This window comes from Mesorhizobium sp. CA6, assembly GCF_020165035.1.
Taxonomy (GTDB): Bacteria; Pseudomonadota; Alphaproteobacteria; order Rhizobiales; family Rhizobiaceae; genus Mesorhizobium.
Genome location: NZ_JAIUHI010000025.1, coordinates 1 through 54246 on the forward strand (window position 1 = coordinate 1; position 54246 = coordinate 54246).

Here is a 54246-nt window from a genome sequence, read left to right on the forward strand (position 1 = left end):
TCCTCGCCGATGGTCTTGTTGGAATCTTCCAACGCAGCCAGCGCCGAACCCTTGACGATCGGAATGTCGTCGCCGGGAAATTCGTTCTTCGACAGAAGCTCGCGAACCTCGAGCTCGACCAGCTCCAGCAGCTCGGCGTCGTCGACCTGGTCGACCTTGTTCAGGAACACCACGATCGAGGGCACGCCGACCTGGCGGGCAAGCAGGATGTGCTCGCGAGTCTGCGGCATCGGGCCGTCGGCGGCCGAAACCACCAGGATCGCGCCGTCCATCTGCGCCGCACCCGTGATCATGTTCTTCACATAGTCGGCGTGGCCGGGGCAGTCGACATGGGCATAGTGACGGTTGGCCGTCTCATACTCGACATGCGCCGTCGAGATCGTGATGCCGCGCGCCTTCTCTTCAGGTGCTGCGTCAATCTGGTCATAGCGCTTGTATTCGCCAAAATACTTCGTGATCGCCGCCGTCAGCGACGTCTTGCCATGATCGACGTGACCGATCGTGCCAATGTTCACATGCGGCTTGGTGCGCTCGAATTTACCTTTTGCCATAGTCTCTTTCCTTGGACGGCCTTGACCTTCAGTTCAGTCGAATGCGGGGCGATTAGCGAGAACGGCTGAAAAACACAAGTACCTTGTGGCTGAGCGGATTCTTGCTCGACCCGAACCAATGGTCGATTTCGGTGGGATATGGCGCGGATATAGGGCTGCCGCGTGTAAAATCAAAGCTCCGTGCTGGCCCATTGCCGCCACGACGCCGCTCTGATCTTGTTCGCCGGATGCAGTTCATTCCATCCAATATCCGCGGCCCGCTGTTCATGATCGTCTCGACGGGGTCCTACCTCGTCAACGACACGATGATGAAGCTCGCCACCGTCGGATTGCCGCCCTATGAAGTTCTCCTGCTGCGGGGTGCTGCCGCCACGCTGTGGGGCGTGCCGCTGCTTCTGATGCTGGGCTATGCCAGGCAGATCCCGCTGCTCTTCGAGCGCAAGGTGCTGCGCCGCAACCTGTTCGAGCTGCTGGCGATCCTGTGTTACGTCGTCGCTTTAGCCAACATGCAGATCGCGGATTCCACCGCGCTCGGGCAAGTCACGCCGCTCATCGTGCTGGTCGGCTCCTCGATGCTGTTCGGCGAAAAGATCGGCGCCACGCGCATGGCGCTGATCGGCCTTGGCTTTGTCGGGGCGCTCATGGTGGCGCAGCCGACCATGCAGGGCATTTCGGTTTATGCGCTGCTGGCGCTCGGCAACGCCGCCTTCGCGGCGGTGCGCGACCTTGCCGGGCGCAAGGTGGGCGCCGAGGTACCGGGCATGATCGTCGCCATCTCCGCGGTCGTCGTGGTGCTGGCCGGCTCAGGCGCGGCGCATCTCGTCTCCGAGCAATGGGTAATGCCCGAAGGACATCATCTGCTCCTGATCGCCGGCGCCGGCCTGTTCCTGATCTTCGGCCATTTCTTCATCTTCATGGCCTACCGGGTCGGGCCGACAAGCGCGGTCGCGCCTTTTTATTACTGCTTCACCGTCTGGGCGGTGATCTCGGGCCTGCTGGTGTTCGGGCAATTCCCCAACGCGCTCGCCGTCTGCGGCATCCTGCTGGTGATAGCCAGCGGTCTCGCCATCGTCTCGCTCGACGAAAGAAAACGGCGGCTGGCCATGGTCGCCTGACGGCGCGCCTCCAGCCTGGGTCGACCCGGTCGGGTCGACCTTCAACAGCCTACTGGCTGTTCCCTGGCCTTCTACAGCGTGCGCTTGCCCGAAAACTGGTGATAGGCCCAAAGCACGACGATCGAGCCGATCACGGCCACGATCAGGCTCCAGATGTTGAGACCGGTGACACCCGACGAGCCGAAGGCGCTGAAGATCAACCCGCCAACGATGGCGCCGACAATGCCGAGCACGATATCCATGATCATGCCCTGGCCTGTCTTGTTGACGATCTTGCTGCCGATGAACCCGGCGATAAGGCCGAGAATGATCCAGCTGATAATGCCCATAATTCCCTCCAAAATTCCCCCGCCGCGCCATCATGGTCACATGATTGTCAAAAGCTCAAGTCAGCTTGAAATTCCGCCTGTTTGCGCCATTCTGGGGCCGGGTGGACTTGGCTGGACAAGGAGATCCATTATGGGCCTTTTCGACAATGCCGTTCCGGGCGGCAACATCACCAAACCCCTGATGATCGCGCTCGGCGCGCTTCTGGTCGGCAAGATGCTGAGCGGCAGAAGCGAAGAGGCGGCCGCGCCGCAAGCGCCGGCGCCGACGCCTGCGGGAACCGACGTGTCCGCCGATGGCGGCCTGCTCGGCGGTCTCGGCGGCCTGCTCGACAAGCTCAAGAACGCTGGCCACGGCAATGTCGCCGACTCCTGGGTCGGTACCGGCCAGAACCAACCGATCAACCCGGGTGATCTCGGCTCGGCGCTCGGGCCCTCGGTGATCCGCGAGATCGCGCAGCGCACCGGGATGAGCGAGCAGGAATTGCTGCAGCAGCTCTCCACGGCGCTGCCCGGCATCGTCGACAAGCTGACGCCGAACGGCCAAATCCCGCAGCACCATCAGGTCGTTTCAGCCTTCAACAGCTAGGGAAATGGCCTGCTAGCGCGCCGCGTGCCACGGCGCGCGGCGTTTCATTTGAGGATTCTCGGGAAGAAATCTGGAGCGGGTAGCGGGAATCGAACCCGCATATTCAGCTTGGAAGGCTGCTGCTCTACCACTGAGCTATACCCGCGCCTTGCACTGAGGTACCGGATTCATCCGAAAAGCGCCACGCATTTTCGGTCCGAGACTTTTCGTTTCAGGGCTTCCGGGCCGGCAGTGGTGGAGAGGGTTGGATTCGAACCAACGTAGGCTAAGCCAACGGATTTACAGTCCGTCCCCTTTAACCACTCGGGCACCTCTCCAGTCTGCCGCCGGAGCCATGCAACGAGGCATTTCCGCCGATCCGGAGCCCGAGTAAGATCTTCTCCGAAATCAGCGAAGCGCCTTATGGCGGCAAGGCCGGTGGGTGTCAACCGGCGCGGCCAGGGTTTTTCGAGGATGTTCGGCATTCATTTGGCCAGCCCATATCCTTAGCCGGACGGGACGGCTATAGAGGCCGCCATGAGCGACGATAAAAGCAACAAGTCCGGCACGCGCAAGGACACCCACTACGCCAAGCTGAGGCGCGCACATCGCGACCAGAAGGCGGGCGGGCCGCCGGCATTCCGGCCGCGCCAGCCGGTGCCGCCGGGCGAGGCTGCCGCCGACGGGCTGGTGCGGCTTTACGGCCTGCATACCGTGCGGGCTGCGCTCGACAATCCGCGGCGCAAGATCAGGACGATGCTGGTGACGCGCAACGCCGCCGAACGGCTGGCGATCGGCGACCTTGCCGCCCTGCCCTTCAAGGCCGAGCTTGTCGAACCGAAGGACATCGACAGGATCACCGGATCGGACGCCGTGCATCAGGGCGTGCTGATCGAGGCCGAGCCGCTCAAGCCGAAGCGTCTCGACGCGCTTGGCGACACCAGGCTGGTGCTGGTGCTCGACCAGGTGACGGACCCGCACAATGTCGGCGCCATTCTGCGCTCCGCGGTTGCGTTCGGCGCCGGCGCGCTGATCACGACTGCCCGTCACAGCCCGCAGGAATCGGGCGTGCTGGCGAAATCCGCTTCCGGCGCGCTCGAGCATATCGACCAGATCGAGGTGAAGAACCTCGCCGACGCGCTGGGACAGCTGCACGAGGCCGGCTTCCAGACCATCGGGCTCGATTCGGAAGGACCGGCCGAGCTCGAAAAGACCTTCGCCGGCGAGAGGATCGCGCTGGTGCTGGGCGCGGAAGGCAAGGGCCTGCGCCAGAAAACGCGCGAGACGGTGACGACGCTCGCCCGCCTCGACATGCCCGGCGCCATCCACTCGCTCAACGTATCGAACGCGGCGGCGGTGAGCCTTTATGCGGCGAGGAAGTTCTTGGTGAGTGAGTAGTGAGTAGTGAGTAGTGAGTAGTGAGTAGCTACGTCACGAAATCCTTGCTAACTACTGACTACTGACTACTCACTAATCACTATTCCTACTCACTCCTATCCCACTTCATGCCCCGCCATCCGCTCCAGCGTCCTGACCAGCGCGGAGTGATCCTCCTTGGCGCCGCCATTGGCGGCGCAGGAATTGAAGAGCTGCTGCGTGGTCGAGGTGTTGGGCAGCGACACACCGAGCGCCTTGGCGCCTTCCAGCGCCAGGTTGAGGTCCTTCTGGTGCAGCTCGATGCGGAAGCCGGGCGCGAAGGTGCGCTTGATCATGCGCTCGCCATGCACTTCGAGGATGCGCGAGGCGGCGAGCCCGCCCATCAGCGCCTGCCTCACCTTGGCCGGATCGGCGCCCGCCTTCGAGGCGAAGACCAGCGCTTCGCCGACCGCTTCGATGGTCAGCGCGACGACAATCTGGTTGGCGACCTTGGTGGTCTGGCCGACCCCGTTCGGACCGACCAGCGTGATGTTCTTGCCCATTTTCTCAAACACTGGCCTGGCGCGCTCGAAGGCCTTCTCCTCGCCGCCGACCATGATGGTGAGCGAGGCCGCCTTGGCGCCGACCTCGCCGCCCGACACCGGCGCGTCGAGATAGTCGCAGCCGAGATCGTTGATCTTCTTGGCGAATTCCTTGGTGGCGATCGGCGAGATCGAGCTCATATCGATGACGAGCTTGCCCTTGGTGAGACCGGAAGCGACGCCGTTCTCGCCGAAGAGAACGTCGGCGACCTGGGGCGTGTCGGGCACCATGGTGACGATGATGTCGGCAGCCCCGGCAACAGCGTCGTGGCCGGAAAAAGTCTTCAGGCCCTTGGCGAGGAGGTCGGCGGGCGGCTTGGAGCGATGGTCGCTGGCGACGACCGTGTAGCCGGCAGCGAGAAGATGGCCCGCCATCGGCGCGCCCATGATGCCGAGGCCGATGAAGCCGATGGTGTCCATTGGTGTTGCTCCTGGAAGCTTGTTCTAACTCATCGAAGGCCGGCGCTGCCCCTCATCCGCCTGCCGGCCCTTCTCCCCGTATAGAGACGGGGAGAAGGACGCTCTTAAGCCGCCGCGCTGCCCTGCCCGGCGAATTCCTTGAACCAGCCGAGCCCGGCCTCGGTGCCTGCCTTCGGCTTGTATTCGGCACCGATCCAGCCGGAATAGCCGAGGCGGTCGATGTGGTCGTAGAGGAAGGGATAATTGATCTCGCCCGTCCCCGGCTCATGACGGCCGGGATTGTCCGCAAGCTGGATATGCGCGATGCGGCCGAGGTTGGCCTCGATTGTACGGGCGAGATCCCCCTCCATGATCTGCATGTGGTAGATGTCGTATTGCAGGAAGATATTCTTCGAGCCGACGCGGTCGATCAGCGCCAGCGCCTGGTTGGAATAGTTCAGGAAGAAGCCGGGGATATCACGGGTGTTGATCGGCTCGATCAAGAGCCTGATGCCGGCCTGCTCCAGCTTCTCGGCCGCGAAGGCGAGGTTTTCGGCAAAGACGTTCGCCAGCACCGTACGGTCGGCGCCCTGCGGCGCGATGCCGGCAAGACAGTTGATCTGCTCGCAGCCCAGCGCATGGGCGTAGGTGATCGCCTTGGCGACGCCCTGGCGGAATTCCGGCACGCGGTCCGGCAGCACGGCAATCCCGCGTTCACCCTTCGCCCAGTCGCCGGCCGGCAGATTGAACAGAACCTGTGTCAGGCCGTTCTTCTTCAGCCGCGCCGCCACGACATCCGGGGCATGCTCATACGGGCCGATATATTCGACGCCCTTGAAGCCCGCGCGGGCAGCGGCATCGAAACGGTCAAGGAACTCGTGCTCGCCGAAGAGCATCGAAAGATTGGCTGAAAAACGCGGCATTCCTTTTTCTCCTTCTCTCCGCCAAGCCTCAATCGAGCATCATGATGGCCGTCGGCGCATCCTCGTTGCGTTCGGCAAGGTCCTCGAATTCGGTGATCTTGTCGATTTCCGTGCCCATTGAAATGTTGGTGACGCGCTCGAGGATGAATTCCAGCACCACAGGCACCTGATGCTCCTTCATCAGCCGCTGCGCCTCCTTGAAGGCACCGGCGAATTCCTCGGGCTTCTTCACACGGACCGCCTTGCAGCCCATCGCCTCGGCCACCGCGACATGATCGACGCCGTAGCCGGCCTCCGGATCGCCTGCACGGTTGACGTTCTCGAAGGCGAGGCTCACCTCGTAATCCATGGAGAAACCGCGCTGCGCCTGGCGTATCAGGCCGAGATAGGCGTTGTTCACGACGACGTGGATGTAAGGCAGCTTGTGCTGGGCGCCGACGGCCAGCTCCTCGATCATGAACTGGAAATCATAGTCGCCGGAAAGCGCCACGATGTCGCGGTCCGGATCGGCGGCGCGCACGCCGAGTGCCGCCGGCAGCGTCCAGCCGAGCGGGCCGGCCTGGCCGCAGTTGATCCAGTTGCGCGGCCTATAGACATGCAGGAACTGCGCGCCGGCGATCTGCGACAGGCCGATCGTGGTGACATAGGTGGTGTCGCGGGCAAACGCCTTGTTCATCTCCTCATAGACGCGCTGCGGCTTCAGCGGCACCTGCTCGAAATGCGTCTTGCGCTTCATGGTCTTCTTGCGCTGCTGGCACTCCTTCGCCCAGCCCGACCAGTCGCGCAACTTGCCGGCCGTGCGCCATTCGGTGGCGACGTCGAGCAGGATCTTCAGCGCGGCGCCCGCGTCCGAGACGAGGCCTAGATCCGGCGCGAAGACACGGCCGATCTGCGTCGGCTCGATGTCGACGTGGATGAATTTTTTCCCCTTGGTGTAGACGTCGACCGAGCCGGTGTGGCGGTTGGCCCAGCGGTTGCCGATGCCGAAGACGAAGTCCGCCTCAAGCATCGTCGCATTGCCGTAGCGGTGCGAGGTCTGCAGGCCGCACATGCCGGCCATCAGCCGGTGGTCGTCGGGGATCGCGCCCCAGCCCATCAGCGTCGGGATGACCGGCACGCCGGTGACTTCCGCGAACTCGATCAAAAGATCGGAAGCGTCGGCGTTGATGATGCCGCCGCCAGCGACGATCAGCGGCTTTTCAGCCTCGTTGAGCATCGCCAGGGCCTTCTCGGCCTGGGCACGCGTTATCGCCGGCTTGAACGCAGCGAGCGGCTCATAGGCGTCGATGTCGAATTCGATCTCGGCAAGCTGCACGTCGACCGGCAGGTCGACCAGAACCGGCCCGGGCCGCGAGGAGCGCATCAGATGGAAGGCCTTCTGCAGCGTCATCGGCACCAGATAGGGCTCCATGACGGTGACGGCCCATTTGGCGACTGGTGCTGCGATCGAGGCGATGTCGACGGCCTGGAAATCCTCCTTGTTGAGGCGCGCGCGGGGAGCTTGACCAGTTATGCATAAGATCGGAATCGAATCCGCCGAGGCCGAATAGAGGCCGGTGATCATGTCGGTGCCGGCCGGACCGGAGGTGCCGATGCAGAGCCCGATGTTGCCGGCCTTGGCCCGCGTATAACCTTCGGCCATGTGCGAGGCGCCTTCGACATGGCGCGCCAGCACATGGCGGATGGTGCCGCGCGCCTTCAGCGCCGAATAGAGCGGGTTGATCGCCGCGCCCGGCACGCCGAAGGCATTGGTGATGCCTTCCTTTTCGAGAACGAGAACCGCAGCGTCGACAGCGCGCATCCTGGCCATGGCAAGCCTCCATTCGTTGGTTGGCTTGACAATGACAGCGTGCGTTCGATTTTTCAATTTTTTCAGAATATTTTTTCATTTCTAGAAAACCACCGTTATCAGCTGATTTCGCTTCACTTTTCCTTTTCCAAAAATCGCTCATGGCCACTACTGAAAAACTTTTTCATTGCATCCGATGTCAAATCGGCGAGAATGGCCGGTATGGAAACGACGGAAAAACGCCAGCGCGGCCGGCCGCGCGCCTTCAACGGCCCGTCCGAAGCGGCCTCGGTCCAGTCGCTCGACCGGGCGCTGCGGATCCTGGCCATCGTCGCCGAGGCCAGCGGCTTGTCGCTGAGCGAGATCGCGGCGCAAAGCGGCATTGCCGCCTCGACAGCCTATCGCATGCTGACGACGCTGGAGAACCATGGCATGGTCGAGTTCGATACGACCGACCAGCTCTGGTCCGTCGGCGTCGAGACCTACCGCATGGGCGCTGCCTTCCTGCGCCGGCGCAAGCTGGTCGACCGCGCGCGCATCGTGATGCAGGAATTGATGGAGAAGACCGGCGAGACCGCCAATCTCGGCGTCGCCGAGGACGATTGCGTCGTCTTCGTCAGCCAGGTCGAGACGCACCAGGCGATCCGCGCCTTCTTCCGGCCGGGCACGCGCAGCCCCTTTCATGCTTCCGGCATCGGCAAGGCGGTGCTGGCGCATCTCGAGCCGGAACGGGTCGCCGCCATCCTGCGCAAGGCGGGCCTGCAGCGCTACACCGACAAGACGCTTTCCGACATTTCGGCGCTGGCCCATGATCTGGCCGTCATCAAGCATCGCGGCTGGTCGGTCGACGACGAGGAGCGCCACCCCGGCATGCGCTGCGTGGCCGCCGCCATCTTCAACGAGTTCGGCGAGCCACTCGGGGGCGTTTCTGTGTCCGGACCGACGGTGCGGGTCACGCCCGAGCGGCTGGCCGAGATCGGTCCGCTGGTCCGCGAGGCCGCGGTCGAGGTGACGAAGATGATCGGCGGCGTGAAAGCCTACTAGAGCGTTTCACCGTTTCATGGAAACGGCGAACCGCTCAAGCTCTTGTTTTTACGCAATTCCGAATGGAAAACCGCACACACTTTTCCTGGAATTGCTCTAATTAAGACGCGCCTGGCAATGCGCTCTTTGCCGATATGTCGAAGAAATCGAGCAGGATCGCCAGCGCGACGCCACAGGCCGCGAAAATGAGGCCGGCGAGGAATATCCGACTGGCGCGGTCATGAATGCTTCGCTGCAAGGATTTGATGTCGAGCAGAATGGCCAACGCCCGGATCTGCAGCGCAATGCCGACCAGGATCGGCAGGACGGCAGTCAGATGGTAGGTCTGCCATGGGATGGGGTTGGCCGCCCAATGGGTGATGAAGCCTAGCGAGAACGCCAGCAGGATGCCGACGATTGTGATGGTGCCGTTGCGGAAAACCGGTTCGACCCGTTCTTCCCTGGGATCCTGATTGTCCAAGCGACCCTCCCCTCGATTGCCGTCAAGGCCAGACTAAACGCTTGCAAAATTGCTGTACATCATTGGTTGCTCAGCAAGGCAGGCCGGCCATACCAGGACGGACGCCGGACTTGACCGGTCTTGCCGTGCCGTCGGAATGCATGCCAAAGGGCACAGATGCGGAAAACCCTTTACCTCCTATCCGCCGCTTCCCTTTGCGGATGCGTGGCGGCGACAGCGCCGCCGCCCTCGCCCAGCGGCAATCAACGCGTCGATCCTATTCCGATTTCGCTGGCCCTGGAGGAGATCATCACTGCCGGCGTCCGCCAGCATTTGAAGAACCCCATCGCTGCCAGGTTCGGAACCATGCTCGCCGGAGAACGCAGTTTGAACGGCCGCCACGAAGTGGTGGCGTGCGGCTATGTCGACGACAAGGGCTCTCCCGGCGGCAGCGAGCCATTCATCGGCAAGATCTATCCCGATGCCGGAAACGGCTTTGAACTCGTTGCGATAAATGACGTTTCAGTCATCGGCGCCTGCAAGGCGGCGGGATTGGCAATGCCGGAGCTGAAGCCCAATTCCTGAATTGCTGGGGCGGAACGTCGTTCGCTTCACATCAAGCCAATCAGGCGGATGCTCAACGCAAGAAAAGGGGCTGCGGGCAGCCCCTCTTTCCAGCCGTTTGTTCAGCTGCCTCCTAGAGCCTGCAATAACGCGGGCCGTCGTAGCTCATATAGGTGTCGGTGCGCTCGTCGTAGCTGGCGTAGCGGGCGTAGCAGCGGCGGACGTGGACCGAGTCGTAGCCGTCGTCCTCGACATAGACGCTGCGGGGCTGCTGCTGGGCAAGCAGGCTGCCGAGAACGAAACCGCCGACGCCGGCGGCGATGCCGATGCCGAGCTCGCGGCGGTGATGATGGTCGTGGGCGGCCGAAGGCTGGACGGTGCCGACGAGCGAGCCGGCGGCGACGGTGGCGGCGATGAGGCCAGAAACGATGGTGCGCTTGAACATGACGATCTCCTGTTTCGTTGGAGAGGCGAACCATCCGCCTCTTGATCGTCTGTCGCTGCGGCCGGGAAAAAGGTTCGAAGTATTTTTACGATTTTTTTCGCCGGGACTGAGCGAACAGGGAGTAGCGAATAGCGAGTAGGGAAAGCGGGGATATGCTGAATGCAAATCCCTATTCGCTATTCACTATTCGCTACTCGCTCTCTTTCACCCCATCCCCGTGACATACCTCAGCCAGAAGGCCAGCACGATGAAGCCGATGAATGTGGCGACGCCGGTCCAGTCGATGTTGGCCTTCTTCAGATCGCTGATGACCTTCACCAGCAGAAGCCAGGTCACGACGATGAGCGGCAGGATGATGACGAATCTGATCATGCGGCACCCGTTCGATGCGATTGCACCCGACAAAGATGTAGGAAGCGGCGCAGCGCTTTTCAGCATGCCGACCAAGCCACGCGGTCCATTGGGAACCCGAAACGGAGTTTTGTCTTTACTGGCGCACGAAATGTGCTACCGGAGCGCCGTGCCCTTGTAGCTCAGCTGGTAGAGCAGCGGTTTTGTAAACCGAAGGTCGCGGGTTCGATCCCTGCCGGGGGCACCATCCTGTAGCGGAGACGCCCGCAATGCCCTTCGAACAAACGCTGTTCGCGAGCGCACGCGGCTGAGCACGCCGGTTATGATCGCTAGTGGCGTGACGCAGACGCGGGGAAGCATGTCGCGAACCCTGATCATCGTTGGTCTCTGTTTGGTTGCCGTAGGTCTGCTATGGCCCTGGGTGGGCCGGATCGGCCTTGGCCGGCTACCAGGCGATATCGTGATCGAGCGCGAGCATTTCAGGCTCTACGTTCCCATCACCACGGGAATACTGATCAGCGTCGTGGTCTCGGCGATCCTGTGGCTGATCAACCGTTAGGGGCGCTTCGGCGGCAGCGATTTCGCTTCACGCCCCAATCGCCGCCACCACTATCCTATTCTGCCGTTGTATCGCAGCGCGCAGCTCCGGTATCTTCGCCTCGTCGCGTTTGACGAACTCGATGAACATCATGTTCATGTTGTTGAAGATCAGCTCGCCCACCGCCGGCCCGTCTATGTCCGAGCGCACAAGCCCGATCTCCTGCAGGCGGACTATCAGCGCGCTGATCTGCCTGGTCAGCTCGCGGTCAAGGGCGGTGTAGGCCTGGCCGAAGGGGCTGTCAGGCAGTTGCGTCGAGATCGCCATCGCCTGGCGCCACATCTCTTTGCTCAGATAATTCAGCGAGTGCTCGATATAGATGCCGATCAGCGTGTCGAGCGCGTCGCCGACATTGGCGGGCGGGCTGGCGACAACCCCTCGCCCGGCATTCAGCACCTCGTTGACCTCCATGGAAACGATGGCGCCGAGGATGTCGCCCTTGTTCTGGTAGTAATTGTAGATCGTGCCGATCGAGACCTCGGCCTGCGCTGCGATCGCCTCGATCTTGGCGCCTTCATAGCCGGCCTCGCGGAACAGCTCCGTCGCCGCATCGATAATGCGCCTGTGCCGGTCCGCCTTCTGCCGTTCGCGCAATCCGCTCATATCGGCCTCTCTGCCACAAAATCATAATTGACTCAATTTTAGAATTGGTTCAACTTTTCTTCCAACAAGCCAACAAGCCAGCAAGGCAGGGAGAACACTCGATGACCGTTAATGCCCGGACTCCGCATTTCACCCTGAAGTCTTATCTCGTAGCCGCCAGCGCGACAGCCGCGTTGTTGCTCGCAGCCAGTGCCGCCCAGGCCGCCGATCTCAACGCGCTGATCTGGTGCGATCATTCCGATCCGGCGCTGCTGCAGCCCTTCGAGGAAGCCAACCACGTCAAGGTCAACGTCAAGGAATTCGAAGGCACCGGCGCGGGGCTCGCCATCGTCGACCAGTCGCAACCCGGCGACTGGGACGTGATGGTGATCGATTCCATCGACGTGCCCCGCGGCGTCGAGAAAGGTTTGTTCGAGCCGCTGCCCGAAGACAAGCTGCCTTTCGCCGACCTCTTCCCCGAAGTGAAGATGGACAAGTCCACCATTGTCGACGGCAAGCGCTACGGCGTGACCGAAAAGTTCGGCTACAACACGATCGGCTTCAACAAGACCAAGGTCGACCCGGCCGACATGCAGTCGCTGGCCTCGCTCACCAGCGACAAATACAAGGGCAAGATCGCGATCTACGACTATTATCTGCCGGTGATCGGCATGGCCGCTCTGGCCATCGGCAAGAAGACGGCCGACCTCACCGAGGCCGATCTGCCTGCCCTCAAGGCCGAACTGCTCAAGATGAAGGCCAATGCCAAGCTGGTCGGCGAGGTCACGGCCAGCCAGACCGCTCTCGCCACCGGCGAGGTCGACATATTGGTCGGCGGCGGCGAATGGGTGACGGCCGGCCTTGCCAAGGAAAACCCGGCGCTCGATTTCTCGATCCCGAAGGAAGGTGCTGTGCTCTGGTCGCAGTCGCTCGCCATGTTCAAGGATTCCAAGAACAAGGACATGGCGCTGAAATTCATCCAATATATCCTGAGCCCTGAAGGCCAGGCGCGGCTTGCAACCTCTTCCTGCTACTGGGGCATGCCTTCGAACAAGAAGGCGGCGCTGACCGAAGAACAGAAGAAGATCCTGCGCTTCGACGAGCAGCCCGGCTTCCTTGCCCGCGCCCAGGCCTATCCGGCGCCGAACGCCGATCTCGACAAGAAGATGCAGGATATGTGGACCGAGATGCTGCAGGCGCAGTAAATCGGCCGATGACATCGGCGGGAAGCAATTCACGTGCCCTGCCCTGGGCGCTGGTCACGCCGGCGCTGGCGTGGACATGTGCGTTCTTCGTGCTGCCCTTCATCGCCATGGGGTTTTCCAGCCTCACGGCGCATGAAGGCGGCGGCTTCACTCTGGCCAATTACAGCCAGTTCTTCACCGATCCGTCCTACTGGCGGGCGATGGTGAACTCGCTGGAGGTGACGGCGATCGTCACCGTCATCTCGATCCTGCTTGCCTATCCCTTTGCCTGGATCCTCGCGGAACAAGTGCCGGAACGCTGGCAGCGGCTGGCGCTGATGCTGGCCGTGCTGCCGTTCTGGACCTCCTATGTCGTGCGCTCCTATTCCTGGCTGCTGGTTTTGGCGCAGAACGGCGTCATCAACCGGGCGCTGACCGGCATCGGCCTGATCGGCGAGCCGCTGCAGCTTGCCAATACGCGTTTCGCGACCGTCACCGGCTTTGTGCATTTCTTTGTCATGCTTTTGACGCTGACGATCTTCGCCAATCTGAAGCAGCTTAGCCCGAGCTACCGCAAGGCTGCCGCCGATCTCGGCGCAGGGCCGGTGCGCACCTTCCTGCATGTCGTGCTGCCACTCACCTTGCCCGGCATCATGGTCGGCGCCTTCCTCACCTTCGTGCTTTGCATCGGCGACTACATCACGCCGCAGATCCTCGGCGGCAACAACGAGCTGGTCATGCCGCAGCTCGTCATGATGCAGATCGGCCGCCGCGGTGATTTTCCACTGGCTTCGGCGCTGTCGATCATCCTGATGGCTGTGGTGACCATCGCCTATCTCGCCTGCGCCCGCTGGCTGAAGATCGAGCGGGCCTGACCATGCGCGCCGCCGTTCGCCTCGCCGCCTGGGCCTACGCCATCGCCGTCTACGGCTTCATCTTCCTGCCGGTGGTCGTGCTGGTGCTGTTCTCGCTGCAGGCGACCTCCTTCCCGATCCCCCCCTTCACCGGCCCGTCGCTGCGCTGGTATCAGGCGGTGCTGTCGGATGCGCGGCTTACCTCGGCGCTCCTCAATTCGCTGCTGGTGGCGGTGCTCTCCTCGCTCGCTTCGGTCACGCTCGGCTTCCTGTCCGCCTGGGGGTTCGCGCGCTTCGTGCTGCCGGGTTCGGCCATCCTGCGCGGCCTGATCACACTGCCGCTGACCGTGAGCTATCTCATCATCGGCATGGGCCTTCTGGTGCTGTTCAACTGGGCCGGCGTGCCGAAGTCGCTCTTGGCCGCCGGCATCGGCCATGTGGTGATCAATCTGCCGCTCTGCTTCGCCATCATCTACAGCCAGATGGGCGATCACCAGATCAACATCGAGCGCGCCGCTCGCGACCTCGGCGCCGCCGAGTGGAAAGTGCTGCTCATGATCACCGTGCCGGTCATGGCACCGGCGATCTTCGCCGGCTTCTTCCTATCGATGACGTTTTCCTGGGACGAGTTCGTCATCTCCTTCCTGCTCACCCGCTTCGAGACGACGCTGCCGGTGGAGATCTGGAACCTGCTGCGTTCCGGCCTCAACCCCAAGACCAATGCCGTCGGCTCGCTGGTCTTTGCCGTCTCCATCGTCCTGGTGGTGTTTTTCGAATTGACGCTGTTGCGGAGAAAGCCGGCATGAGCGCGCCTTTGGTCGACATCCGCAATGTCTCGCACCGCTTCGGCCAGCTAGCGGTGCTGAAGAACGTCTTGCTCGCCATCGAGCCCGGCAGCTACACGATCCTGCTCGGACCGTCCGGTTCCGGCAAGACGACGCTGCTTTCGATCCTTGGCGGCTTCGTCACGCCCAGCGAGGGCAAGGTGTTCATCCGTGGTGTGGATTGCACCGCGGTGCCGCCGGCCAAACGCCCAACAACAACGGTGTTCCAGGACTACGCGCTGTTTCCGCATATGAGCGTCGGCGGCAATGTCGGCTTCGGGCTGCGCATGCAGGGCGTCGACGGCGCGACCCGGGCGGCGAAGGCGCGCGAGGCGCTGGCTCTCGTGGGGTTGGCGGCCGCCTTCGACAAGAAGCCGCATCAGCTCTCCGGCGGCCAGCGCCAGCGCGTGGCACTCGCCCGCGCGCTGGTCATCGAGCCGGCGGTGCTTCTGCTCGACGAACCGCTCGGCGCGCTGGACCTGAAACTGCGCCGGCAGATGCAGGACGAGTTGAAGGCGATCCAGAAGCGCGTCGGCACCGCCTTCATCCATGTCACGCACGATCAGGAGGAAGCGATGGCGCTGGCCGACCATTGCGTGGTGATGAATGACGGCCGTATCGAGGACGAAGGCCCGCCCGAGCGGGTCTATGCGCGGCCGGCGACGCGCTTTTCCGCCACCTTCATGGGCGAGAGCACGATCCTTGCCGGCACCGTCACTGAAGCGAAGAACGGGATCGTCACGGCCATGACGGCGGTCGGGCCGATTTCAATGCCCGGTGCATCGCCTGCCGGCGCCACGGTCGCGCTCGCCATCCGACCCGAGCACCTGGTTCTCGACGAAGCGAAGAGCGACGTCACGCTGGGGAGGGCCAAGGTCGGCGATGTCGTCTTCCAGGGCAGTTTCAAGCGCGTGCTGGCCGCCTCGGAGCTGGATCCTGCGCTGCAATTTATCGCGAAGGCGCCCGCTTCCGCTGCCATTCAGGCAGGCGACACGATCCCGGTTTCATGCCAGGCTCAAGACATCATCTTATTGGCGGACTGATCCATGGGCATGCTTCCGGTCATCGAGGCTCCGGACTGGTACGAAACCATCCGCATGGGCAACGATATCACGCTCATCCATGAGCCGTGGATAAAACCGTTCTTCCGCTGCAACATCTGGCATGTGCGCGGGCGCGACCGCGACCTGTTGTTCGACACCGGCCTTGGCCATTTCAGCCTGAAACGCCATGTGCCGCTGGTGAGCGAGCACAAGCTTACCTGCGTCGCCAGCCACACGCATTTCGACCATATCGGCTGCCATCACGAATTCCCGGACCGCTGCGTGCACTCCGCCGAAGCGGCAATCCTTGCCGATCCGCGCAATGAATGGACGGTGGCGGACCGCTACGCCAATGAGCAGATGTTCGACGGTGCGCCTGAAGGCTGGGATACGGCGCGCTACCGCATCCTGCCCGCGCCGGCCGGCCGGCTGCTCGAGCATGGCGATGTGGTCGACCTCGGCGACCGCGCCTTCGAGGTCATCCACACACCTGGACATTCGCCCGGCGGCATCGCGCTTTATGAGAGAAAGACCGGCATCCTGCTGTCGGGCGACATCGTTTATGACGGGCCGCTGATCGACGACGTCTATCACTCCGACATCGATGACTATGTCGGGACCCTGCTTGCCATGCGCGAGCTCGACGTCTCGGTCGTGCATGGCGGCCATTTCCCAAGCTTCGGCAAGGTGCGCTACCGGCAACTCATCGATGAGTATGTCGCGGGCAAACGCAAGGCCGGGTGCCACTTGCAGAGCGGCTGAGCGATCAGGGAAGCGAAGCCTACAGCGCCCTTTGCGGGCAAAGTGTTCCCGTGGCGTCGCCGCAGCGGGAAGCTGTCGGCTGCGGCCGCTGGCTCATCTCTTCGGAATGACGCACCAGCTCGGCGAACATCAGCGCGAAACTTCCCATCATCAGGAAGACTATGATCAGACGCGTTACCGGCAATAGACAGGTCTCTCGACTGGCTAGCCCCCGCCAACCCATCCACTGTCGGCTAACATGATCGATCCGGCTTTACGAGTGTTTAAGCTTCGCCTTAACCATAGCAGCCATCACATTCATGTCGCGGCTGTCACGAAGCGCGATTGTCGGGTGTGACCGCCAGCTGGCGCAGTGCCCTTCACAGATGTAGGCGCCGCATGCTACGCCGTCGCCGGCGCGGCCCCGCAGACGGTCGCCCTCCGGGAGCCATGAGCAAAGCCGCCAGCCGTTTCGCCTTCGTTTCTTCCGACACCGACGACGCCCGCGCGGCGCTGGAAAGCCTGTCCGCGCGCTATGGACAGGTGCCTGTCGCGGATGCCGAGATCATCATCGCGCTCGGCGGCGACGGCTTTCTTCTGCAGACGCTGCGCGAGACGATGAGCACGGGCAAGAAGGTCTACGGCATGAACCGTGGCACCATCGGCTTCCTGATGAACGAATATCGCGCCGGCGGCCTCGAGGAACGCATCGCCAACGCCGTCTCCGAGACGATCCGGCCACTGGAAATGGTCGCCGTGACGCATGACGGCGAAACGATTTCGGCGCCGGCCATCAACGAGGTGGCGCTGTGGCGCCAATCCTACCAGACGGCGAAGATCCGCATCACCGTCGACGGCCAGGTGCGGCTGGAGGAGCTGAACTGCGACGGCGTGATGATCGCGACGCCCGCCGGTTCCACTGCCTACAATCTGTCGGCGCATGGGCCGATCCTGCCGCTCGATGCGCCGCTTCTGGCGCTGACGCCGGTCAGTCCTTTCCGGCCGCGCCGCTGGCGCGGGGCGCTGCTGTCCAACAAGGCGACCGTGCGCTTCGACATCCTGGAAGCCGAAAAGCGCCCGGTGAATGCCGCGGCCGATCATACCGAGGTCAAGGCAGTGGCCTCCGTCACCGTGCGGGAATCGCCGACGGCGACGGCAACTTTGCTGTTCGATCCGAACCATTCCTGGAACGAGCGTATCCTTGCCGAGCAGTTCCGCTACTGAGCCGGCGCAAGGATATTGTTTCGATCAATGCATATCGCCCAAAAGCGCGCAGCGGTTTTGGGCGATACGGCGTGATCAAGCAAAGACATAAAGCGCGAAGCCTCAAACCGTTTCAGCGCGACGCGCTTTAAGCATCGCGATTAAGGTTACGGCTTCACAATCGCTGTATTTCGGTCCGTTTCTGTTGACAAATCGAGGGCTTGCGCCTAACTGCAACACCGATCTTGCAGGCGCGCGGCGCCTGCCGCGGCTACTGTGTCGCGATTTTCCCAACCAACAAAGACAACAAACACTTGTCCTCAGACACCACGATCGCTCAAGAAGCCTTGACATTCTCAGACCTCGGCTTGTCGCCGAAGGTTCTCTCCGCGGTCACCGATGCTGGCTACACCACGCCGACTCCGATCCAGGCCGGCGCCATCCCGCATGCGCTGCTCGGCAAGGACGTGCTGGGTATCGCCCAGACCGGCACCGGCAAGACCGCTTCCTTCGTGCTGCCGATGCTGACGCGCCTGGAAAAGGGCCGGGCGCGAGCCCGCATGCCGCGCACGCTGATCCTCGAACCGACCCGTGAGCTCGCCGCGCAGGTCGAGGAAAACTTCATCAAATACGGCAAGAACCACAAGCTTAATATCGCGCTGCTGATCGGAGGCGTCTCCTTCGACGAACAGGACAAGAAGCTCGAGCGCGGCGCCGACGTGCTGATCGCGACGCCCGGCCGCCTGCTCGACCACCGCGAGCGCGGCAAGCTTCTGCTCAACGGCGTCGAGATCCTCGTCATCGACGAGGCCGACCGCATGCTCGACATGGGCTTCATTCCCGATATCGAGCGCATCTGCGAGATGATCCCGTTCACGCGCCAGACGCTGTTCTTCTCGGCGACGATGCCGCCGGAGATCACCAAGCTCACCGAGAAGTTCCTGCACGCGCCGGTGCGCGTCGAGGTTTCGAAGGCCGCCTCCACGGCAACCAGCATCACGCAGCGGCTGGTCAAGTCCGGCTCGAAACCCTGGGAAAAGCGCGAGACGCTGCGCGACCTGATCAAGGCCGAAGACGCCGATCTGAAGAACGCCATCATCTTCTGCAACCGCAAGGTCGAGGTGTCGGAGCTGTTCCGCTCGCTGTTGAAGCATGATTTCGATGCCGGCGCGCTGCATGGCGACATGGACCAGCGCGCCCGCATGCAGATGCTCGCCAATTTCCGCGACGGCAAGCTGCGCTACCTCGTTGCCTCGGACGTCGCAGCGCGCGGTCTCGACATTCCCGATGTCAGCCATGTCTTCAATTATGACGTGCCCATCCACGCCGAGGATTACGTCCACCGCATCGGCCGCACCGGCCGCGCCGGACGCGCAGGCAAGTCCTTCACCATCGCCACCCGCTCCGACACCAAATATGTCGACGCCATCGAGAGGCTGATCGGCACCAAGATCGAGTGGCATGACGGCGACCTGTCGACCGTGACCGAGAGCGAGGGCGAGGAGCAGCCGCGCCGCGGCCGCGGCGCCCCGCGTCGCGCCGGCCGCAAGGACGAGGACCGCAAGGATCGGGGCGAGCGCAAGAAGGACCGTCACGCCAAGCGCGACGAGACGCCCGATGCCGCGCGTGAGGAACAGCCTGTCGCCGAAGTGGCCGACATCGCCGAGCGCCGCGCCCGCAAGGACGCGATCCGTTCCGAGAACGAGCGCAAGGGCCCTGGCAGCCGTCACGAGCAGCGCGGCGACGCCCGTCCGCAGCGCGACCGCCCCGGCCGCCATCGTCAGGAAGAAGACGACGCAACCGTCGGCTTCGGCGACGACGTGCCGGCCTTCATGCGGATCGTCGCGAAGGTCTGAAGCCGATATCAGCGTAGCCTGAATTGAAAACGGCCCCACACGGGGCCGTTTCGTTTTTGGCTTCGCCTGAAGCAATCCAGCCAAAGGCGATGCCTACATCGGACCCGGCATCATCTTGGTCGGCTTCTCAAGCATCGGGAACTCGGCCTTGCTGCATTTCACGTTCGGGTTCGTTGGGCTGAACATGCCGTTCGGATTGTCCCTGAACAGCCATGCATGCAGGTCGTAGTGGACGAACTCCCTCGGAATGAGCGGGTAGTGGCCTTCCATCGGCCCCATGAATTTCTGCCCGAACAGCGTCGGCACCTCCTTGGTGTCCGGCGTCAGCGGCACCAGCCATTCCACCCCGACCAGCTTCAAGCCTTTCTTGGTCGGCTCGTAGATCAGGACGTTGGGCTTCATCGGGTCGAGCGGCTTGCCGACGCTCGGAACGTTGACGAAATGGATGCCCATCGCGCCCTTCTGATAGTACATAGCGCCGTCTATCTTCTCGCCGCCATAGTGGATGCAGCCGACGGTCGACAAATAGAGATCGCGAACAGCGGCGGTGTAATCTTCATACTTGGCCAGCGATTTCTTCAAGGCTTCGATGTCAGCCTTGTTGGCGTCCTCGGCCCGGGCCGAAGCGAGCCCGAACGATGTGCCGATAAGACATGTCAAAACGAGGACGCCGCAGCGCCCCAAGCGAGCTGTTCTTGTCATGCATTCCTCCCAGATTCTCTTGATCTGGCCGTGCAAGACCGGGGCGGTAGATGTTGATTGCGCGGCCGATTGACCGCCCCATCCCCTCTGGAACAGCAGAATGTTAGTCCTTTCCCTGGTTCTGGAAAAGCATTAATTAGAACAAACTAATGTCCTAAGGCCTTCGACCCATCTTTGGACCATTTCAAACAAAAACGGCCCCCTTCGGAGCCGTTTGTCTTGATGTAATTGCGCCTCTGCGCGCCGTTTTCTCAGGTGAGCGGCGACAGCTGGATTTCGACGCGGCGGTTCTGCTCGCGGCCGGCGGCGGTCGCATTGGATGCGATCGGGCGGGTCTTGCCGAAGCCGGTGACGGCGAAGCGGCGCTGATCGACGCCCTGACCGGACAGGTAGTTGGCGACGGCAAGCGCGCGACGCTGCGACAGGTCGAAATTGTGCTCGTCGCCGCCTGTCGAATCTGTGTGGCCGAACACGTCCACAGTGGTCTGGCGGAATTTCTTCAGCACCAGCGCGACCGAATTCAGCACCGGATAGAAGCCCGGCTTCACCGCGTCCTGGTCGACATTGAAGGTGATGTCGGACGGCATGTTGAGGATGATCTGGTCGCCGCTGCGGGTGACGCTGACGCCGGTGCCCTGCAATTGGCGGCGAAGCTCGGCCTCGTTCTGGTCCATCGTCGCGCCGATCGCGCCGCCGGCGAGCGCGCCGATGCCGGCGCCGATCAACGCGTTGCGGCGGTCGTTGCCACCGGCCAGCAGGCCAAGGCTGGCACCTGCCAGGGCGCCGAGGCCGGCACCGGCCGCCGTGTTGGAGATCTTCTGGTCGCCGGTATACGGATCGGTGGTGGTGCAGGCGCTCACCAATAGAGCCGTCGCCACGGCGACGAGCACAGTCTTCTTCATGAGATTGGTCCCTCTCCAATTCGCGGCCTTTGCGACCGCGCCAAATCAGCCCTTCCGCAGCCTTGTAGCATGAAATGCGGCGAAAAACGGAACGGGAATGCCGCCGGTAAAGTCCGGCGGTGGCTCCCGTGTCGGCTCTACCACAAATTCTTGCCGTCGATGACCACTACCTCGACCTTGTCCAGATCGAAATCATCGAACAGGCGCGAATTGACGCTGATCTTCGGGTTGTCGAAATCCGGCTCTCCGGTCGACCAATCAGGCGTCTCGGTGAAGGTGCCACAGCCGCAAATGGCGCAGAAACCATGCTTCACCGTCTTTGAGCCCCAGCGATAGAAGGAGACATTCTCCGGCGGGCTCGTCAGCTTGAATTGCGACGGCACATAATAGGCCCATAACGAGCCCCGCTTCGAGCAGAACGAGCATGTGCATTGCGTCACCGTCCGCGGCGCCTCGGCAACCTCGAAGGTTGTCGCCTTGCAGTGACAGCTTCCCCTGATGGTCATGGACTCAACCTCTCCGTTGTCCGCCGCGTCCTTAGTTTCACACAATTCCGGAGGGAAAACCGCTACGCTCGTCCTGGGTGCACGCAATTCCGGACGGAAAACCGCTACGCAGTTTTCCTGGAATTGCTCGGTGCAAGGCAACATAAAGAAACCGTCCTGACAACCGTCTATCAGCAAGGTCGGCAGCCTTCTCCTGCCGTGGATCGAGCCCCAGCGCCTCGCCTTCCGCGGCAGGTTCGGAGCCCTAGTAAGAGGGAGGCGGCACGAACAAGCAGATGGTCTTGCCGGCGTCGAGCCCGGCCTGGTGCGCACACCAGTGGTACTCGCCGTCGGGCGAATTCTTGACCCGCTTGTCGGCATAAGCCACCACCTCGCCCGTACCTTTAATGACGTAGCCCTCGGGCCGCTCGCTGATCGATGACTGCGGCACCTCCTTGCAATCGTAGTTGGCACAACAGGCAAAGGGGTATTTCCAGCCTTGCGGCATGGCCGCGGTGGGCTGGGCATCGTGCGCAGCAGCCGGCGGCGCCAGCGCCGCGATCGCTCCAACGGCGAACAGGGAGAACAAAAGTCGGCCAGCCGGTCGAACGGCTTGGGCCGATCTTGATATGGCAGCAGACATCGAAGCGTTCCTTTCGAGCATCAAGCGTTTTCGCTTGCCCGTTCCCGGAACGTGTCTTCCCAGTGGCCGGATCGTCGGTCGCAGATATGCCGCATCCGGCCATAAATGCTTTTTATCCAGCCCGAAGGCTGGTCTGATTCCCTGGCTGGCGCAAGCATCCGCTTGCAACGGCAATGCCGCGCTTCACGCCAACCTCTGCCATCCAGAATCGTGCGTCGGCTTGGTTAATGAGCAGTTAGCCGCGCGGATCTGGTGCCCGACAACGAGATTCGGCTCAAGCTGGTTCCAGACGTTCAGTCGGGAACATGCTCATCATACTGCGGCAGGTCGTCGGCGATTGTGAACCACTTCGCCTTGGACCCGACAAAAATATGCGCGCTCGGCCGTATCGTCGGATCGTCGACGAGCGTGCCCATGGCGACATGCACGTAGGCGCCGTCGCGGACCAACGAATAGAGGAGCGAGCCGCATCGGCCGCAATGCGCGTCGTGGCCGCTCTCGTCGCCGAAGATCAGCAGACCGCCCTCGCCCGTGATGCGACGGAACTTGTCGCGCTCGATGCCGGCGAAAGGCTTGAACGCGGAGCCCGTCGTGCGCCGGCAGTTCGAGCAATGGCAGTTCGCCGCGTAAACGAATTCGTCCGCAACCTCATAGTGGACGTAGCCGCAGAAGCATTTTCCCGCAAGTACCGTAGACATCGGCTTCCTCCGCTCCTGCAACGGGTGCGTACTAGTCGAGGTCCGCCACCGCTTCGCCTGCGCCGCCCTCGATGCGATGCGAGAGCGAGGCTTCCATGAATTCGTCAAGGTCGCCGTCGAGCACACTCGAAGGCGAGGTGCTTTCGACGCCGGTGCGCAGATCCTTCACAAGCTGATAGGGCTGCAGCACGTAGGAGCGGATCTGGTGGCCCCAGCCGATATCGCTCTTCGACGCCTCGGTGGCATTGGCGACCGCCTCGCGCTTCTTCAGCTCTTCCTCGTAAAGCCGCGAGCGCAGCATTTCCCAAGCCTTGGCGCGGTTCTTGTGCTGCGAGCGCTCGGCCTGGCAGGCGACTGCTATGCCGGTCGCCAGATGGGTGATGCGCACCGCCGAGTCGGTGGTGTTGACGTGCTGGCCGCCCGAACCCGAGGAACGATAGGTGTCGATGCGCACGTCGGACTCGGAAACATTGATCTCGATCGAGTCGTCGATAACCGGATAGACCCAGACGCTGGCGAAGGAGGTGTGGCGCCGCGCGTTGCTGTCGTAAGGCGAAATGCGCACCAGGCGATGGACGCCGGACTCCGTCTTAAGCCAGCCATAGGCGTTGTGGCCCTTGATCATCACGGTGGCGGACTTGATGCCCGCTTCTTCGCCGTCATGGACTTCCAGCACCTCGACCTTAAAGCGGCGGCGCTCGGCCCAGCGCGTGTACATGCGCAGGAGCATCGAGGCCCAGTCCTGGCTCTCGGTGCCGCCGGCGCCGGCATGGATTTCGAGATAGGTGTCGTTGGCGTCGGCCTCGCCCGACAGCAGCGTTTCGACCTGGCGCGCCTTCGCCTCGCCCTGCATCGAACGCAGCGCCGCCTCCGCTTCCGCGATGATGGCGTCGTCGCCCTCTTCCTCGCCGAGCTCAATCAGCCCGATATTGTCTTCCAGCGCCTGCGTCATCCCCTTGACGGCAGCGATGCCGTCCTCGAGCTCCTGGCGCTCCCGCATCAGCTTCTGCGCTTCGATGGGATCATTCCAGAGGCTGGACTCCTCGGCGCGCGAATTCAGGTATTCAAGCCGCTTTACAGCCTGATCCCAGTCAAAGATGCCTCCTCAGCAGGGTTATCGCCTGCCTGATCTCGTCGACGATGTTGAGCGTTTCCGCGCGCATGGCTCTTGGTTTGGTCCTGTTCTTTTCGGTCTTTTCGGAATAGGCGCGATACATAGGCACGGCATCGCTGCCTGTAAAGCGAAATGGGCCGGCACCATCCTGCCGGCCCATCGCCAAATCCGGAAACGTCAGTAGAGGCCGCCGCCGCCGTCCTGGATGGCCTGGTTGGCCTGCGGCGACAGCGCTCCGCCCGAACCGTTCGAGCCATCCGCGCCCATGCCGATCACCCAGTAGCTGTCAGCCGGACCGGTGCCAGGCTTGAAAGCCTCGATGATGGTGTTCGGATCGCCTTCGGCGGCACGCATGCCGGTCTTGCGGTTGATTGCGATCAGCTTCATGCCGTCGGGAACCTGGAAGTCGGTGTTCGGCTTGCCGTCCAGCGCAACGCGCATGAAATCCTTGAAGATCGGGGCCGCCAAGCCGCCGCCGGTGGCGCCGTGGCCAAGGCCGCGCGGCGTGTCATAGCCCATATAGAGACCGACAACGAGGTTCGGGGTGAAGCCGATGAACCAGGCGTCCTTCTCGTCATTGGTCGTGCCGGTCTTGCCGGCGATGTGGCGGCCGAGCTCGCCGATGGTGGCGCCGGTGCCGCGCTGCACGACGCCCTCCATCATCGAGGTGATCTGGTATGCCGTCATCGGGTCGAGCACCTGCTCGGAATTGTCGACCAGCTCCGGCTCGGTCTGGTTCTTCCACTCAGTGGCGTTGCAGCCTTCGCAGCCGCGCTCGTCCTGCTTGAACACCGTCTTGCCGTAACGGTCCTGGATGCGGTCGATCAGCGAGGGTTTGATCGATTTGCCGCCATTGGCCATGATCGAATAGGCCGACACCATGCGCATGACGGTCGTCTCGCCCGAGCCCAGCGCCATCGGCAGATAGGGCGCCAGATGATCGTAGACGCCGAAGCGCTCGGCATATTCCACGACCAGCTTCATGCCCATGTCGTTGGCCAGCCGCACGGTCATCAGATTGCGCGACTTTTCGATGCCCGAGCGCAAGGTGGCCGGGCCCGCGACCGTGCCGTCATAGTTCTTCGGCGTCCAGGTGGTGTTGCCGCTCTGGATGGTGATCGGGCCGTCCATGATCACCGAAGCCGGCGTGTAGCCATTGTCGAGCGCCGCCGAATAGACGATCGGCTTGAACGAGGAACCGGGCTGGCGCATCGCCTGTGTGGCGCGGTTGAATTCCGACTGCGCGTAGGAGAAGCCGCCGACCATGGCGAGCACGCGGCCGGTATGTGGATCCATGGCGACGAGGCCGCCTTCGACCTCCGGCACCTGGCGCAGCATGTAGGTGTTGTCGGAGCCGTCGTTCTTCTGCACGAAGATCACGTCGCCGGGCTCCAGCACTTCCGCCGGAGACTTCGCCCTGACGGACTTGCCGTTGACGAAGTGGCGCATGGCGAAGCCCATGTCCTCCTTGCTGACGGTGCCCTGGACGCGCTCCTTGACCAGATCGCCGGAAATCTGCCGGGTCGGCTGGATGCCGATGGTCAGCCCGGTTGCCGAACTGTCGAGGACGACGGCCAGCGTCCATTCCGGAACATCCTCGAGACCCTTCACGTTGCCGAGCGGCACGCCCCAGTCGCCGGTGACGTCGATATGCGTCACCGGACCGCGATAGCCGCGCAGCATGTCGTATTTGAGCAGGCCGTTCTGCATCGCCTTGCGGGCGATAAGCTGGACATTCGGATCGAGCGTGGTGCGCACCGACAGGCCGCCCTCGTAAAGCGCATTCTCACCGTAGCGCGCGATGATCTGGCGGCGGACTTCCTCGGTGAAGTACTCGCCGGCAAACAGATAGGAACCGTTGCGGCGCGGCGTCACGCCGAGCGGTTCGGCCTTGGCCTTGTCGCCCTCCTCGCGGGTGACGTAGCCATTCTCGACCATCTGGTCGATGACCCAGTTGCGGCGCTCCATGGCACGGTCGGCGTGCTTGAAGGGGTGATAGTTGTTCGGGCCCTTCGGCAACGAGGCGAGATAGGCGGCTTCCGCGACTGTCAGCTCGTTGACGGACTTGTCGAAATAGGTGAGCGCGGCGCCCGCGACGCCATAGGCGCCAAAGCCGAAGAAGATTTCGTTGAGATAGAGCTCAAGGATGCGGTCCTTCGAATAGGCCTGCTCGATGCGGAAGGCCAGGATCATCTCCTTGATCTTGCGCTCATAGGTCTGATCGGAAGAGAGCAGGAAGTTCTTCGCCACCTGCTGGGTGATCGTCGAGGCGCCGACCTGGCGCCGGCCGGAACCTAAATTCTGCAGGTTGACGACGATGGCGCGGCCAAGGCCGGTGATGTCGATGCCGGGATGGTTGTAGAAGTTCTTGTCCTCGGCCGACATGAAGGCGGCCTTGACGCGGTCCGGGATGGCCTGGATCGGCAGATAGAGACGCCGCTCGCGCGCATATTCAGCCATCAGCGCGCCGTCGGAGGCATGGATGCGCGTCGTCACCGGCGGTTCGTATTTGGCCAGAACCTCGTAGTCGGGCAGGTCCTTGGTCAGATGGCTGATATAGATGGCCAGACCGGCCGCCACCAGCAGCGCCAGCGTCGTGCCGATGCCAAAGAAATAGCCGATGAGACGAATCATGCCCGCTCCAGTCCGAGGTTCGGGAATTTCCTAAACGAAGCCGACAGTCGCGCAAGCTTCCCGGGGCGGTCCCAATCCGCAATCGAAAAACCCATGTAGCGGCCATGTGGACAAAATACGGCAGCGCGAAATTTGAGGACTCGGTTGCCGAATAATAACGCCGGGTGTTGTCGTCATGCAACGCTGCTTGCGGTTGCAGACGTGCGGCGGTTGCGGGCAGGTCCGGCGGGTCAGCCGCCCGTCGCGGTTCCGGCCTTGGCGGCGGCAAACAGGGCAACCGCGTTGGTTATGCTTTGCGCCGCCTTGCCGCGCCAGTCGGCGTTCAGCAGTTGCGCCTCGTCCTTGTTATTGGAGAGGTAGCCAAGCTCGACCAGGACGGACGGCACGTCCGGAGCCTTGAGCACCCTGAAGCCGGCCGAGCGCTGCGGATTGTTGATCATTCCGACGCTTGTCGACAGCTGACCGACCAGCGTGTGAGCGAAGCTCATCGAGAAACCATGGGTCTCACGGCGGATCAGGTCGATCAGAATGTCAGTAACTTCCTTTTTGTCGTCCTCGATCTTCATTCCGGCGAACTGGTCGGACAGGTTCTCGCGATCGGCGAGCGCCTGGGCTTCCGGGTCGGAAGCCTTGTCGGAAAGCGTGTAGACCGTGGCGCCGCGAAGACCTTTGACGGCGATGGTATCAGCATGGACGGAGATCAAAAGATCGGCCTCGTGCTGGCGCGCGATGCGCACGCGTTCGTCGAGCGCCAGGTACACGTCGTTGTCCCGTGTCATGTAGACATCGTATTTGCCGACCGCGGCCAGCTTGTCGCGCAGTTCCTTGGCAAAAGCGAGCGTGACGTCCTTCTCGACCGTGCCGGCGGAGCTTTCGGCGCCGCCATCGACGCCGCCATGACCGGGATCGATAACCACCGTGAAGCGATGGCCGGGCGCCGAGATCGGTCCGGTGCCGACCCGTTCGCCCTTTTCGGTCGAAACCGTCGAACCGGTAGTCAGCGACTGGTTGGCGAGAGCTTCGTCGAACTCCCGCTCGGAGGCAGCCGACATATCGATGGCGATGCGGTAGCCGCTGCTGTCGTCATTCTTGAGCACGTCGAGCTTGTCGACGACGAAAGGGCCCTTGCCGGTGAGGATCAGGCGCGAGCCATGTCCCTGATCGCCGTAGCGAACGGCCCGTACAAGGCCGCGCGGCTTCACATCCTTGGCGTCGAGCGCGAATCGCGTGCGCGGCAGATCGACGACCAGGCGATTGGGACCGCGCAGCAGGAACCATTTGACGTCCGGCTCGTGGTCGAAATTCACCACGATACGCATTTTGGTGGCGTCGCCGGCCATCTTGTAGCCAGTCGCGCCAAGCAGGGTTTCGGCGTGCGCGGCGGCGACGAAACAGGACAGGACCGCCAGCAGCAAGCCAGTCCACGTCACGCGCAGGAGATGCCCGGCGACCCCACCTCTCTTGTCTGCGGCGCCCGCCGATCCCATCTCTTGTCCGTCGCTCCCGGTTTGACGCATTGCGCCCGGTCTTCTCGCAGAATGCCTGTCAGGCCGCCAACTCGATTAACGATTGGTATTCAGAGAAGGTTAACCAAGCCTTTCATAGAGCGGGACGAAGGCGCCTTCCCCAGGGGAAGCGCTTTTTGCCGGCATCCGAAATCGGGGTTGCCTTCCATCCCGCCAAATCATAAAAGCGACATTGGATCACTGCAATCCTGGAACCGCTCGCCTCAGCAGTTTCCTGCCAAAGGCTGGATGCAAAGGCGGCTCCTTTACCCTTCCAGGCTCAGGTGGTCGCGACGATTTTCGCAGGCGTGCCCTCGTGGCGGGGGAATCGCTTGCGTGAGGAAAACGGCCGGGTTTGCCCCGCGCCGGCTCTTTGTGAGCAAACAAGCTGGTCCGGCTTAGCCCGGGCTTTGGTTCAAAAGGTTCTGCCGGGTGCCGATGGCTTCAAGCGCAATCATGGAAAGGTCCGCATCAAACCGCGCCGTAATGGCTGCGGGCGGCACCGCCATTGCGCTCAAGCGGCGGCCGGCGGACATTCAATTATCCGGCATGCACACAGATACAGGCGCACAGCGGCGGGCATTGCCACGCCAGCTGCCGCCGTCGGCTGCCGGCAGGAAACAAAATAATGCCCAACAAGATGCTGATAGACGCCTCCCACCCGGAGGAAACACGCGTTGTTGTCGTTCGCGGTAACCGCATCGAAGAATTCGACTTTGAATCCCAGGACAAAAAGCAGCTCAAAGGAAACATCTACCTCGCCCGCGTAACCCGCGTCGAACCGTCCCTCCAGGCGGCCTTTGTCGAATATGGCGGCAACCGTCACGGTTTTCTCGCCTTTAGCGAAATTCATCCCGATTATTACCAGATCCCGGTCGCCGACCGTCAGGCTCTGCTGCGCGCCGAGGCGCAGGAGGCCGAGGACGAAGACGACGAGGAAGCCGAGAACGGCGAAGAGCAGCAGGCGCGCGACCGCGGCGGCCGGCGCAACCGCCGGCGCGGCGGCAAGAACCGCGACCGCGGCGAGCACAAGCACGCTTCCTCGGAGAACGAGGAAAGCCCGGTCGAAGCAATAGCCGTTGACGAAACCGCCGCTGCGGTTGTCAAGGGCGAGGAAGCCGCCGGCGAGACCGCCGCTACCCCGGCAGAAAATGCCGGAACAGCCTCCGCGGCCGTCGAGGCCGTATCGGAAGCGGCTGAAGGACCCGCCGCCGAGGCTGGCGGAGATGACGCCACGGACAACGACAATGGCAAGCCTTCCGAAGGCGGTCCTACTTCGATTGCCGCGAGCATCGATGCCGACGTGATTTCCGAGGCGATGCCGCAGGCGGATCAGCAGAGCGGCGAAGCCGCCGCCAGCGACGATGATCGCGGCATGCTGGAGGACGTCTCGGCCTCGCATTCGGACGAGCACGAGGTCGAATCGGTCGGCGCCGAGGACGCGCTCGAGGAAATCCGCAACCGCCGCAAGCCGGTGCGTCGCCAGTACAAGATCCAGGAAGTCATCAAGCGCCGGCAGATCCTTTTGGTGCAGGTGGTCAAGGAAGAGCGCGGCAACAAGGGCGCGGCGCTCACCACCTATCTGTCGCTTGCCGGCCGCTATTCGGTGCTGATGCCGAACACGGCGCGCGGCGGCGGCATCTCGCGCAAGATCACCAACGCCCAGGACCGCAAGCGGCTGAAGGAGGTCGTGGCCGATCTCGACGTGCCGCAGGGCATGGGCGTCATCCTGCGCACTGCCGGCGAGAGCCGCACCAAGGCCGAGATCAAGCGCGACTACGAATATCTGATGCGGCTTTGGGAAAACGTCCGCAACCTGACGCTGCAGTCCTCGGCCCCAGCCCTGGTCTATGAGGAAGGCAGCCTGATCAAGCGCTCGGTGCGCGACCTCTACAACAAGGACATCGACGAGATCCTTGTCTCCGGCGAAGACGGCTACCGCGAGGCCAAGGATTTCATGCGCATGCTGATGCCGAGCCACGCCAAGGTGGTTCAGCCATTCCGCGACACCACGCCGATCTTCGTGCGCAACGGCATCGAAGCGCAGCTCGACCGCATGCTGCAGCCGCAGGTGACGCTGAAGAGCGGCGGCTACATCATCATCAACCAGACCGAGGCGCTGGTTGCGATCGACGTCAACTCCGGCCGCTCCACCAAGGAGCATTCGATCGAGGAGACCGCGCTCCACACCAATCTGGAAGCGGCAGAGGAAGTCGCGCGGCAGTTGCGGTTGCGCGACCTTGCCGGCCTGATCGTCATCGACTTCATCGATATGGAGGAGAACCGCAACAACCGCTCCGTCGAGAAGCGGCTGAAGGACCACCTCAAGAACGACCGCGCCCGTATCCAGGTAGGCCGCATCTCACACTTCGGCCTGATGGAAATGTCGCGCCAGCGCATCCGCGCCAGCGTGCTGGAATCGACCATGAAGCCTTGTCCGCATTGCGGCGGCACGGGCCATGTGCGCTCCGATTCCTCCGTGGCGCTGATGGTCGTGCGGGCGATCGAGGAATTCCTGCTCAAGGATTCGCGCAGCCACATCATCGTGCGCACGCCGTCGGCGACCGCGCTCTATGTGCTCAACCACAAGCGCGCCAACCTGGTGGAACTCGAAGCCCGCTTCGGCCTGACCATCACGATCGAGGCTGACGAGACGCTCGGCACCCAGCACTACGCGATCTTCCGCGGCGCCATTGCCGAGAAGCCGGAAGGCTTCGTCGAGGTGCGCAGCCTGCCGGCCTATGTCGAGCCGGAAGAGCCCGAGGACGAGATCGTCGTCGAGGAAGCGGAGGAGGAAGTCTCGGTCCAGCCCGAACAGCCGCGCCACGCGCAGCAGGGCCAGCACCAGCAGCGGTCCGAGGATGGCGAAGGCCGTGACCGCAAACGGCGCAAGCGCCGGCGGCGGCGCGGCGGCAGGGATCGCGACCGCGAGCACAATGGTGACGTCGCGGCGGCGCCGATGGAAGCCGGCGAAACCGATGACGACGAGACGACGAACGAGGCCGTCGAGGAGGCAACCGCCGGCGGTGAAGCTGTAGCGGCCACTGCCGACGACGGTTCCGGAAAGAAGCGCCGGCGCGGGAAGCGCGGCGGTAAGCGCAACCGACGTGACGACGAGGCTTCGGAGGCCGTTGGCAGCGAAACCGTGGGCGACATCGAGGGTGAGCCGGTTGAAGGCCAGGATGCCGTAAGCGAGCCGGCGATGGCCGCTCCTGCCGAGGAACCTGCTGCTCCCGCCGCGGCTAATGACGATGCCGAGGCGGTCGAAAAGCCGAAGAAGCCCCGCCGTTCGAGGGCTAAGAAGGTGGCTGAGGAAGCCGCGGCGGAGACGGTATCGGAGCCTGTGGCCGAGGCTCAGGTCGCGCCCCCGGCTGTCCAGCCCGAGCCGGAGCCGGCCGCTGCCGCTCCCGCGGCCACCGAGGCGGAGCCTGCCACCAACGCCCATCCGACGCGGCGCAAGCCACAGTCAGTCGACGCGCCGGTTGTTCCCGTGGTGTCTTCGAACGTCTCCGACGAGGCCAAGGCCGAAGACAAGCCGAAGCGCGCCGGCTGGTGGCAGCGCAAGGGTTTTTTCTAAGCTCTTCATATCGTTAGGCTGATCTTTTGAAACAATCCCGCGCCCCATCTGGCGCGGGATTTTTCATTTCGCCGACTGCCTTTTCAGCGCAGCTCCGGGTGGCAACCGCCAGCGCTTTGCTGTTTTACGGCGCGAAGATCGACCAGTTCATCATCCGGGCGAGCTTCTCCAGCGCGATGGAGCCGAGCTTGGAGTTGCCGTTCTCGTTGAGGCCGGGCGACCACACCGCCAGCGAAGCAACCCCTGGCACGATGCCGAGAATGCCGCCGCCGACACCGCTTTTGCCGGGGATGCCGACGCGGAAGGCAAAATCGCCCGAACCGTCATAGTGGCCGCAGGTCAGCATCAGCGCGCCGATGCGGCGTGCCCGTTCGGCCGAGACGACCGAATGCCCGGTCGCCGGGTTCCTGCCGCCATTGGCTAGAAACCGGCCGGCCATGGCGAGCTGACGGCAGCTCATGGCAACCGCGCAATGGTGGAAATAGACACCCAGCGCGAGCTCGGGAGCATGATGGAGATTGCCGAAGGATTTCATGTAGTTGGCCAGGGCAAAGTTGCGGTGGCCGGTGGCGCGCTCGGATGCCGCCACCTCGCGATCGATGATGATCGTCTCGTCATCGGCGAGGAACTGGATGAAACGCAGGATTTCGCCGATCGCCTCGCGCGGCTGATGGCCGGCGAGCAGGACGTCGGAGACGACGATGGCGCCGGCATTGATGAAGGGATTGCGCGGGATGCCGTTCTCATGCTCGAGCTGGACGATCGAGTTGAACGGGTTGCCGGATGGCTCGCGGCCGACGCGATGCCATAACGCATCGCCGACCTTGCCCAGCGCCAGCGTGAGCGTGAAGACTTTCGAGACGCTCTGGATCGAAAAGGGCTGATCGGCATCGCCGGCCAGCATGACGCGGCCGTCATTGGTCACGGCGGCAATGCCGAATTTCTTCGGATCGACCTTGCCCAACTGCGGGATATAGCTCGCCACCTCGCCGCGATCGGTGCGCTCCGCCATTTCGGCGGCCACTTCCGCCAGTGCTTGCTCGAGTTCCGGCATGGCGGTTATTTCAGCCAGCGTTCGATGCGCGCCAGCGCCTCGACCATGTCGTCATGGCTGCCGGCATAGGAAAAGCGCATGGTGCGATGTCCCTGCAGCGGGTCGAAATCGCGGCCGGGCGTTGCCGCGACATGCGCCTCAGCCAGCATCTTGCGCGCAAAGGCCATGCTGTCGTTGGTGTGGCGAGTGACATCGCAGAACGCATAGAAGGCGCCATCCATCGGCGCGGCGAGCGCAAAGCCGAGTTCCGGCAGGCGCTTCATCAGAAGGTCGCGGTTCCAGGCGTAGCGCGCCTTCACCTTTTCCAGTTCCTGCGTTGCCTTGAATGCCTCGATCGCCGCGACCTGCGACAGTTCAGGCGGCGAGATATAGAGGCTCTGGGCAACACGCTCGACCGGCCGCACAAGCTCTTCCGGCAGCACCATCCAGCCGATCCGCCAGCCGGTCATGCAATAGTATTTCGAGAAGGAATTGATCGCGGTCACGCCGGGGCCGTGCGCCAGGGCGGTGACATCCGGCGCCGCGTAGGCCAGCCTGTGATAGATCTCGTCGGAGATCACGGCGATGCCGAGCTCCTCGGCGGTTTTCACCAGCGCGGCAAGCTCATCGGCCGGAATCACCGCGCCGGTCGGATTGGCGGGACTGGCGAACAGCACGCCCTTCAGCGGCTTCCCGCGATGCGCGGCCTTGAGGTGCTCGGCATGCAGGTAGGCATCCGAGCCGAGCTCTATCTCGACGATCTCGATGCCGAGCGCGGCCATGATGTTGCGGTAGGCGGGATAGCCGGGCGCGGCGATGGCGACACGGTCGCCCGGATCGAACATGGCCAGGAAAGCCAGGTTGAAGGCGGCCGACGAGCCGGTCGTGACGGCAATGCGCGATGGCGCGACGTCGATACCGTAGTGCTCGCCGTAATGCCCCGCGATCGCCTTGCGCAGATCGGCCAAGCCCAAAGCGTCGGTGTAGCCGATGCGGCCATGCCGCAGAGCCGCGGCCGCCGCCTCGCGGACCCCGGCCGGCGCGGGATCCGACGGCTGGCCGACCGCCATCGACACCACGGGCACGCCGGTAGCCTTCAGCCGGTTGGCTTCGGCCAGGATGTCCATGGCGTGGAACGGCTCGACTTCCCCGCGGCGCGAAAGCGAAACGACCATCTGACCTCTTCCAACTGCTCTATTTGGGCGAATTCTGGACGCAAGCTAGAGCAGACTTGCCCTAACTGCCCTAGTTGCGGGACAGCGCCGCACAAATGCCCGATTGATGTGGGGATCACAAGCGCGCAGGAAGTTGCCGGCGCCGACTTTTCATCTTTCGCCCGCTCGTCTACCAGTGGACCTATGTTGAGCCGACCCCGACCGTTAATTGGCAAAGCGACCTCACTCAGCCGAACCGCGCGCGGCTTCGCGACGATTCTGCTGGCCGCCACCGTTGCTTTATCGAGCTCGGTCAGCGCCTTCGCGCAGGGCGTGCCGGTGGTGCGCGACGCCGAGATCGAGGCGCTGGTGCGCGATTATGCCCGGCCGATCTTCAAAGCGGCGGGGCTTGCCAATGACGGCATCGACATCGTTTTGGTCAACGACCAGAGTTTCAACGCCTTCGTCACCGGCCGGCGGCTGTTCATCAACACCGGCGCGCTGGTGACCGCCGAAACGCCGAACGAGATCATCGGCGTTATCGCGCACGAGGCCGGCCATATCGCCGGCGGCCACCAGGAGAAATTGCGCGACCAGCTCGACCGCGCCAAGACCATGGCCATCATCGCCACGCTGCTCGGCGCCGGCGCCATGGTGGCCGGCGCCACCACCAACAGCCGCGGTCTTGCCGGCGCCGGCATGGGGGTGGCCGCCGGCGGCGGCGAGATGGCGCAGCGCTCGATTCTGGCCTATCAGCGCACCGAAGAGATCACCGCCGACCGTTCGGCGATCACCTATCTGAACGCCACCGGCCAGTCCGGCATGGGCATGCTGAAGACCTTCGCCCGCTTCCAGAGCGCGCTCTCGCTCGCCGGCACCCAGGTCGATCCCTACCGGATCAGCCATCCGATGCCGCAGGAGCGCATCGCCAACCTCGAAGTCCTCGTCAAGCAAAGCCCCTTCGTCAACGCTGTCGACTCGCCGGCACTGCAGCAGCGGCACGACATGATGCGCATCAAGATCGCGGCTTATATGCAGGGCCAGGCAGCCGTCGCGCGACTGATGCGCAAGAACCCGACCAGCCTCGCCTCGCGCTATGGCGACGCGCAGCAGACCTATCTTTACGGCAATCCGGGCGCGGCGCTCGCCAAAACGGCGGCGCTGATCAAGGAACAACCGAAGAACCCCTATTTCCACGAACTGCGCGGCGACATCCTGATGAAGGTCAACAAGCCGAAGGACGCGGCGGACGCCTATGCCAAGGCGGCCAGCCTCGATCCCGCGCGCTCCGGCCTGCTGCTGGTTTCGGTCGGCCAGTCGCTGATGGCGGTCGGCACGCCCGATTCGCTGAAAAAGGCTGTCACCCAGCTTAACAACGGCGTCGCGCGGGACAGGGAGAATTCCGAAGCCTATCGTTTTCTGGCGCAGGCATATGGCGAGCTCGGCGACATTCCGGCTGCCGATCTTGCTACCGCCGAGGGTCACTATTATGCGGGCGACTACAAAAACGCTAAGATCTTCGCCATGCGCGCTCAACAGAAATTGAAGCGCGGCGAACCCCGCTGGGTCCGGGCGCAGGATATTATAAACTACACGCCATCGAACAAACTCAAATGAACCTCCCGGGCCCTGGCGGCGACCAAGGCGGACCGGAACCGGCAAAAGGAACGACGATATGAACAAGGCAATCCTGCTTGGCAGCGCCGGCGGTCTGGCGGTGGCGCTCGGCATGCTGGCTTTCGGTTTCATGGCGGGAAACCCGCAGCCCGCGAGGGCCGACACCGTGCAAGTCGCCCAGGTCACGTCTTCCACCGATACCAAGGCCTCCGCCGATACCAAGATCGATCGCAAGGAGGTCGAAGGCATCATCCGCGATTATCTCTTGAAGAATCCAGAAGTTCTGCTCGAGGTGCAGGACGCGCTCGAGGCCAAGCAGAAGGAAGAGCAGCGGCTCGCCGCACTCGGCGTCATCAAGAACTCCAAGGACGAGATCTTCAACTCGACCTTCGACGGCGTCGTCGGCAACCCGAAAGGCAAGGTCACGATCGTCGAGTTCTACGATTACAATTGCGGCTTCTGCAAACGCGCCATCGAGGACATGCAGGCGCTGACCAAGTCCGATCCGGACCTGCGCTTCGTACTCAAGGAGTTCCCGATCCTCAGCCCGGATTCGCAGAAGGCCAGCGTCGTCTCCATGGCGTTCCACCTGATGCATCCGGAGAAGTATCGTGAGTTCCACACCGCGCTGCTCGGCGGCCAGGGTCGCGCCACCGAGGCGACCGCGATCAAAGTGGCGCTTTCGCTCGGCGCCGACGAGGCAGCGCTGCGCGAGAAGATGAAGGACCCGCGCATCGCCGAAACGCTCTCGCGCACCTATGATCTTGCGACGAAACTGTCGATCACCGGCACGCCGTCCTATGTCGTCGGCAACGAGGTGATCTTCGGAGCGCTCGGCCAGCAGGTTCTGGCGGAAAAGATCGAAGAGGCAAAAAGCGCGCTCTAGGCGCGCCCGCGGTGTAAAAGCCGGCCGCTGTGGACAGCGAAAGAACGCACTTGCGCTCTTTTCGCGGGCGGCTATGCCCATTATAGAGGCCCAGTGCGCCGGCTTGGGGTCGGCGCAGAACAAGGTCGGCATATTGAAAACGATTTTCGTCCTCAACGGTCCCAATCTCAATGCGCTCGGCAAGCGCGAGCCGGGGATTTATGGCGGCAAGACGCTTGCGGCCATCGCCGAGGACTGCAAGACGGCCGGCGCCGCGCTCGGGCTCGAGATCGATTTTCGCCAATCCAACCATGAGGGCGATCTGGTCGACTGGATCCAGGAAGCCAGCGAGAAGGCGGCAGGCATCGTCATCAACCCCGGCGCCTACAGCCACACATCGATCGCCATCCATGACGCCATCCGCGCCGCAGCACCGCTGCCCGTCGCGGAAGTCCATCTTTCCAACATCCACGCGCGGGAGCCCTTCCGCCACGTCTCCATGGTCGCGCCGGTCGCTGTCGGCATGATCTGCGGGTTCGGGCCGCTCGGCTACACGCTCGCGCTGCAGGCACTGGCGGCACGCCTGTGACCGACCCCCAAACAGAAGGCTCGAAAATGTCGATAAAAAAGAACGGTGTTGACCAGCAGCTGATCCGCGATCTGGCGGGCATTCTGAACGACACCAATCTGACCGAGATCGAGGTCGAGCTCGGCGACCTCAAGGTGCGCGTCTCGCGCCAGGCGCAGGCCGTCCATGCGGTTGCAGCGGCGCTGCCGGCGCCCGCCGCGGCTCCTGCGACCGCCGCGGCTCAGCCAGCAACGGCAGCCGCGGCCGCCGATATGTCCAAGAACGCAGTGCCCTCCCCGATGGTCGGCACCGCCTATCTGGCACCCTCACCCGACGCCAAGGCGTTCATCGAGGTCGGCCAGAAGGTCAAGGAAGGCCAGACGCTGCTCATCATCGAAGCGATGAAGACGATGAATCAGATCCCCTCGCCGCGTGCCGGCACGGTGACGGCGATCCTCATCGAGGATGCCCAGCCGGTCGAATACGGAATGCCGCTGGTGGTTCTTGAGTAGAGCCGGGAACAATCAGGAGATGTTCCAGAAAATCCTCATCGCCAATCGCGGCGAAATCGCGCTCCGGGTGCTGCGCGCCTGCAAGGAGCTCGGCATCCAGACGGTGGTGGTCCACTCGACCGCGGATTCCGACGCCATGCATGTGCGGCTTGCCGACGAGAGCGTCTGCATCGGCCCACCGCCGTCCCGCGAAAGCTATCTCAACATCCACCAGATCGTCGCCGCCTGCGAGATCACCGGCGCCGATGCCGTGCATCCGGGCTACGGCTTCCTGTCGGAGAACGCCAAGTTCGCCGACATCCTAGCGGCCCACAACATCACCTTCATCGGCCCGTCAGGCGACCATATCCGCGTCATGGGCGACAAGATCGAGGCCAAGCGCACGGCGAAGCGTCTCGGCATCCCCGTCGTGCCTGGGTCCGATGGCGCGATCAGCGAAGAGAAGGAAGCCAAGCGCGTCGCCGCCGAGATCGGCTATCCGGTGATCATCAAGGCCTCCGCCGGCGGTGGCGGCCGCGGCATGAAGGTGGCGCACACCGAGGCGGACCTCGAAGTCGCCTTGCAGACGGCCAAGTCGGAAGCGGGGGCGGCCTTCGGCGACGACGCCGTCTACATCGAGAAATATCTGCAGAAGCCGCGCCATATCGAGGTGCAGGTGTTCGGCGACGGGGCCGGCCGAGGCGTGCATTTCGGCGAGCGCGACTGCTCGCTGCAGCGGCGCCACCAGAAGGTCTGGGAGGAAGCCAATTCCCCCGCGCTCAATGCCGAGGAGCGTTCGCGCATCGGCGGCATCTGCGCCAGGGCTATCGCCGATCTCGGCTATTCGGGCGCCGGCACGATCGAGTTCCTCTACGAGAATGGCGAGTTCTATTTCATCGAGATGAACACGCGTCTTCAGGTCGAGCATCCGGTGACCGAAGCGATCACCGGCATCGACCTCGTGCATGAGCAGATCCGCGTCGCCTCGGGCGGCGGGCTGTCGGTCAAGCAGGAAGACATCAAGTTCAACGGCCATGCCATCGAGTGCCGTATCAACGCCGAGGATCCGCGCACCTTCACGCCCTCGCCCGGCACGATCACGCATTTCCATACGCCCGGCGGCCTCGGTATCCGCGTCGATTCCGGCGTCTATTCGGGCTACAAAATCCCGCCCTATTACGACAGCCTGATCGGCAAGCTGATCGTGCATGGCCGCAACCGCGTCGAATGCATGATGCGGCTGCGCCGCGCGCTCGACGAATTCGTCGTCGACGGCATCAAGACGACGCTGCCGCTGTTCCGCGACCTGGTCGGCAATCCCGACATCGCCAATGGCGACTACGACATCCACTGGCTGGAAAAATACCTGGCCAAGGGTGAATAGCACGGGGATGCGATGACCCGCCCCTACGCACCAGGCTATCGCATTCCGACCGACCTGCTGCTTCGGGCTTACGCTTCCGGTGTCTTCCCGATGGCCGAGAGCGCCAACGACCCGGAAGTGTTCTGGGTGCGGCCGGAAACGCGCGGCATCATTCCGCTGGACGGATTCCACACACCGCGCAGCCTGAAGAAGACGATCCGCAAGCATCCGTTCGAGATCCGCTACGACTTCGATTTCGAGGCGACGATCGACGGCTGCGCCGAAAAACGCGAGGAGCGCCGCTCGACCTGGATCAATGCGCCGATCCGCGAAGCCTATGTCGAGCTCTATCGCTTGGGCCACTGCCATTCGGTCGAAGCATGGCGCGAGGAACGGCTGGTCGGCGGCCTCTATGGCGTCTCGCTCGGACGCGTGTTCTTCGGCGAAAGCATGTTCGCCAGGGAGACCGACGCGTCGAAGACCTGTCTCTACCATCTCGTCGAGCGGCTGAAGGCGCGCGGCTTCGCGCTGCTCGACACGCAGTTCACGACCGAGCATTTGAAGCGCTTCGGCGCTGTCGACGTGCCGCGCGGCCAGTATGAGAAGCTGCTCGCCGAGGCGCTGAAGGGCGAGGCCGTCTTCTATCCTTGAGCCCGCGCTGCCGCCTCGATCGGCGTTTGCGAATGGAACATCATCTTCCAGCCGTCAGCGCGATGGACATAGCCGGTGCTGACGAGGGCAGCATAGGATTCGCCGTTCTCGCGCGTCGCGCGCGCCTCGTAAGTCAGCATGACGATGTCGCTGCCGGGCTCGACCATGCCCTTCAGCTTAATGTCGAGGTCGCGCCATCTGTTAGGCTTGGCCGCCGTCTTTGCGAGATCGGCGTTGGTCATCGCCTGCGCCATCTGCGGGAACGCCACCAGGCAATCCACATCGGCATTGGCTTCATAGTAAGCGGAATCGCCTGTCCAAAAGCCCTTCTCGATATCGAGAAGCTCCTGCTTGTTGGCCGTGATCGATCTGGTGGTCATCGCAGAATCCTCCTCGCCTGTCGCCGATCTGGAACGGCTCAAAGACGGGCAGGTTCCGAGATCAGTTGGTGTCGGTCGTGTCGTCGGGTGCCGGCGCCGCATCAGTCGGTTCGGAGGCGGCGTCCGCCGGCTGCGCCGGAGCCCTGGCCTTGGCGGCTTCGGTCTTCGGCTTGCCTGTGTCGGCCTTGGCCGCGGTCGGCGGCGGCACGTCCGACTTCTGCTTGCAGCCCTTGAGCCAGACGTCATAGACGGCGTGCTCAACGGCGTTGAGGCCGGGGCTTTCGGCAAACATCCAGCCGGTGAAGATGCGGCGGATCTTGCGGTCGAGCGTGATCTCGTCGACCTCGACGAAGGAATCGGTCTTCGGCTGCTCCGTGTCCGGCCGCGAATAGCAGACGCGAGGCGTCACCTGCAAAGCGCCGAACTGAACGGTCTCGTCGATATAGACGTCGAAGGTGATGATGCGGCCGGTGATCTTGTCGATGCCGGCGAACGCGGCCACCGGATTGGTGATGCGGTCAGAGGCCGCAGGTGCAGCGGCCGGCGCCTGCGCGGCGGCGAACACCGCTGTCGAGGCAAGCAGAACGGACGTCGCCGCGATTAGGGCCTTTGAGATGTGGCTTGGAATCCTGGGGCGCAATTCAGGACGGAAAACCGCTGCGCACTTTTCCTGGAATTGCTTAGGAGAGCTCATGCAAATACCGGTGGTTGTGCCCGGGTGATTCTTCAACGCCCAAGGCTAGTCGAGGCTGCGCAATCAGCAAGCAGCTAAACGCCAATTGTGGCGACAAAGGACCGAAGCGGCGTCTGGGACGTGGATTACGATCCGGGCGTCCAGGCGTCGTAGTCGCCGGTCACCTGCGGGCGATGCTGGTTGGTCAGGATGGAACCCTGCGGACGATAGGCGCCGGGCGTTCCGGTCAGGTTCGGCCGATGCTCCTTCTGCCACTCGCGAGCCTTGTAGCTCTCGCTCGATGGAGGTGTATCGACGCGGTGGTGGATCCAACCATGCCAGCCCGGCGGGATCTTCGAGGCTTCCGAATAGTCGCGATAGATTACCCAGCGGCGGGTGCGGCCTTCCGAATCGATGCCGCCTTCATAGTAGACGTTGCCGGCTTCGTCCTCGCCGACCCGCTTGCCGAAGCGCCAGGTGTGGAAGCGGGTGCCGAGCGTCTGGCTGTTCCACCAGGTGAAAAACTGCAGCAGGAAAGTCTTCATCCAAATCCTCGCGGCGGCAGCGGCTGCGCCTTTCCCCTGCTTATGGCGTCACGTCACCGCGAAGGCAAGGGCTTTGCCACACCCCGAATGGAAATGCTCCATGCGTTCATATCTTGATGCATGTCGTCGTCCCAGAACCGCTCCACACTTCCGGCCGACATGCATTAGTCGATGCAGTTGTCCTGCCGGCGGCAGTGCGGCTTGCCAAGCGCCGCCTGTCTTTCTAAAGCTCGGCCCGCCCGTTCGGGGCACGCCTTGAGGAGGTGACGATTGAGCCGGGATCCGTCCGCAGACAGCCGGATCAGCGCCGAAGACATTCGCCGCCGCAAGGGCGGCGTGCCGATCGTTTGCCTTACCGCCTACACCTATCCTGTCGCCCGCCTGCTCGATCCGCATGTCGACCTGCTGCTGGTCGGCGACAGCGTCGCCATGGTCCTGCACGGCCACGCCACCACGCTCGGCGCCTCGCTGGAGATGATGATCGCGCACGGCCAGGCTGTGATGCGCGGCTCGGCCAAGGCCTGCGTGGTGGTCGACATGCCTGCGGGCAGCTACGAGACGTCGGCCGCCCAGGCCGTCGCTTCGGCGCGGCGCATCGTCGGGGCAACAGGCTGCCAGGCCGTGAAGCTCGAGGGCGGCGTCGACATGGCAGCCCAGATCGCGGCGATCGTCGCCGAAGGAATACCGGTCATGGGTCATATCGGCCTGCAGCCGCAATCGGTGGAGAAGGACGGCGGCTACAAGATCAAGGGCCGGACAGACGACAATATCGCAGCGCTCTTGCGCGATGCAGAGGCGGTGGAAAAAGCCGGCGCCTTCTCGGTGGTCATCGAGGGCACGATGGAGGCCGTGGCTGCGAAGCTTACCCGTCACATTTCCATACCGACCATCGGCATCGGCGCCAGTGCCGACTGCGACGGCCAGATCCTGGTGATCGACGACATGGTCGGCATGACCGTCGACCGCGTGCCGAAGTTCGTCAAGGAATACGCCGACTTGCGCAGCATGATCGCGAATGCGGCGGCCCGCTACGCCGCCGAGGTGCGCAGCCGTGCCTTTCCTGGCCCCGACCACGTCTTCACGACAGCATCCGGCAAGGACGACACATGAACGCGCCAATCGTCGTCGACAGCGTCGCCGCGCTTCGGACACAGGTCAGGAACTGGCGACAGGCCGGCCTGAAGGTCGCCATGGTGCCGACCATGGGTGCGCTGCATGACGGCCATATCTCACTGGTCAGGATCGCGCTCGAACGGGCCGATCGCTGCGTCGTCTCGATCTTTGTCAACCCGGCCCAGTTCGCGCCGACGGAGGATCTCGACAAATACCCACGCCAGCTGGCGCACGATCTCGACCGGCTGCGGGATGCGGGTGCGCATCTCGCCTTCACGCCGGGCGTAAACGAAATGTACCCCGCTGGCTTCGCCACGAAGATCTCGGTGGGCGGCCCCTCTCGCGGCCTGGAAACCGACTTCAGGCCGAGTTTCTTCGACGGCGTCGCGACCGTGGTAGCAAAACTCTTCCTGCAGGCGGCGCCCGATTGCGCCGTGTTCGGCGAGAAGGACTACCAGCAGCTTTGCGTCGTCAGGCAGCTCTGCCGCGACCTCGACCTGCCGGTCGAGATCGTCGGCGCGCCGACGGTGCGCGACGTCCATGGCCTCGCCATGTCGTCGCGCAATGCGTATCTCGGCGAGGCCGAGCTCGGCATAGCACGCGAGCTCAACGTGATCCTGCGCCGCACCGCGGCGGCGCTTGCGGGCGGCGCGGATGAAACCGGCGCCACCGATGCCGCAGCGAAGTCCCTCGTCTCCGCGGGCTTCCAGAAGGTTGACTATGTCGCCGCGCGCGAAGCCGCGACGCTCAGCTCCTGGCGGAAAGACCGCGACGGCCGCCTGCTGGCGGCCGCCTGGCTCGGCACGACACGCCTGATCGACAATGTGGAAATTCCCTCCGCCTGATCGGACTTTCGTTCGATCAGGCTCGCCGCCTACTCTTCCGACGGCATATGCAGATACATCGACTGGATGCCGACGCGGCCTGGCCCGGTGAAGCGATTGACGACGAAATTCATGGCGGCGCCGAAGAAGCCGCTGGAAAGCCGGTCGATCCTTGTATCCATCTTTACCGATGCGTCCTTGAACAGCCAGCCGCCCGGCTCGATGTCGATGGTCTCGCCGGGCGCCAGCACCTTCTCGAAGACATTGCCGTAACCGTGCAGCCAGACGATGCCGTCGCCTGTCTCGCCGCGGAAGCGGTCGATGAAGAAGCCGCTCTGGCCAAACAGCATCGTTCCCAGTCCGCGCACGCGCTCGAAAGTGTAGTCGACGCTGGCGGTCGCGGCGAGGAACTGGTGCTCGCGCACCTGGATCTCCTCGCCGCGCCGAAGATGGATCGGCACGATATGGCCCGGTCCGTCGCGGCTGAAGGCGATGATGCCCGGCCCCGACGCCTCGGTGACGAATATCTGCATGCCGGCGATCATGCGCTTCAGCGCGCCCTTCAGCGATTTCAGGCCGATGGTGATGGCGGTGTTCTTCCAGAGCAGGATATGGTGCTCGAAATAAACCGGCATGTTGGTCACATCGACCGACAGCACCGGCACCAGTTCTCCGGCGACGTGATAGGTCACGCCGCCAAAAGTCTCGTCCGACACCTCGGTCGGCATCAGTTCAGGCAAGCTCGGCATGGCAATCCCCCATTTGCCGGCGACGCCTCTGGCTAGTGGGAGAGCGGGACACCGGCGATGCGCAGCCTTGACCACGCGGATCGGCGCGATCAAATCAAAACCGCGCGATGAATGGGGGCTCGCTGCCGATCTAGCGGAGCCGCTTCTCCATGATGAGGGCGGGCAGTCCCGAATTGCCGCCGCAATCGGCGGTTCTGCCTGTCGCGCGAAACCCGTTCGCCTCGTAGAAGGCGATCGCCGCGGCATTTGCTTCCTCGACCTCGAGGCGCAGCGTATGCATCTCCGGAAAACTGGCTTCAACTTCATCGAGCAGCGACTGGCCAATCCCCTGCCGTTGGCAGGCCGGATGGACGTAAAGCTGGTTCAAAAGAACGATCTTCGGGTCGGTGGTGGCGGCAGCGAACGCCATGCCGCCGAGCCGCTTGCCGTCGTCAGCCACCAGGAACTCGGAATTCGGCCGCGCCAGCCGCGCCTTGAGCGAGGCGATCGAATGCCAGTCATCCGTGATTTCAGTTACCCGCTTGGTGCCATAGACGGCGTCGTAAGTGGCATGCCAAGTCTCGACCAGCAACGCACGGACGGCTGCGAGATCGCGTTCGCTGGCCGTCCGCACGAACATCGCTAGCCCTCGATGCCGAGCTTGGCCTTGACGAGGTCGTTGACCGCCTGCGGGTTGGCCTTGCCGCCGGTCGCCTTCATCACCTGGCCGACGAACCAGCCGGCCATGGTCGGCTTGGCGCGCGCCTGCTCGGCCTTGTCGGGGTTGGCGGCGATCACCTCGTCGACGGCCTTCTCGATGGCGCCGGTGTCGGTGACCTGCTTCATGCCGCGGCTCTCGACGAGCTGGCGCGGATCGCCGCCCTCGTTCCAGACGATCTCGAACAGGTCCTTGGCGATCTTGCCGGAGATGGTGCCTTCCTTGATCAGGTCGATGACGGCGCCGAGCTGCTCTGGCGAAAGCGGAGCATTTTCAATGTCTTTGCCGGCTTTGTTGAGAGCGCCGAGCAGGTCGTTGATGACCCAGTTGGCGGCGAGCTTGCCGTCGCGGCCGGATGCCACCTTCTCGAAATAGTCGGCAATCGGCTTTTCCGACACCAGCACCGAGGCGTCATAGGTCGACAGGCCCAGCGACGAAATCAGCCGCGCCTTCTTGTCGTCGGGCAGTTCCGGCAGGTGTTGCGCCAACGCATCGACATAGGCCTGGTCGAATTCCAGCGGCAGAAGATCGGGATCCGGGAAATAGCGATAGTCATGCGCCTCCTCCTTGGAGCGCAACGAGCGCGTCTCGCCCTTGACCGGGTCGAACAGGCGGGTCTCCTGGTCGATCTTGCCGCCATCCTCGAGGATAGCGATCTGCCGGCGCGCCTCGGATTCGATCGCCTGGCCGATGAAGCGGATCGAGTTGACGTTCTTGATTTCGCAGCGTGTGCCGAATGCGCCGCCCGGGCGGCGCACCGAGACGTTGACGTCGGCGCGCAGCGAACCTTCGTCCATGTTGCCGTCGCATGTGCCGAGATAGCGCATGATGGTGCGCAGCTTCGTCACATATGCCTTGGCCTCGTCGGCCGAGCGGATGTCGGGCTTGGAGACGATCTCCATCAGCGCCACGCCGGAGCGGTTGAGGTCGACATAGGACATGGTCGCATGCTGGTCATGCATCGACTTGCCGGCATCCTGTTCCAGATGCAGGCGCTCGATGCCCACCTCGATATCCTCGAACTCGCCCTGGCGGTTGGGCCCGACGGAGACGATCACCTTGCCCTCGCCGACGATCGGCTGCTTGAACTGCGAGATCTGGTAGCCCTGCGGCAGGTCCGGATAGAAATAGTTCTTCCGGTCGAAGACCGATTTATGATTGATCGCGGCCTTCAGGCCGAGCCCTGTACGGATCGCCTGCTTGACGCATTCCTCGTTGATGACCGGCAGCATGCCCGGCATCGCTGCGTCGACAAGGCTAACATTGGCATTGGGCGCCCCGCCGAACGACGTCGAGGCGCCGGAAAAGAGTTTTGCCTCCGAGATCACTTGCGCATGCACTTCGAGCCCGATGATGATCTCCCAGTCGCCGGTGGCGCCAGGGATCAGGCGTTTTGCGTCGGGGGTGCGGGTGTCGATGATGCTCATGGAGGCCTGCAGACTTTGAATTCTCGGAGTTGCAATTAATGTACTCATTGAGATGCATTAATGCACATTTTGGGTGCGCAACTTCGCTAGTCCAAACCGCCCTGCGAGACAAGCGCAAAGCCCGCACGCTGGCCTTTTCCGCCACGTTCGCTTATAGGATACCCCATTCCAATGGAGAGTGGATGTCCACTTACGCTCAGTCCCGGTGAAGCCCTGACCTCCTAAGCGAGGCAGGCAGAAAACCTGAAACCCCGTGCCGCGATGTCTCGCAGCGGCGGCTTTTGTTGTTTTTCCCGGGACTTCTCCAATGGACATTTCGCGTAACGAGCAGCGCATCCTGCACCTGCTCGCGCAGGGCGGCGCATTGAAATCGAAAAGAACGAAAGCAGGAAGATCGCCTCGGTCCTGTGCCTGACCCGCGATGGCTGGCGCTATCCGGGCTTCGACCTGGAACTCTTTCGGAAATTGAGGCGCAAGAAGCGGTTTCCTCGACGAACGGCGGTCCTTACCGCATGACACGACGCGGGCTCGAGCTCGTGCGCGCCGAACTCGACAATCGCTAATGTCCAATGCCGCCGGCCGAAACGCCGGCGGCACCTTTCCGTTTGCTTCAGGCCGTGGCGATGTAGGCCCTGATCTCTTCGGCTTCGCGCTCGACATCCTCGATGCGGCGCTTGACCACGTCGCCGATGGAGACGATGCCGTCGAGCAGCCCGTTTTTCTCCACCGGCAGATGGCGGAAGCGGCCGCGCGTCATGATCTCCATCACCTCGTTGACGGTGTGGTTTTCGTTGCAGATCTTGACCTTCGGCGTCATCGCCGAGCGCACGGCGATGTCGAGCGCGGCGGCGCCCTCCTTGGCCACGACCCTGACGATATCGCGCTCAGAGAGAATGCCGACGATCTTGCGGTCGCCATTGGTGATGACGAGCGCGCCGATCCTGTGCTCGGCCAGCATGCGAATGGCCTCGCTGAGTTTTTCATTGGGCCCGAGCGTGAACACGTCATGGCCCTTGCTCTCAAGAATTGCCTTAACCGTCATGGCGTCCTCCACTGCCTTTGACGCTCCCGGCGCCCTTAGGAAGACACTGGGTGCTTGGGCAACATCGTGCGCCGTGATTGGTTGCATTTCAAGTGCGCCTAAGGAGTAGATCAGGATGGCGTCTCGTTGAATCACCATCCTGATCTATCTCTTGTTGGAGTATGATCTTCTCCGAAACCGGTTCCCGCTTCTCGGGATCATGCTCTAGGCGGCAGCCAGTGGACGGTCGAAGAAACGCAGTCCGAAAAAGCCGGCGACGAAGCCGCCAATATGGGCTTCCCAGGCGATCTGGCCGTCGATGCCCGGCGCGAAGCCGAGCAGGCCCGTGGCCAGATTGATCACCATCCAAACGCCAAGAAAGGTCATGACGCCGCGCGAACGCAACACCGATGCGACCGGCAGCGGCTCGCCGGCGAAGGCACCCCGGCCCGACGAACGGTCGACGCGGAAGCCGTAGCGCGCGGCCGCGCCCATCATCCCGGAGATCGCGCCCGATGCGCCGACGAGCGGCATCTCGCCATAGGGATGCAGTGCCCAGAACAGAGCGACCGAGGCCAGTCCGGTCACAGCGTAGAACATTGCGAAACGTAGCGCGCCAAGACGATTGGCGAGCGGCGAGCCGAAGGCTGCAAGCCAGATCATGTTGATGGCGATATGGGCGACGCCCCCATGCATGAACGCATAGGTGAACGGGCGCGTGAACAAGAACCAGTCGAAGCCGTATTGGCCGGTGTACAGCACCGGAATGAAGGCGCCGTCATAGAGCAGCGTCATTTGCTGCGTTTCGTTCAGCACATATTGCTGCAGCAGATAGACGACCGCGCAAATGCCGATCACGGCAAGCACCACCGGCGGCAGGTTGAATACAGGTTCGCGCCGCCGCGGCTCGAGCGCCTCGTCCGGCAACGGTTTGTTTTCGGTGGGGTTTACGGGCTCGCTCATGCACCCTTGCAGGTTCGGGACTCGGCGTTTTCGACGAGCATGTAGATCACGCGCTTTGGAATCACAAACGGCTAATCGCCACAGCGCCCGCGCAGAAAAAGGCGAATCAGAGCAAGGGCCGAATCAAAAAGAAGGCCGTTCAGGTGTCCCCCTGAACGGCCGGTCGAGCCCCCTGCTCCCCATAAACTCGTGACTGAAGTGCTGCCGATCGCTGCTGAAACGACCGTTTTGGAGTGGTTTTGATGTGCCACAGGCCTCGGCGGCACACAATGTAAACCGTTTGTTAACCTTAACGACCCCGAGGCGTGAACAAACGTTAACGATACTGGCACGCATCCTGCTCCGCACCGCATGAAGGTCATCGGAGGGCGCCCTGTCTGTTCGCCGATGGGACATCAAAAGACAGGTTGTGCGGAGCAGGATGGACATGAACGAAAAAGGATCGATCGCGCTGTTCCAATATTGGAACCAGCTGCGTGATGGCCGCCTTGCCCCGAAGCGATCGGAGGTGGAGCCGGCGGACATCAAGTCGCTTCTGGCCGACACCTTCATCCTCGAGCGCGATACGCGCGGCGAGGCGGTGTTCCGGCTGGCCGGCACGAGGCTCTGCGCCTATTATGGCCGGGAGCTCAAGGGCTTCTCCTTCCCTTCGCTCTGGCGCGAGAAGGATCAACGGTTGGTGTCGCGGCTCATGCAGGGCGTTTTCGATCAGAAGTCGGTTCTGCTCATGACCTATGAGGGATTCAGCCGGAACGGCCGCTCCAACAAATTCGAGCTCTTGGCGCTGCCGTTGGACGGCGGCGCCGAGAACCCGCGCTGCCTGGGCATCATCAGCACCGCCGACAAGCCGTTCTGGCTTGGTGCCGACCCGCTCGCCGACGCGCTCATCGATTCGATTCGGGTGATAGACCCCGAGAAGGAGCCGATGTTCCTGAAGAACCGTCCGGCCATCGACGTCCCCTCGCTCGTTCCGACCGAATTCGATGCTCCGGAGACCATTTCGGCGCTCGGCCGCGTGCGTCGCATCCGCCATCTCGTCGTCCTCGACGGCGGGCGTCACGAGTGAGCCCCGCCGTGTGAGGTTTCCCGCCGCTCTCGCTAGATTTTTCAGCGCTGCGCGTGTTCCAGGCCCAGGCTTTTGCGGCCGACTTTTCCCGTTTGTTAACCTGCTTTGCTGTAGCTTTTCGGGCGAAATTCCTCGCATCGTCGCGCGGAATGCCAACCGGGTGTAGGCAGTCATGAGGTCAGCGGCGGTAGAATATGCGCCGTCACGAGCTGAGCGGCGCAACTTCCAGCGTGTCCGCGTCAAAATCTACGGACGTTTCATGCTGGAAGACCGCACCGAGCATCCTTGCCAGGTGATCGATATGTCGCCCGGCAACGTTGCGTTGCGCACGGACCGGATCGGCATGCCGGGCGAGAAGGTTATCGCCTATATCGACCATATCGGTCGTGTCGAAGGCATCGTGACGCGTACGTCGCAGGACGGGTTCGCCATGACCGTCATCGCCTCGGAGCGCAAGAAGGACAAGCTTGCCGCGCAGCTCACCTGGCTTGCCAACAAGCATGAACTCGACCTGCCCGAGGACCGCCGCCACGAACGCGTGGCGCCGCGCAATCCGATGAGCGTCCTCCAGCTCACGGATGGGCGCCAGTATCAGTGCCGCATCATCGACCTGTCGCTCTCCGGTGCCGCCATCGAGATCGATGTCAAGCCGGCAATCGGCGTCCAGGTCACGTTAGGCACGATGCGCGGCCAGATCGTGCGCCATTTCGAGGACGGCGTCGCCATAGAATTCGCCGTCATCCAGCGGCCGGAAACTCTGGATCAGGAATTCAACGCGCCGCGGTCCTGACGCAAACCCGCACCGCAAGCGCGAAGCGAGCCGGCCGGTAGCGGCCGGTTTTTTGTTGCCTGATTTTGGCGGGTCGGACGCGGGTCGCCCGCGCTATCTAGATCTCACGCGAGCCGGCGAAATCTGAATAATCCGAAATCGCGGTAGTTCAAATTTTATGTTTATTCTACTGGCGTTTTACTCAATGTCTACTTTGGGTTTTTGCGTCAAATAAATCCCAACGTGGCACAGTCTCCTCAAACGGGGAGACTACAACAATGAAAATGACGAGGGGCAAGCTGTTGCTCTTGGCAATGGCGATGCAGCTTTCCGCCTGGGGTACGGCAAGCGCAGGACCGGCTTTCATGCATACGGGTGGCCGCACCACCCAGCCGGTCGGTCACTACGATTTCTGCCAGCGCATTCCCGTCGAATGCAATGAACGGACGCCGAAGGGTTCGCCGGTCGAGCTGACGCGCAAGCTGTGGGCGACGATGGTCAACGTCAACAATTCGGTCAACACCCGCGTCAAGCCGCGCACCGACATGGAGATCTACGGTGTCGAGGAATACTGGGCCTATCCCGACAAAGGTTATGGCGACTGCGAGGATTACGCGCTGGAGAAGCGCCGTGAGCTGATGGCCGTGGGCGTGCCGGCCGGCAATCTGCTGATGACGGTGGTGCGCCAGCCGAACGGCGACGGCCATGCGGTGCTGACGGTGCGCACCAGCCTCGGCGAATTCATCCTCGACAATCTCGAGCCGAAAGTGCTCGCCTGGAACGACACCGTCTACACCTACCTCAAGCGTCAATCGACGGAGAATTCGGGCGTTTGGGTGACGATCAACGACGGCCGCGACGACGCGGTCGCCAGCGTCCGCTAAGGCGCCAAAGCGATCGGGTACGTCGCCGTGACGCGGCGGCGCGCCCAGGAAGAAAGCCCGGTCGAGTCCCCACCCTCCCCGTCCCCAACGACCGGGTTTTAGGAGCCGGCCCCTGTCCCCGGGGCCGGCTCCGCCATTTCGGTCGCCGCCCGCCGGCTGCAACCAATCGGCGCTGCGCTGCCGAAGCGCCATGGTCGGCACGCCCTTCCCCGCCGAGGCGGATGGGAGCAGTATGGCTCGTTCGTTGCGGATGAAGCCAATGCTAGAAATCCCCGAGGATCGCGGCACCCGCCACCTGTTGTTCAAGGCCATAGACGACGCGTTCAAGGCCGGAGACTTCGCGGCCCTGGGTGTTGCGCTCGGCGGTTCACCGCGCTGGTTCGACGAGCGGATGCCGTCCGAGCTCGGACTTGGCCACCCGCTGGAATACGCGATCTACTGGAGCCCGGCCGCGTTTATCACCGCGCTTCTCGATGCCGGGTCGAACCCGAATTATGAAGACCCGGCCGGGTTTCCATCGATCATTGCCGTGCTGTCGACGGAACGGCCGGACCGGTTGGACGTCATCCATATCCTGCTCGCGCATGGCGCCGACCCGGATATGCGCGGCGTGAACGACTGGACCGCCCTGCACTACGCGGTGTCCCGGCGCGACGCCGAGGCGATCCGTCTGCTGCTCCTGTCAGGCGCGGACGCTTCGCTGAGGACCCGCATCGACGACTATCAGACGGCCCTGGAAGGCGCCGAGCAGGCCGGCTTCGAAGCGGGCGCCCTTCTGTTGCGTGAAGCGATGAACAGCCGCCGCGGATGAAGACAGGCGGAGTTGCCGCCTGCCGCCGTCACACTGTCTTGAGCTTGGTCTTGAAGCGTTTGGCATTGGCCACGTAGTGGGCCGCCGAGACGCGCAGCCGCGCGATCGCCGCTTCGTCCAGCGTCCTTATCACCTTGGCGGGCGAGCCGACGATCAGCGAATTGTCCGGAAACACCTTGTTTTCCGTCACCAGCGCGCCGGCGCCGACCAGCGAGTTGTTGCCGATCCTGGCGCCGTTCAGCACGATGGCGCCCATGCCGATCAGGCTGTTGTCGCCGATCGTGCAGCCATGCAGCAGAGCCCGGTGGCCGATCGTGCAGCCTTCGCCGATGGTCAGCGGAAAGCCCGGATCGGTGTGCATGATCGTGTGTTCCTGCACATTGGTGTCGGCGCCGATGATGATCGGTTCACCGTCGCCGCGGACGACGACGCCGAACCAGAAGCCGGCATTGCGGCCGATCCGGATATTGCCGATCAGCGTGGCGTCGGGCGCGATCCAGTTCGTATCGGCGTCCTCGAACTCGGGCGCTTTCCCATCGATCGCATAGACCGGCATTGTTCGTCTCCGAATCGTCTCAACCAGCGAATTCGAAAGACCCTAAGTTGGCTGTCGCCCAGGATGCAATGGCGATGAGGACGACGCCTAGCGCCAGCGCCCAGGCAATGGCCGTGCAGCCGCAGGACAACAGCGCCATCGTGCCGATGCGGCCCTCGCGCCGGGCGGCTAAGGCCTCGTTGGTGAGCATGAACGGCCCGGCGCAGGCTGTTGCCGCGAGCGAACGCAGGATGTGGACGTGCGAAACATAAGGCTCGGCAAAGGCCAGGCGTCGGCCGGCCAGCAATTCCATGGCCGATCCGGCCAGCCCGCAAGCCGTGAGACCAACCGCGAAAGCGTAAAGAACAAGCACAACGGGATCCATGTTTACCAACCGTTTACCATGAAAACGCACAGTCGTGCCAACGCGCTGCAAGAGCCATGCCGCGCAAGCTGTGCCGCCGAAGGACAGGTGGGCGGATCGGGGAAGAGCAAATGAGAGAGGCAAATGTTGCCGAGGGCGCTGACTTCGAGGTCGTCAACTCGACCTTGATGAAGCGGGTCTTTTATATCTTCGCGGCGCTGGCGCTGCTTTCGATTGCCATCAGCGTCGGCGGCAAATGGCTTGGACGGTCGATCGCCATGGCCGGCTATACGGATGACACGACGGTGCGCCAGATCGTCATGGGCAACAATCTCATCAGCGTGCCGGCAAACTTCATCCGCTTCGACCAGGCCAGGCGCGACGGCATCGCCTCGCGGCTCGACCTCTATCTGCGCTATCCCGAAATGGACGGCTACAGCACGGCCGCGCGCGACGACTTCAACCATGCGACGACCAGGAAGATCATCTTCTTGTCGTTCGAACCGCGAATGATGTCGCGCGACATGAGCGGCCGTTTCGCGCCCATCTACAGCGCTCTGATCGAAAAGCCGGGGACGCCCGGCCCGGGCGGCACGACGGTTTACGCCTTCAGCGAAAAATCAGGCTATCTGAATGAAGTGCTGGCTGTTGCCGAACGCCCCGGCAAGGATCCGTTCGTCGCCCGCTGCCTGAGCGGCCCGAGTGCCGAGGAATCGCTGGCGCCCTGCGAGCGCGACACCCAGGTCGGCGACGATCTCAGCCTCACCTATCGCTTTCCGCGCGAGCTGCTCGCGAACTGGCCGGCGCTCGACGCGGCGATTGCAGCCAAAGTGGCGAGCATCCTCAAGACAGCCCATTGACAACTCACCCCATCAATTAGCCGGCCATCAAACTAGATCATTTCGGCGCGCAGCCGACGACGATCACATTCATCGAAACACCCTTCCCGGCTCGCCTGGCTCAACGCTTCAGCTTCACGGGCGACAAGATACGGTCTGGCATCGGGCTGACAAGGCGCGCTAATGGTCAGGCATGACCGATTTGAAGCCTTCCTATCTTGAGTTTGATCTCGCCAGCCGCCATCTGCGCCTCGACCCGCACGAGCCGGCCTTCGTGCAAGACCCTTACGAGGCCTACGCCTTTCTGCACGGCACTGCCAACGCCTTCTTCTGGGAAGACTACGGCTTCTGGTGCTTTGGCGGCTTCGACGACGTCAACCGGTTGCTGCGCGACCGCCGTTTCGGCCGCCAGAATCCGGCGGGGATTCCCGACAGCCGCGACGTCGGCGACGATCGCTCGCATCTCGCGGCCTTCGACGCGATCGAAGCCAATTCCATGCTGGAGCTGGAGCCGCCGGTGCACACGCGGCTCAGAACGCTGGTCAACCGCGCCTTTGTCTCACGCCAAGTCGAGCGGCTCAGGCCACGCATCGAAGCTCTGGCCAACGAGCTGGTCGACCGCTTCGAGCCAAGCGGTGTCGACCTTTTGCCCGCCTACGCCTCGCCCTTGCCGATCACCATCATCGCCGAGATGCTCGGCGTTCCGGTCGAGATGGGGCCGCAACTGCTCGACTGGTCGCATCGGATGGTCGCCATGTACATGCATGGCCGCACGCGCGAGACCGAGGAGACGGCGAACCGCGCCGCGCGCGATTTTTCCGACTTCCTGCGGGGCTACATTGCGGAGCGGCGCAAGAAACCTGGCGACGATCTGCTGTCGCTGCTGATCGAGGCTCAGGACAACGGCCAGAAGCTCTCGGAAGACGAGCTGGTTTCCTCGGCGATCCTGCTTCTCAATGCCGGCCATGAAGCGACCGTGCACCAGACCGGCAATGCGGTGCGCTCGATCCTCGCGCAAGGCGGCGATCCGCGCCGCTTCTTTGCGACACCGGAGGCGAATGTCGCGACGGTCGAGGAATGCCTGCGCTACGACCCGCCGCTGCATATGTTTCTGCGCTATGCCTATGAGGAGATGGAGGTTTCGCCAGGCATCCTGGTCAAGCCCGGGGAGATGGTGACGCTGCTGCTCGGCATGGCGAACCACGATCCGCTTGCCTTTGCCGAGCC

At 63.1% G+C, this 54246-nt stretch carries 60 protein-coding genes, 3 tRNA genes and 1 pseudogene (1 of these 64 only partly in view); 30 read left to right on the forward strand and 34 right to left on the reverse strand.

Features of this window, described 5'->3' with window-relative positions:
- Positions 1–551, reverse strand: a 551-nt coding sequence (locus LB526_RS27065; RefSeq protein WP_224630379.1) for a GTP-binding protein, incomplete at its 3' end; no start/stop codon positions are given.
- 227 nt (positions 552–778) lie between these two features.
- Here LB526_RS27065 and LB526_RS27070 point away from each other — a divergent pair.
- Positions 779–1666 carry a DMT family transporter gene (locus LB526_RS27070; protein WP_224630380.1) on the forward strand — a complete coding sequence of 296 codons (888 nt, stop codon included), beginning with the start codon at positions 779–781 and terminating at the stop codon, positions 1664–1666.
- Between the two features lie 71 nt (positions 1667–1737).
- On the opposite strand, the gene LB526_RS27075 is transcribed toward LB526_RS27070, so the two are convergent.
- Complete coding sequence (locus tag LB526_RS27075; RefSeq protein ID WP_140842889.1) at positions 1738–1995, reverse strand: GlsB/YeaQ/YmgE family stress response membrane protein; 258 nt, start codon at positions 1993–1995, stop codon at positions 1738–1740.
- A 130-nt stretch (positions 1996–2125) separates the two neighbouring features.
- Between LB526_RS27075 and LB526_RS27080 the strand changes: the two genes are divergently transcribed.
- The gene (locus LB526_RS27080) at positions 2126–2581 is read left to right on the forward strand and encodes a YidB family protein (RefSeq protein ID WP_224532367.1); all 456 of its coding nucleotides are present in this window, start codon (positions 2126–2128) and stop codon (positions 2579–2581) included.
- A gap of 71 nt (positions 2582–2652) precedes the next feature.
- Here LB526_RS27080 and LB526_RS27085 read toward each other — a convergent pair.
- A tRNA-Gly gene (locus LB526_RS27085) sits at positions 2653–2726 on the reverse strand.
- Positions 2727–2813: 87 nt separating this feature from the next.
- Positions 2814–2898 (reverse strand) — tRNA-Tyr (locus LB526_RS27090).
- A gap of 199 nt (positions 2899–3097) precedes the next feature.
- Here LB526_RS27090 and LB526_RS27095 point away from each other — a divergent pair.
- Positions 3098–3958, forward strand: a complete 861-nt coding sequence (locus LB526_RS27095; RefSeq protein ID WP_224630381.1) for a TrmH family RNA methyltransferase — start codon at positions 3098–3100, stop codon at positions 3956–3958.
- Positions 3959–4053: 95 nt separating this feature from the next.
- Here LB526_RS27095 and LB526_RS27100 read toward each other — a convergent pair whose 3' ends face one another.
- The 3 genes from LB526_RS27100 to gcl all read right to left on the reverse strand — a co-directional run bounded on the left by LB526_RS27100 (position 4054) and on the right by gcl (position 7650).
- Positions 4054–4938, reverse strand: coding sequence for a 2-hydroxy-3-oxopropionate reductase (locus LB526_RS27100; RefSeq protein ID WP_224630382.1), 885 nt, complete (start codon positions 4936–4938; stop codon positions 4054–4056).
- A 104-nt stretch (positions 4939–5042) separates the two neighbouring features.
- Positions 5043–5840, reverse strand: a complete 798-nt coding sequence (gene otnI / locus LB526_RS27105) for a 2-oxo-tetronate isomerase (protein WP_224630383.1) — start codon at positions 5838–5840, stop codon at positions 5043–5045.
- Positions 5841–5868: 28 nt separating this feature from the next.
- Positions 5869–7650, reverse strand: a complete 1782-nt coding sequence (gcl, locus tag LB526_RS27110; protein WP_224630384.1) for a glyoxylate carboligase — start codon at positions 7648–7650, stop codon at positions 5869–5871.
- Positions 7651–7851: 201 nt separating this feature from the next.
- On the opposite strand from gcl, the gene bhcR reads away from it, so the two are divergent.
- Entirely contained in the window at positions 7852–8673 is an 822-nt protein-coding gene (gene bhcR / locus LB526_RS27115; protein WP_224630385.1) for an HTH-type transcriptional regulator BhcR, read from the forward strand.
- A gap of 100 nt (positions 8674–8773) precedes the next feature.
- On the opposite strand, the gene LB526_RS27120 is transcribed toward bhcR, so the two are convergent.
- Entirely contained in the window at positions 8774–9133 is a 360-nt protein-coding gene (locus LB526_RS27120) for a hypothetical protein (RefSeq protein WP_224630386.1), read from the reverse strand.
- Positions 9134–9337: 204 nt separating this feature from the next.
- Between LB526_RS27120 and LB526_RS27125 the strand changes: the two genes are divergently transcribed.
- Positions 9338–9697 (forward strand): hypothetical protein, encoded by a 360-nt coding sequence (locus LB526_RS27125; protein ID WP_224630387.1) that lies wholly within the window; start codon positions 9338–9340, stop codon positions 9695–9697.
- Positions 9698–9809: 112 nt separating this feature from the next.
- Here the strand turns inward: LB526_RS27125 and LB526_RS27130 are convergent, their stop codons facing one another.
- Together LB526_RS27130 and LB526_RS27135 are read right to left on the reverse strand one after the other, a co-directional pair.
- Positions 9810–10121, reverse strand: coding sequence for a BA14K family protein (locus LB526_RS27130; RefSeq protein WP_224630388.1), 312 nt, complete (start codon positions 10119–10121; stop codon positions 9810–9812).
- Between the two features lie 204 nt (positions 10122–10325).
- Positions 10326–10493: a hypothetical protein gene (locus LB526_RS27135; protein WP_224630389.1), complete on the reverse strand. Its 168-nt coding sequence runs from the start codon at positions 10491–10493 to the stop codon at positions 10326–10328.
- Positions 10494–10643: 150 nt separating this feature from the next.
- On the opposite strand from LB526_RS27135, the gene LB526_RS27140 reads away from it, so the two are divergent.
- Both LB526_RS27140 and LB526_RS27145 read left to right on the forward strand, forming a co-directional pair.
- Positions 10644–10719, forward strand: a tRNA-Thr gene (locus LB526_RS27140).
- A 111-nt stretch (positions 10720–10830) separates the two neighbouring features.
- Positions 10831–11031, forward strand: coding sequence for a DUF2905 domain-containing protein (locus tag LB526_RS27145; protein WP_224608917.1), 201 nt, complete (start codon positions 10831–10833; stop codon positions 11029–11031).
- Between the two features lie 27 nt (positions 11032–11058).
- Here the strand turns inward: LB526_RS27145 and LB526_RS27150 are convergent, their stop codons facing one another.
- The gene (locus LB526_RS27150) at positions 11059–11673 is read right to left on the reverse strand and encodes a TetR/AcrR family transcriptional regulator (protein ID WP_224630390.1); all 615 of its coding nucleotides are present in this window, start codon (positions 11671–11673) and stop codon (positions 11059–11061) included.
- A gap of 101 nt (positions 11674–11774) precedes the next feature.
- Between LB526_RS27150 and LB526_RS27155 the strand changes: the two genes are divergently transcribed.
- Genes LB526_RS27155 through LB526_RS27175 form a run of 5 tightly spaced genes read left to right on the forward strand, consistent with a single transcriptional unit; the run spans position 11775 to position 16319 of the window.
- Positions 11775–12857: a spermidine/putrescine ABC transporter substrate-binding protein gene (locus LB526_RS27155; RefSeq protein WP_224630391.1), complete on the forward strand. Its 1083-nt coding sequence runs from the start codon at positions 11775–11777 to the stop codon at positions 12855–12857.
- Between the two features lie 8 nt (positions 12858–12865).
- Positions 12866–13711 (forward strand): ABC transporter permease, encoded by an 846-nt coding sequence (locus LB526_RS27160; RefSeq protein WP_224630392.1) that lies wholly within the window; start codon positions 12866–12868, stop codon positions 13709–13711.
- A gap of 2 nt (positions 13712–13713) precedes the next feature.
- On the forward strand, positions 13714–14496 hold the full coding sequence (locus LB526_RS27165) for an ABC transporter permease (protein ID WP_224630393.1): 783 nt from the start codon (positions 13714–13716) through the stop codon (positions 14494–14496).
- Positions 14493–15557, forward strand: coding sequence for an ABC transporter ATP-binding protein (locus LB526_RS27170; RefSeq protein WP_224630394.1), 1065 nt, complete (start codon positions 14493–14495; stop codon positions 15555–15557). The genes LB526_RS27165 and LB526_RS27170 overlap by 4 nt, the downstream gene beginning before the upstream one ends.
- 3 nt (positions 15558–15560) lie before the next feature.
- A complete protein-coding gene (locus LB526_RS27175) occupies positions 15561–16319 on the forward strand; it encodes an MBL fold metallo-hydrolase (RefSeq protein WP_224630395.1) in 759 nt (252 codons plus the stop codon).
- A gap of 19 nt (positions 16320–16338) precedes the next feature.
- Here the strand turns inward: LB526_RS27175 and LB526_RS27180 are convergent, their stop codons facing one another.
- Entirely contained in the window at positions 16339–16503 is a 165-nt protein-coding gene (locus LB526_RS27180; protein WP_224532355.1) for a hypothetical protein, read from the reverse strand.
- 245 nt (positions 16504–16748) lie between these two features.
- On the opposite strand from LB526_RS27180, the gene LB526_RS27185 reads away from it, so the two are divergent.
- Positions 16749–17522 (forward strand): NAD kinase, encoded by a 774-nt coding sequence (locus LB526_RS27185; RefSeq protein ID WP_140842832.1) that lies wholly within the window; start codon positions 16749–16751, stop codon positions 17520–17522.
- A gap of 293 nt (positions 17523–17815) precedes the next feature.
- Positions 17816–19357 carry a DEAD/DEAH box helicase gene (locus LB526_RS27190; RefSeq protein ID WP_176477022.1) on the forward strand — a complete coding sequence of 514 codons (1542 nt, stop codon included), beginning with the start codon at positions 17816–17818 and terminating at the stop codon, positions 19355–19357.
- A 93-nt stretch (positions 19358–19450) separates the two neighbouring features.
- Here LB526_RS27190 and LB526_RS27195 read toward each other — a convergent pair whose 3' ends face one another.
- The 10 genes from LB526_RS27195 to LB526_RS27240 all read right to left on the reverse strand — a co-directional run bounded on the left by LB526_RS27195 (position 19451) and on the right by LB526_RS27240 (position 28576).
- Positions 19451–20059, reverse strand: a complete 609-nt coding sequence (locus LB526_RS27195; RefSeq protein WP_224532353.1) for a hypothetical protein — start codon at positions 20057–20059, stop codon at positions 19451–19453.
- A 251-nt stretch (positions 20060–20310) separates the two neighbouring features.
- Positions 20311–20961 (reverse strand): OmpA family protein, encoded by a 651-nt coding sequence (locus LB526_RS27200; RefSeq protein ID WP_027170410.1) that lies wholly within the window; start codon positions 20959–20961, stop codon positions 20311–20313.
- 137 nt (positions 20962–21098) lie between these two features.
- Complete coding sequence (locus LB526_RS27205) at positions 21099–21467, reverse strand: GFA family protein (RefSeq protein ID WP_095767598.1); 369 nt, start codon at positions 21465–21467, stop codon at positions 21099–21101.
- A 244-nt stretch (positions 21468–21711) separates the two neighbouring features.
- Positions 21712–22089 carry a hypothetical protein gene (locus tag LB526_RS27210; protein WP_095767886.1) on the reverse strand — a complete coding sequence of 126 codons (378 nt, stop codon included), beginning with the start codon at positions 22087–22089 and terminating at the stop codon, positions 21712–21714.
- 293 nt (positions 22090–22382) lie between these two features.
- Positions 22383–22787, reverse strand: coding sequence for a GFA family protein (locus tag LB526_RS27215; RefSeq protein ID WP_224630396.1), 405 nt, complete (start codon positions 22785–22787; stop codon positions 22383–22385).
- Positions 22788–22818: 31 nt separating this feature from the next.
- Positions 22819–23950, reverse strand: a protein-coding gene (prfB, locus tag LB526_RS27220; protein WP_224630413.1) for a peptide chain release factor 2 whose coding sequence is annotated in 2 segments (ribosomal slippage) — positions 22819–23883 and positions 23885–23950 — 1131 coding nt in all. Because the reading frame shifts where the segments join, the coding sequence is not laid out codon by codon here.
- Entirely contained in the window at positions 23879–24061 is a 183-nt protein-coding gene (locus tag LB526_RS27225; RefSeq protein WP_224630416.1) for a hypothetical protein, read from the reverse strand. The genes prfB and LB526_RS27225 overlap by 72 nt, the downstream gene beginning before the upstream one ends.
- Positions 24062–24078: 17 nt before the next feature.
- Positions 24079–26535, reverse strand: a complete 2457-nt coding sequence (locus LB526_RS27230; protein WP_224630397.1) for a penicillin-binding protein 1A — start codon at positions 26533–26535, stop codon at positions 24079–24081.
- A gap of 230 nt (positions 26536–26765) precedes the next feature.
- Positions 26766–28022 carry an N-acetylmuramoyl-L-alanine amidase gene (locus LB526_RS27235; protein WP_411968233.1) on the reverse strand — a complete coding sequence of 419 codons (1257 nt, stop codon included), beginning with the start codon at positions 28020–28022 and terminating at the stop codon, positions 26766–26768.
- A 416-nt stretch (positions 28023–28438) separates the two neighbouring features.
- A complete protein-coding gene (locus LB526_RS27240; RefSeq protein ID WP_176477023.1) occupies positions 28439–28576 on the reverse strand; it encodes a hypothetical protein in 138 nt (45 codons plus the stop codon).
- Positions 28577–28668: 92 nt separating this feature from the next.
- Here LB526_RS27240 and LB526_RS27245 point away from each other — a divergent pair, with 92 nt between their 5' ends.
- On the forward strand, positions 28669–31617 hold the full coding sequence (locus tag LB526_RS27245) for a ribonuclease E/G (protein WP_224630398.1): 2949 nt from the start codon (positions 28669–28671) through the stop codon (positions 31615–31617).
- A gap of 124 nt (positions 31618–31741) precedes the next feature.
- Here the strand turns inward: LB526_RS27245 and LB526_RS27250 are convergent, their stop codons facing one another.
- Positions 31742–32671: a glutaminase gene (locus tag LB526_RS27250; protein ID WP_224549027.1), complete on the reverse strand. Its 930-nt coding sequence runs from the start codon at positions 32669–32671 to the stop codon at positions 31742–31744.
- Between the two features lie 5 nt (positions 32672–32676).
- Positions 32677–33825: a pyridoxal phosphate-dependent aminotransferase gene (locus LB526_RS27255; protein WP_224630399.1), complete on the reverse strand. Its 1149-nt coding sequence runs from the start codon at positions 33823–33825 to the stop codon at positions 32677–32679.
- A 183-nt stretch (positions 33826–34008) separates the two neighbouring features.
- Between LB526_RS27255 and LB526_RS27260 the strand changes: the two genes are divergently transcribed.
- The 6 genes from LB526_RS27260 (at position 34009) to aat (ending at position 39359) form a co-directional block, all read left to right on the forward strand.
- Entirely contained in the window at positions 34009–35421 is a 1413-nt protein-coding gene (locus LB526_RS27260) for a M48 family metalloprotease (RefSeq protein WP_224532347.1), read from the forward strand.
- Positions 35422–35479: 58 nt separating this feature from the next.
- Positions 35480–36307, forward strand: a complete 828-nt coding sequence (locus tag LB526_RS27265; protein ID WP_140842817.1) for a DsbA family protein — start codon at positions 35480–35482, stop codon at positions 36305–36307.
- A gap of 133 nt (positions 36308–36440) precedes the next feature.
- The gene (aroQ, locus tag LB526_RS27270; protein WP_224532346.1) at positions 36441–36875 is read left to right on the forward strand and encodes a type II 3-dehydroquinate dehydratase; all 435 of its coding nucleotides are present in this window, start codon (positions 36441–36443) and stop codon (positions 36873–36875) included.
- A 26-nt stretch (positions 36876–36901) separates the two neighbouring features.
- Positions 36902–37366 (forward strand): acetyl-CoA carboxylase biotin carboxyl carrier protein, encoded by a 465-nt coding sequence (gene accB / locus LB526_RS27275; RefSeq protein ID WP_095767608.1) that lies wholly within the window; start codon positions 36902–36904, stop codon positions 37364–37366.
- Between the two features lie 19 nt (positions 37367–37385).
- Positions 37386–38729, forward strand: coding sequence for an acetyl-CoA carboxylase biotin carboxylase subunit (accC, locus tag LB526_RS27280; RefSeq protein ID WP_224532345.1), 1344 nt, complete (start codon positions 37386–37388; stop codon positions 38727–38729).
- 12 nt (positions 38730–38741) lie between these two features.
- Positions 38742–39359 (forward strand): leucyl/phenylalanyl-tRNA--protein transferase, encoded by a 618-nt coding sequence (aat, locus tag LB526_RS27285; protein WP_095767610.1) that lies wholly within the window; start codon positions 38742–38744, stop codon positions 39357–39359.
- On the opposite strand, the gene LB526_RS27290 is transcribed toward aat, so the two are convergent.
- The 3 genes from LB526_RS27290 to LB526_RS27300 form a co-directional block, all read right to left on the reverse strand.
- Complete coding sequence (locus tag LB526_RS27290) at positions 39350–39739, reverse strand: hypothetical protein (RefSeq protein WP_095767611.1); 390 nt, start codon at positions 39737–39739, stop codon at positions 39350–39352. The genes aat and LB526_RS27290 overlap by 10 nt on opposite strands.
- A gap of 61 nt (positions 39740–39800) precedes the next feature.
- Positions 39801–40433 (reverse strand): DUF2155 domain-containing protein, encoded by a 633-nt coding sequence (locus tag LB526_RS27295; RefSeq protein WP_224630400.1) that lies wholly within the window; start codon positions 40431–40433, stop codon positions 39801–39803.
- A gap of 125 nt (positions 40434–40558) precedes the next feature.
- A complete protein-coding gene (locus tag LB526_RS27300; RefSeq protein ID WP_140678429.1) occupies positions 40559–40957 on the reverse strand; it encodes an NADH:ubiquinone oxidoreductase subunit NDUFA12 in 399 nt (132 codons plus the stop codon).
- Positions 40958–41227: 270 nt separating this feature from the next.
- Here LB526_RS27300 and panB point away from each other — a divergent pair, with 270 nt between their 5' ends.
- Both panB and panC read left to right on the forward strand, forming a co-directional pair.
- Positions 41228–42067, forward strand: coding sequence for a 3-methyl-2-oxobutanoate hydroxymethyltransferase (gene panB, locus LB526_RS27305; protein ID WP_224630401.1), 840 nt, complete (start codon positions 41228–41230; stop codon positions 42065–42067).
- Positions 42064–42915 carry a pantoate--beta-alanine ligase gene (gene panC, locus LB526_RS27310; protein WP_224532344.1) on the forward strand — a complete coding sequence of 284 codons (852 nt, stop codon included), beginning with the start codon at positions 42064–42066 and terminating at the stop codon, positions 42913–42915. Before panB ends, panC begins: the two co-directional genes overlap by 4 nt.
- 29 nt (positions 42916–42944) lie before the next feature.
- On the opposite strand, the gene LB526_RS27315 is transcribed toward panC, so the two are convergent.
- From LB526_RS27315 to gatB, 3 genes are all read right to left on the reverse strand, one after another.
- Positions 42945–43643 (reverse strand): AIM24 family protein, encoded by a 699-nt coding sequence (locus tag LB526_RS27315; protein ID WP_140541352.1) that lies wholly within the window; start codon positions 43641–43643, stop codon positions 42945–42947.
- 130 nt (positions 43644–43773) lie between these two features.
- A complete protein-coding gene (locus LB526_RS27320) occupies positions 43774–44262 on the reverse strand; it encodes a GNAT family N-acetyltransferase (protein ID WP_224532343.1) in 489 nt (162 codons plus the stop codon).
- A 2-nt stretch (positions 44263–44264) separates the two neighbouring features.
- Entirely contained in the window at positions 44265–45767 is a 1503-nt protein-coding gene (gene gatB / locus LB526_RS27325) for an Asp-tRNA(Asn)/Glu-tRNA(Gln) amidotransferase subunit GatB (protein ID WP_224532342.1), read from the reverse strand.
- Positions 45768–46074: 307 nt separating this feature from the next.
- On the opposite strand from gatB, the pseudogene LB526_RS27330 reads away from it, so the two are divergent.
- A pseudogene (locus LB526_RS27330) lies at positions 46075–46330 on the forward strand (YjhX family toxin).
- Positions 46331–46377: 47 nt separating this feature from the next.
- On the opposite strand, the gene LB526_RS27335 reads toward LB526_RS27330, so the two are convergent.
- Both LB526_RS27335 and LB526_RS27340 read right to left on the reverse strand, forming a co-directional pair.
- A complete protein-coding gene (locus LB526_RS27335) occupies positions 46378–46809 on the reverse strand; it encodes a CBS domain-containing protein (RefSeq protein ID WP_040983461.1) in 432 nt (143 codons plus the stop codon).
- A 204-nt stretch (positions 46810–47013) separates the two neighbouring features.
- Positions 47014–47751, reverse strand: a complete 738-nt coding sequence (locus LB526_RS27340; protein ID WP_224532341.1) for a rhomboid family intramembrane serine protease — start codon at positions 47749–47751, stop codon at positions 47014–47016.
- Positions 47752–48178: 427 nt separating this feature from the next.
- On the opposite strand from LB526_RS27340, the gene LB526_RS27345 reads away from it, so the two are divergent.
- The 4 genes from LB526_RS27345 (at position 48179) to LB526_RS27360 (ending at position 51281) form a co-directional block, all read left to right on the forward strand.
- A complete protein-coding gene (locus LB526_RS27345; RefSeq protein ID WP_224532340.1) occupies positions 48179–48817 on the forward strand; it encodes a PAS domain-containing protein in 639 nt (212 codons plus the stop codon).
- Between the two features lie 172 nt (positions 48818–48989).
- Positions 48990–49607 (forward strand): PilZ domain-containing protein, encoded by a 618-nt coding sequence (locus tag LB526_RS27350; RefSeq protein ID WP_095767620.1) that lies wholly within the window; start codon positions 48990–48992, stop codon positions 49605–49607.
- 257 nt (positions 49608–49864) lie between these two features.
- Entirely contained in the window at positions 49865–50470 is a 606-nt protein-coding gene (locus LB526_RS27355) for a transglutaminase-like cysteine peptidase (RefSeq protein WP_140842791.1), read from the forward strand.
- 232 nt (positions 50471–50702) lie between these two features.
- Entirely contained in the window at positions 50703–51281 is a 579-nt protein-coding gene (locus LB526_RS27360; RefSeq protein WP_411968226.1) for an ankyrin repeat domain-containing protein, read from the forward strand.
- A 28-nt stretch (positions 51282–51309) separates the two neighbouring features.
- Here LB526_RS27360 and LB526_RS27365 read toward each other — a convergent pair whose 3' ends face one another.
- Together LB526_RS27365 and LB526_RS27370 are read right to left on the reverse strand one after the other, a co-directional pair.
- Complete coding sequence (locus tag LB526_RS27365) at positions 51310–51837, reverse strand: gamma carbonic anhydrase family protein (protein WP_224630402.1); 528 nt, start codon at positions 51835–51837, stop codon at positions 51310–51312.
- A gap of 19 nt (positions 51838–51856) precedes the next feature.
- The gene (locus LB526_RS27370; RefSeq protein WP_224630403.1) at positions 51857–52201 is read right to left on the reverse strand and encodes a DUF6949 family protein; all 345 of its coding nucleotides are present in this window, start codon (positions 52199–52201) and stop codon (positions 51857–51859) included.
- 110 nt (positions 52202–52311) lie between these two features.
- Between LB526_RS27370 and LB526_RS27375 the strand changes: the two genes are divergently transcribed.
- Positions 52312–53040 carry a hypothetical protein gene (locus LB526_RS27375; RefSeq protein WP_224630404.1) on the forward strand — a complete coding sequence of 243 codons (729 nt, stop codon included), beginning with the start codon at positions 52312–52314 and terminating at the stop codon, positions 53038–53040.
- A 172-nt stretch (positions 53041–53212) separates the two neighbouring features.
- Positions 53213–54246: the 5' portion of a cytochrome P450 gene (locus LB526_RS27380; RefSeq protein ID WP_224630405.1), read on the forward strand. Its footprint extends 214 nt past the window's final position; only the first 1034 of its 1248 coding nucleotides appear in the window; its start codon is at positions 53213–53215; the stop codon falls past the right edge of the window.

Excerpts from the sequence above, each read along its gene's own strand:
- LB526_RS27070 (WP_224630380.1), top strand. The coding sequence starts at position 779 with ATGCAGTTCATTCCATCCAATATCCGCGGCCCGCTGTTCATGATCGTC.
- LB526_RS27075 (WP_140842889.1), bottom strand. The coding sequence starts at position 1,995 with ATGGGCATTATCAGCTGGATCATTCTCGGCCTTATCGCCGGGTTCATC.
- LB526_RS27080 (WP_224532367.1), top strand. The coding sequence starts at position 2,126 with ATGGGCCTTTTCGACAATGCCGTTCCGGGCGGCAACATCACCAAACCC.
- LB526_RS27095 (WP_224630381.1), top strand. The coding sequence starts at position 3,098 with ATGAGCGACGATAAAAGCAACAAGTCCGGCACGCGCAAGGACACCCAC.
- LB526_RS27100 (WP_224630382.1), bottom strand. The coding sequence starts at position 4,938 with ATGGACACCATCGGCTTCATCGGCCTCGGCATCATGGGCGCGCCGATG.
- otnI (WP_224630383.1), bottom strand. The coding sequence starts at position 5,840 with ATGCCGCGTTTTTCAGCCAATCTTTCGATGCTCTTCGGCGAGCACGAG.
- gcl (WP_224630384.1), bottom strand. The coding sequence starts at position 7,650 with ATGGCCAGGATGCGCGCTGTCGACGCTGCGGTTCTCGTTCTCGAAAAG.
- bhcR (WP_224630385.1), top strand. The coding sequence starts at position 7,852 with ATGGAAACGACGGAAAAACGCCAGCGCGGCCGGCCGCGCGCCTTCAAC.
- LB526_RS27130 (WP_224630388.1), bottom strand. The coding sequence starts at position 10,121 with ATGTTCAAGCGCACCATCGTTTCTGGCCTCATCGCCGCCACCGTCGCC.
- LB526_RS27135 (WP_224630389.1), bottom strand. The coding sequence starts at position 10,493 with ATGATCAGATTCGTCATCATCCTGCCGCTCATCGTCGTGACCTGGCTT.
- LB526_RS27145 (WP_224608917.1), top strand. The coding sequence starts at position 10,831 with ATGTCGCGAACCCTGATCATCGTTGGTCTCTGTTTGGTTGCCGTAGGT.
- LB526_RS27150 (WP_224630390.1), bottom strand. The coding sequence starts at position 11,673 with ATGAGCGGATTGCGCGAACGGCAGAAGGCGGACCGGCACAGGCGCATT.
- LB526_RS27155 (WP_224630391.1), top strand. The coding sequence starts at position 11,775 with ATGACCGTTAATGCCCGGACTCCGCATTTCACCCTGAAGTCTTATCTC.
- LB526_RS27160 (WP_224630392.1), top strand. The coding sequence starts at position 12,866 with ATGACATCGGCGGGAAGCAATTCACGTGCCCTGCCCTGGGCGCTGGTC.
- LB526_RS27165 (WP_224630393.1), top strand. The coding sequence starts at position 13,714 with ATGCGCGCCGCCGTTCGCCTCGCCGCCTGGGCCTACGCCATCGCCGTC.
- LB526_RS27170 (WP_224630394.1), top strand. The coding sequence starts at position 14,493 with ATGAGCGCGCCTTTGGTCGACATCCGCAATGTCTCGCACCGCTTCGGC.
- LB526_RS27175 (WP_224630395.1), top strand. The coding sequence starts at position 15,561 with ATGGGCATGCTTCCGGTCATCGAGGCTCCGGACTGGTACGAAACCATC.
- LB526_RS27185 (WP_140842832.1), top strand. The coding sequence starts at position 16,749 with ATGAGCAAAGCCGCCAGCCGTTTCGCCTTCGTTTCTTCCGACACCGAC.
- LB526_RS27195 (WP_224532353.1), bottom strand. The coding sequence starts at position 20,059 with ATGACAAGAACAGCTCGCTTGGGGCGCTGCGGCGTCCTCGTTTTGACA.
- LB526_RS27200 (WP_027170410.1), bottom strand. The coding sequence starts at position 20,961 with ATGAAGAAGACTGTGCTCGTCGCCGTGGCGACGGCTCTATTGGTGAGC.
- LB526_RS27205 (WP_095767598.1), bottom strand. The coding sequence starts at position 21,467 with ATGACCATCAGGGGAAGCTGTCACTGCAAGGCGACAACCTTCGAGGTT.
- LB526_RS27210 (WP_095767886.1), bottom strand. The coding sequence starts at position 22,089 with ATGTCTGCTGCCATATCAAGATCGGCCCAAGCCGTTCGACCGGCTGGC.
- LB526_RS27215 (WP_224630396.1), bottom strand. The coding sequence starts at position 22,787 with ATGTCTACGGTACTTGCGGGAAAATGCTTCTGCGGCTACGTCCACTAT.
- LB526_RS27225 (WP_224630416.1), bottom strand. The coding sequence starts at position 24,061 with ATGGGCCGGCAGGATGGTGCCGGCCCATTTCGCTTTACAGGCAGCGAT.
- LB526_RS27230 (WP_224630397.1), bottom strand. The coding sequence starts at position 26,535 with ATGATTCGTCTCATCGGCTATTTCTTTGGCATCGGCACGACGCTGGCG.
- LB526_RS27235 (WP_411968233.1), bottom strand. The coding sequence starts at position 28,022 with ATGGGATCGGCGGGCGCCGCAGACAAGAGAGGTGGGGTCGCCGGGCAT.
- LB526_RS27240 (WP_176477023.1), bottom strand. The coding sequence starts at position 28,576 with ATGTCCGCCGGCCGCCGCTTGAGCGCAATGGCGGTGCCGCCCGCAGCC.
- LB526_RS27245 (WP_224630398.1), top strand. The coding sequence starts at position 28,669 with ATGCCCAACAAGATGCTGATAGACGCCTCCCACCCGGAGGAAACACGC.
- LB526_RS27250 (WP_224549027.1), bottom strand. The coding sequence starts at position 32,671 with ATGCCGGAACTCGAGCAAGCACTGGCGGAAGTGGCCGCCGAAATGGCG.
- LB526_RS27255 (WP_224630399.1), bottom strand. The coding sequence starts at position 33,825 with ATGGTCGTTTCGCTTTCGCGCCGCGGGGAAGTCGAGCCGTTCCACGCC.
- LB526_RS27260 (WP_224532347.1), top strand. The coding sequence starts at position 34,009 with ATGTTGAGCCGACCCCGACCGTTAATTGGCAAAGCGACCTCACTCAGC.
- LB526_RS27265 (WP_140842817.1), top strand. The coding sequence starts at position 35,480 with ATGAACAAGGCAATCCTGCTTGGCAGCGCCGGCGGTCTGGCGGTGGCG.
- accB (WP_095767608.1), top strand. The coding sequence starts at position 36,902 with ATGTCGATAAAAAAGAACGGTGTTGACCAGCAGCTGATCCGCGATCTG.
- accC (WP_224532345.1), top strand. The coding sequence starts at position 37,386 with ATGTTCCAGAAAATCCTCATCGCCAATCGCGGCGAAATCGCGCTCCGG.
- aat (WP_095767610.1), top strand. The coding sequence starts at position 38,742 with ATGACCCGCCCCTACGCACCAGGCTATCGCATTCCGACCGACCTGCTG.
- LB526_RS27290 (WP_095767611.1), bottom strand. The coding sequence starts at position 39,739 with ATGACCACCAGATCGATCACGGCCAACAAGCAGGAGCTTCTCGATATC.
- LB526_RS27295 (WP_224630400.1), bottom strand. The coding sequence starts at position 40,433 with ATGAGCTCTCCTAAGCAATTCCAGGAAAAGTGCGCAGCGGTTTTCCGT.
- LB526_RS27300 (WP_140678429.1), bottom strand. The coding sequence starts at position 40,957 with ATGAAGACTTTCCTGCTGCAGTTTTTCACCTGGTGGAACAGCCAGACG.
- panC (WP_224532344.1), top strand. The coding sequence starts at position 42,064 with ATGAACGCGCCAATCGTCGTCGACAGCGTCGCCGCGCTTCGGACACAG.
- LB526_RS27315 (WP_140541352.1), bottom strand. The coding sequence starts at position 43,643 with ATGCCGAGCTTGCCTGAACTGATGCCGACCGAGGTGTCGGACGAGACT.
- LB526_RS27320 (WP_224532343.1), bottom strand. The coding sequence starts at position 44,262 with ATGTTCGTGCGGACGGCCAGCGAACGCGATCTCGCAGCCGTCCGTGCG.
- gatB (WP_224532342.1), bottom strand. The coding sequence starts at position 45,767 with ATGAGCATCATCGACACCCGCACCCCCGACGCAAAACGCCTGATCCCT.
- LB526_RS27335 (WP_040983461.1), bottom strand. The coding sequence starts at position 46,809 with ATGACGGTTAAGGCAATTCTTGAGAGCAAGGGCCATGACGTGTTCACG.
- LB526_RS27340 (WP_224532341.1), bottom strand. The coding sequence starts at position 47,751 with ATGAGCGAGCCCGTAAACCCCACCGAAAACAAACCGTTGCCGGACGAG.
- LB526_RS27345 (WP_224532340.1), top strand. The coding sequence starts at position 48,179 with ATGAACGAAAAAGGATCGATCGCGCTGTTCCAATATTGGAACCAGCTG.
- LB526_RS27350 (WP_095767620.1), top strand. The coding sequence starts at position 48,990 with ATGAGGTCAGCGGCGGTAGAATATGCGCCGTCACGAGCTGAGCGGCGC.
- LB526_RS27355 (WP_140842791.1), top strand. The coding sequence starts at position 49,865 with ATGAAAATGACGAGGGGCAAGCTGTTGCTCTTGGCAATGGCGATGCAG.
- LB526_RS27360 (WP_411968226.1), top strand. The coding sequence starts at position 50,703 with ATGGCTCGTTCGTTGCGGATGAAGCCAATGCTAGAAATCCCCGAGGAT.
- LB526_RS27365 (WP_224630402.1), bottom strand. The coding sequence starts at position 51,837 with ATGCCGGTCTATGCGATCGATGGGAAAGCGCCCGAGTTCGAGGACGCC.
- LB526_RS27370 (WP_224630403.1), bottom strand. The coding sequence starts at position 52,201 with ATGGATCCCGTTGTGCTTGTTCTTTACGCTTTCGCGGTTGGTCTCACG.
- LB526_RS27375 (WP_224630404.1), top strand. The coding sequence starts at position 52,312 with ATGAGAGAGGCAAATGTTGCCGAGGGCGCTGACTTCGAGGTCGTCAAC.